Annotated in this window: 57 protein-coding genes and 2 pseudogenes (1 of these 59 running past the window's edge); 46 read left to right on the top strand and 13 right to left on the bottom strand. The window is 35.6% G+C overall.

Going from position 1 to position 57671, the window contains the following annotated elements:
• A protein-coding gene (locus tag JEM65_RS15100) for a hypothetical protein (RefSeq protein WP_199601221.1) crosses the window boundary here: on the bottom strand, positions 1 to 1352 show its 5' portion. It extends 181 nt beyond the left edge of the window; the window shows 1352 of its 1533 coding nt (coding positions 1-1352); the start codon lies at positions 1350 to 1352; the stop codon falls past the left edge of the window.
• A 171-nt stretch (positions 1353 to 1523) separates the two neighbouring features.
• Between JEM65_RS15100 and JEM65_RS15095 the strand changes: the two genes are divergently transcribed.
• The 17 genes from JEM65_RS15095 (at position 1524) to JEM65_RS15015 (ending at position 27267) form a co-directional block, all read left to right on the top strand.
• The gene (locus JEM65_RS15095; RefSeq protein ID WP_199601219.1) at positions 1524 to 3008 is read left to right on the top strand and encodes an SLC13 family permease; all 1485 of its coding nucleotides are present in this window, start codon (positions 1524 to 1526) and stop codon (positions 3006 to 3008) included.
• 18 nt (positions 3009 to 3026) lie between these two features.
• Positions 3027 to 4238 carry an aldolase/citrate lyase family protein gene (locus JEM65_RS15090; RefSeq protein WP_199601217.1) on the top strand — a complete coding sequence of 404 codons (1212 nt, stop codon included), beginning with the start codon at positions 3027 to 3029 and terminating at the stop codon, positions 4236 to 4238.
• Between the two features lie 12 nt (positions 4239 to 4250).
• Positions 4251 to 5813 (top strand): citrate lyase subunit alpha, encoded by a 1563-nt coding sequence (locus JEM65_RS15085; RefSeq protein ID WP_199601215.1) that lies wholly within the window; start codon positions 4251 to 4253, stop codon positions 5811 to 5813.
• Positions 5814 to 6034: 221 nt separating this feature from the next.
• Entirely contained in the window at positions 6035 to 6958 is a 924-nt protein-coding gene (gene rbsK, locus JEM65_RS15080; protein WP_199601213.1) for a ribokinase, read from the top strand.
• 27 nt (positions 6959 to 6985) lie between these two features.
• Positions 6986 to 9928 carry a SusC/RagA family TonB-linked outer membrane protein gene (locus tag JEM65_RS15075; RefSeq protein WP_199601209.1) on the top strand — a complete coding sequence of 981 codons (2943 nt, stop codon included), beginning with the start codon at positions 6986 to 6988 and terminating at the stop codon, positions 9926 to 9928.
• A gap of 20 nt (positions 9929 to 9948) precedes the next feature.
• Positions 9949 to 11457 (top strand): RagB/SusD family nutrient uptake outer membrane protein, encoded by a 1509-nt coding sequence (locus JEM65_RS15070; RefSeq protein ID WP_199601200.1) that lies wholly within the window; start codon positions 9949 to 9951, stop codon positions 11455 to 11457.
• On the top strand, positions 11457 to 13475 hold the full coding sequence (locus tag JEM65_RS15065; RefSeq protein ID WP_199601193.1) for an ADP-ribosylglycohydrolase family protein: 2019 nt from the start codon (positions 11457 to 11459) through the stop codon (positions 13473 to 13475). The genes JEM65_RS15070 and JEM65_RS15065 overlap by 1 nt, the downstream gene beginning before the upstream one ends.
• 2 nt (positions 13476 to 13477) lie before the next feature.
• Entirely contained in the window at positions 13478 to 15142 is a 1665-nt protein-coding gene (locus JEM65_RS15060; RefSeq protein WP_199601191.1) for an ADP-ribosylglycohydrolase family protein, read from the top strand.
• 132 nt (positions 15143 to 15274) lie between these two features.
• Positions 15275 to 16723 (top strand): ADP-ribosylglycohydrolase family protein, encoded by a 1449-nt coding sequence (locus JEM65_RS15055; RefSeq protein WP_199601189.1) that lies wholly within the window; start codon positions 15275 to 15277, stop codon positions 16721 to 16723.
• A gap of 21 nt (positions 16724 to 16744) precedes the next feature.
• The gene (locus JEM65_RS15050) at positions 16745 to 18361 is read left to right on the top strand and encodes an alpha/beta hydrolase-fold protein (RefSeq protein ID WP_199601187.1); all 1617 of its coding nucleotides are present in this window, start codon (positions 16745 to 16747) and stop codon (positions 18359 to 18361) included.
• A gap of 21 nt (positions 18362 to 18382) precedes the next feature.
• Positions 18383 to 19936 (top strand): alpha/beta hydrolase, encoded by a 1554-nt coding sequence (locus tag JEM65_RS15045; RefSeq protein WP_199601185.1) that lies wholly within the window; start codon positions 18383 to 18385, stop codon positions 19934 to 19936.
• Positions 19937 to 19977: 41 nt separating this feature from the next.
• The gene (locus JEM65_RS15040) at positions 19978 to 20775 is read left to right on the top strand and encodes a DUF4595 domain-containing protein (RefSeq protein ID WP_199601183.1); all 798 of its coding nucleotides are present in this window, start codon (positions 19978 to 19980) and stop codon (positions 20773 to 20775) included.
• Positions 20776 to 20861: 86 nt separating this feature from the next.
• Positions 20862 to 21866, top strand: coding sequence for a multidrug DMT transporter permease (locus tag JEM65_RS15035; RefSeq protein ID WP_233530676.1), 1005 nt, complete (start codon positions 20862 to 20864; stop codon positions 21864 to 21866).
• A 200-nt stretch (positions 21867 to 22066) separates the two neighbouring features.
• The gene (locus JEM65_RS15030) at positions 22067 to 23161 is read left to right on the top strand and encodes an IS4 family transposase (RefSeq protein ID WP_199601181.1); all 1095 of its coding nucleotides are present in this window, start codon (positions 22067 to 22069) and stop codon (positions 23159 to 23161) included.
• 1091 nt (positions 23162 to 24252) lie between these two features.
• A complete protein-coding gene (locus tag JEM65_RS15025) occupies positions 24253 to 24633 on the top strand; it encodes a BfmA/BtgA family mobilization protein (RefSeq protein WP_199601179.1) in 381 nt (126 codons plus the stop codon).
• An 11-nt stretch (positions 24634 to 24644) separates the two neighbouring features.
• Positions 24645 to 25676, top strand: coding sequence for a MobB family relaxase (gene mobB / locus JEM65_RS15020; protein WP_199601177.1), 1032 nt, complete (start codon positions 24645 to 24647; stop codon positions 25674 to 25676).
• 10 nt (positions 25677 to 25686) lie between these two features.
• Positions 25687 to 27267, top strand: a complete 1581-nt coding sequence (locus JEM65_RS15015; RefSeq protein ID WP_199601175.1) for a type IV secretory system conjugative DNA transfer family protein — start codon at positions 25687 to 25689, stop codon at positions 27265 to 27267.
• A gap of 75 nt (positions 27268 to 27342) precedes the next feature.
• Here the strand turns inward: JEM65_RS15015 and JEM65_RS23015 are convergent, their stop codons facing one another.
• Complete coding sequence (locus JEM65_RS23015; RefSeq protein WP_199601173.1) at positions 27343 to 28125, bottom strand: DUF2971 domain-containing protein; 783 nt, start codon at positions 28123 to 28125, stop codon at positions 27343 to 27345.
• Between the two features lie 68 nt (positions 28126 to 28193).
• Between JEM65_RS23015 and JEM65_RS15005 the strand changes: the two genes are divergently transcribed.
• The 3 genes from JEM65_RS15005 to JEM65_RS14995 are packed head-to-tail and all read left to right on the top strand — an operon-like array spanning position 28194 to position 29978.
• A complete protein-coding gene (locus JEM65_RS15005) occupies positions 28194 to 28481 on the top strand; it encodes a helix-turn-helix domain-containing protein (protein ID WP_199601171.1) in 288 nt (95 codons plus the stop codon).
• Between the two features lie 5 nt (positions 28482 to 28486).
• Positions 28487 to 29752 (top strand): type II toxin-antitoxin system HipA family toxin, encoded by a 1266-nt coding sequence (locus JEM65_RS15000; RefSeq protein ID WP_199601169.1) that lies wholly within the window; start codon positions 28487 to 28489, stop codon positions 29750 to 29752.
• Position 29753: 1 nt separating this feature from the next.
• Positions 29754 to 29978 (top strand): hypothetical protein, encoded by a 225-nt coding sequence (locus JEM65_RS14995; protein ID WP_199601167.1) that lies wholly within the window; start codon positions 29754 to 29756, stop codon positions 29976 to 29978.
• Here JEM65_RS14995 and JEM65_RS14990 read toward each other — a convergent pair.
• From JEM65_RS14990 to JEM65_RS14955, 8 genes are read right to left on the bottom strand one after another with little or no spacing between them, the layout of a single operon-like run.
• Positions 29962 to 30816 carry a DUF4138 domain-containing protein gene (locus JEM65_RS14990; protein WP_199601165.1) on the bottom strand — a complete coding sequence of 285 codons (855 nt, stop codon included), beginning with the start codon at positions 30814 to 30816 and terminating at the stop codon, positions 29962 to 29964. The genes JEM65_RS14995 and JEM65_RS14990 overlap by 17 nt on opposite strands.
• A gap of 29 nt (positions 30817 to 30845) precedes the next feature.
• Complete coding sequence (gene traM, locus JEM65_RS14985; protein WP_199601157.1) at positions 30846 to 31775, bottom strand: conjugative transposon protein TraM; 930 nt, start codon at positions 31773 to 31775, stop codon at positions 30846 to 30848.
• The gene (locus tag JEM65_RS14980; RefSeq protein ID WP_199601155.1) at positions 31756 to 32379 is read right to left on the bottom strand and encodes a conjugal transfer protein TraK; all 624 of its coding nucleotides are present in this window, start codon (positions 32377 to 32379) and stop codon (positions 31756 to 31758) included. The genes traM and JEM65_RS14980 overlap by 20 nt, the downstream gene beginning before the upstream one ends.
• 10 nt (positions 32380 to 32389) lie before the next feature.
• Positions 32390 to 33232, bottom strand: coding sequence for a hypothetical protein (locus tag JEM65_RS14975; protein ID WP_199601154.1), 843 nt, complete (start codon positions 33230 to 33232; stop codon positions 32390 to 32392).
• Between the two features lie 2 nt (positions 33233 to 33234).
• Entirely contained in the window at positions 33235 to 33867 is a 633-nt protein-coding gene (locus JEM65_RS14970; protein ID WP_199601152.1) for a conjugal transfer protein, read from the bottom strand.
• 4 nt (positions 33868 to 33871) lie between these two features.
• Positions 33872 to 36274, bottom strand: coding sequence for a TraG family conjugative transposon ATPase (locus tag JEM65_RS14965; RefSeq protein WP_199601150.1), 2403 nt, complete (start codon positions 36272 to 36274; stop codon positions 33872 to 33874).
• On the bottom strand, positions 36261 to 36545 hold the full coding sequence (locus JEM65_RS14960; RefSeq protein ID WP_199601148.1) for a hypothetical protein: 285 nt from the start codon (positions 36543 to 36545) through the stop codon (positions 36261 to 36263). Before JEM65_RS14960 ends, JEM65_RS14965 begins: the two co-directional genes overlap by 14 nt.
• Positions 36546 to 36581: 36 nt before the next feature.
• Complete coding sequence (locus JEM65_RS14955) at positions 36582 to 36869, bottom strand: hypothetical protein (protein WP_199601146.1); 288 nt, start codon at positions 36867 to 36869, stop codon at positions 36582 to 36584.
• A gap of 189 nt (positions 36870 to 37058) precedes the next feature.
• On the opposite strand from JEM65_RS14955, the gene JEM65_RS14950 reads away from it, so the two are divergent.
• From JEM65_RS14950 to JEM65_RS14905, 10 genes are all read left to right on the top strand, one after another.
• Positions 37059 to 37685, top strand: coding sequence for an N-acetylmuramoyl-L-alanine amidase family protein (locus tag JEM65_RS14950; RefSeq protein ID WP_199601144.1), 627 nt, complete (start codon positions 37059 to 37061; stop codon positions 37683 to 37685).
• Between the two features lie 187 nt (positions 37686 to 37872).
• On the top strand, positions 37873 to 38232 hold the full coding sequence (locus JEM65_RS14945) for an ArsR/SmtB family transcription factor (RefSeq protein WP_199601142.1): 360 nt from the start codon (positions 37873 to 37875) through the stop codon (positions 38230 to 38232).
• A 12-nt stretch (positions 38233 to 38244) separates the two neighbouring features.
• Positions 38245 to 38736: an SRPBCC family protein gene (locus tag JEM65_RS14940; RefSeq protein ID WP_307810559.1), complete on the top strand. Its 492-nt coding sequence runs from the start codon at positions 38245 to 38247 to the stop codon at positions 38734 to 38736.
• A complete protein-coding gene (locus tag JEM65_RS14935) occupies positions 38733 to 39104 on the top strand; it encodes a nuclear transport factor 2 family protein (protein ID WP_199601140.1) in 372 nt (123 codons plus the stop codon). The genes JEM65_RS14940 and JEM65_RS14935 overlap by 4 nt, the downstream gene beginning before the upstream one ends.
• Before the next feature lie 15 nt (positions 39105 to 39119).
• Positions 39120 to 39530 (top strand): DoxX family protein, encoded by a 411-nt coding sequence (locus JEM65_RS14930; protein WP_199601138.1) that lies wholly within the window; start codon positions 39120 to 39122, stop codon positions 39528 to 39530.
• Positions 39527 to 39892: an iron chaperone gene (locus JEM65_RS14925; RefSeq protein WP_199601136.1), complete on the top strand. Its 366-nt coding sequence runs from the start codon at positions 39527 to 39529 to the stop codon at positions 39890 to 39892. The genes JEM65_RS14930 and JEM65_RS14925 overlap by 4 nt, the downstream gene beginning before the upstream one ends.
• Positions 39893 to 39928: 36 nt before the next feature.
• Positions 39929 to 40510 (top strand): YdeI/OmpD-associated family protein, encoded by a 582-nt coding sequence (locus JEM65_RS14920; RefSeq protein WP_199601134.1) that lies wholly within the window; start codon positions 39929 to 39931, stop codon positions 40508 to 40510.
• Between the two features lie 246 nt (positions 40511 to 40756).
• Complete coding sequence (locus JEM65_RS14915; protein ID WP_199601129.1) at positions 40757 to 41203, top strand: SRPBCC family protein; 447 nt, start codon at positions 40757 to 40759, stop codon at positions 41201 to 41203.
• Positions 41184 to 41507, top strand: coding sequence for an ArsR/SmtB family transcription factor (locus tag JEM65_RS14910; RefSeq protein WP_199601128.1), 324 nt, complete (start codon positions 41184 to 41186; stop codon positions 41505 to 41507). Before JEM65_RS14915 ends, JEM65_RS14910 begins: the two co-directional genes overlap by 20 nt.
• Before the next feature lie 19 nt (positions 41508 to 41526).
• On the top strand, positions 41527 to 42018 hold the full coding sequence (locus JEM65_RS14905) for an SRPBCC family protein (RefSeq protein WP_199601126.1): 492 nt from the start codon (positions 41527 to 41529) through the stop codon (positions 42016 to 42018).
• 11 nt (positions 42019 to 42029) lie between these two features.
• Here JEM65_RS14905 and JEM65_RS14900 read toward each other — a convergent pair whose 3' ends face one another.
• A complete protein-coding gene (locus JEM65_RS14900; protein WP_199601124.1) occupies positions 42030 to 42437 on the bottom strand; it encodes a winged helix-turn-helix transcriptional regulator in 408 nt (135 codons plus the stop codon).
• Positions 42438 to 42537: 100 nt separating this feature from the next.
• On the opposite strand from JEM65_RS14900, the gene JEM65_RS14895 reads away from it, so the two are divergent.
• The 3 genes from JEM65_RS14895 to JEM65_RS14885 all read left to right on the top strand — a co-directional run bounded on the left by JEM65_RS14895 (position 42538) and on the right by JEM65_RS14885 (position 43800).
• Positions 42538 to 42927 (top strand): nuclear transport factor 2 family protein, encoded by a 390-nt coding sequence (locus JEM65_RS14895; RefSeq protein ID WP_233530675.1) that lies wholly within the window; start codon positions 42538 to 42540, stop codon positions 42925 to 42927.
• Between the two features lie 4 nt (positions 42928 to 42931).
• Positions 42932 to 43258, top strand: coding sequence for a TfoX/Sxy family protein (locus JEM65_RS14890; RefSeq protein WP_199601122.1), 327 nt, complete (start codon positions 42932 to 42934; stop codon positions 43256 to 43258).
• Between the two features lie 152 nt (positions 43259 to 43410).
• Entirely contained in the window at positions 43411 to 43800 is a 390-nt protein-coding gene (locus JEM65_RS14885; protein ID WP_199601120.1) for a VOC family protein, read from the top strand.
• 7 nt (positions 43801 to 43807) lie between these two features.
• Here the strand turns inward: JEM65_RS14885 and JEM65_RS14880 are convergent, their stop codons facing one another.
• The gene (locus JEM65_RS14880; RefSeq protein WP_199601118.1) at positions 43808 to 44791 is read right to left on the bottom strand and encodes a GlxA family transcriptional regulator; all 984 of its coding nucleotides are present in this window, start codon (positions 44789 to 44791) and stop codon (positions 43808 to 43810) included.
• Between the two features lie 148 nt (positions 44792 to 44939).
• On the opposite strand from JEM65_RS14880, the gene JEM65_RS14875 reads away from it, so the two are divergent.
• From JEM65_RS14875 to JEM65_RS14835, 8 genes and pseudogenes are all read left to right on the top strand, one after another.
• Positions 44940 to 45374 (top strand): VOC family protein, encoded by a 435-nt coding sequence (locus JEM65_RS14875; protein ID WP_199601116.1) that lies wholly within the window; start codon positions 44940 to 44942, stop codon positions 45372 to 45374.
• A gap of 39 nt (positions 45375 to 45413) precedes the next feature.
• Positions 45414 to 45962: pseudogene (locus tag JEM65_RS22465) on the top strand (dihydrofolate reductase family protein).
• A gap of 11 nt (positions 45963 to 45973) precedes the next feature.
• Positions 45974 to 46411 carry an SRPBCC domain-containing protein gene (locus JEM65_RS14860; protein ID WP_199601110.1) on the top strand — a complete coding sequence of 146 codons (438 nt, stop codon included), beginning with the start codon at positions 45974 to 45976 and terminating at the stop codon, positions 46409 to 46411.
• A gap of 21 nt (positions 46412 to 46432) precedes the next feature.
• Positions 46433 to 46816, top strand: coding sequence for a VOC family protein (locus tag JEM65_RS14855; RefSeq protein WP_199601108.1), 384 nt, complete (start codon positions 46433 to 46435; stop codon positions 46814 to 46816).
• Positions 46817 to 46906: 90 nt separating this feature from the next.
• Positions 46907 to 47125, top strand: a complete 219-nt coding sequence (locus JEM65_RS14850; protein WP_199601106.1) for a hypothetical protein — start codon at positions 46907 to 46909, stop codon at positions 47123 to 47125.
• Positions 47126 to 47243: 118 nt separating this feature from the next.
• On the top strand, positions 47244 to 47672 hold the full coding sequence (locus JEM65_RS14845; protein WP_199601104.1) for a VOC family protein: 429 nt from the start codon (positions 47244 to 47246) through the stop codon (positions 47670 to 47672).
• Complete coding sequence (locus JEM65_RS14840; protein WP_199601102.1) at positions 47669 to 48109, top strand: SRPBCC family protein; 441 nt, start codon at positions 47669 to 47671, stop codon at positions 48107 to 48109. Before JEM65_RS14845 ends, JEM65_RS14840 begins: the two co-directional genes overlap by 4 nt.
• A 178-nt stretch (positions 48110 to 48287) precedes the next feature.
• Complete coding sequence (locus JEM65_RS14835; RefSeq protein ID WP_199601100.1) at positions 48288 to 48437, top strand: hypothetical protein; 150 nt, start codon at positions 48288 to 48290, stop codon at positions 48435 to 48437.
• Positions 48438 to 48479: 42 nt separating this feature from the next.
• On the opposite strand, the pseudogene JEM65_RS14830 reads toward JEM65_RS14835, so the two are convergent.
• Positions 48480 to 48767 (bottom strand): annotated as a pseudogene (locus JEM65_RS14830) (ATPase); the annotation flags it as partial.
• A gap of 351 nt (positions 48768 to 49118) precedes the next feature.
• Between JEM65_RS14830 and JEM65_RS14825 the strand changes: the two are divergent.
• The 5 genes from JEM65_RS14825 to JEM65_RS14805 all read left to right on the top strand — a co-directional run bounded on the left by JEM65_RS14825 (position 49119) and on the right by JEM65_RS14805 (position 57129).
• Positions 49119 to 49652 carry an RNA polymerase sigma factor gene (locus tag JEM65_RS14825; protein ID WP_199601098.1) on the top strand — a complete coding sequence of 178 codons (534 nt, stop codon included), beginning with the start codon at positions 49119 to 49121 and terminating at the stop codon, positions 49650 to 49652.
• Positions 49653 to 49800: 148 nt separating this feature from the next.
• Positions 49801 to 50931: a FecR family protein gene (locus tag JEM65_RS22460; protein WP_199601096.1), complete on the top strand. Its 1131-nt coding sequence runs from the start codon at positions 49801 to 49803 to the stop codon at positions 50929 to 50931.
• 103 nt (positions 50932 to 51034) lie between these two features.
• On the top strand, positions 51035 to 54523 hold the full coding sequence (locus JEM65_RS14815; protein ID WP_199601094.1) for a SusC/RagA family TonB-linked outer membrane protein: 3489 nt from the start codon (positions 51035 to 51037) through the stop codon (positions 54521 to 54523).
• 30 nt (positions 54524 to 54553) lie between these two features.
• Positions 54554 to 55936 (top strand): RagB/SusD family nutrient uptake outer membrane protein, encoded by a 1383-nt coding sequence (locus JEM65_RS14810; RefSeq protein WP_199601092.1) that lies wholly within the window; start codon positions 54554 to 54556, stop codon positions 55934 to 55936.
• A 491-nt stretch (positions 55937 to 56427) separates the two neighbouring features.
• Positions 56428 to 57129, top strand: a complete 702-nt coding sequence (locus JEM65_RS14805) for an adenine nucleotide alpha hydrolase (RefSeq protein ID WP_199601090.1) — start codon at positions 56428 to 56430, stop codon at positions 57127 to 57129.
• The last annotated feature ends 542 nt before the right edge of the window (positions 57130 to 57671 follow it).

Raw genomic sequence — 57671 nt, 5'->3', positions numbered from 1 at the left:
GAATTTAAGTATGGTAGATTGTGCTTATTTACAAATTTAATAATCTCTCTTTCTATTTTATAACTTTTTTTTGCCATTTGTATTTCTCTATTTAAAGTCCGAGATTCATATTTTATAAATTCAAAATCTTTCATCTCATATAATATCAATAAATTAACTAATCTAATGGTTCTGTAAAGAGGGAGTTGAGTGTAATCTCTACTAGCAAATATAATTTTATTTAAAATTTTCTGAGCTTTTTTGTATTCTCCCAAACCAAAGTGAATCAGGGAAATGTGCAATTTGAGTTCAGCATTTTGAGATAAGCTCAGCAGGTTTTCATTTTTAAGTAAATCCTTAGCACTCAACTTCATTTTATTGTGGCTAGAAACAAAATCACCATTATCAAGCAATGGTATTAATTCATAAAGAAATATGGTGCATTGTATTCTTAAATTAAAATATTGATGAGATCCTTTAAGTTTTTTTAATTGTTCCACAAAATATGCCATGCCTTCATAATTTCGTTGGCTTCTCAAAGTATCTAAAATTCCTTCTAAAGTAAATAGGTAATAAATTGGAGGTTCAGACCAGAGGTGTTTGTTTTTCTCCATTAGTGCGTTCAGTTCGTAAAATGAACGTTGAGCGGATTTAAAATCTCCCACATCAATTAAATAATTTGCCTGAAAAAGTTGATGTAACTTATCAATTTCTACATTTTCCTTTGTAAACGAATTTATGATGCTCATTTCACTCATGACTAAATCATTGAGCTTGTTTTTTTGTAATTCTGTTCTGGCATTTCCTATATAAACCATTCTATGTTTCAATAATTCAAGCAAGGAAGAAAGTTGATTTGTTTTTTGAATAGTCAACAAGGATTCATTTAGTTTAAATTGTTTTTTGAGTAAGGTGTTTTCGTCTATATCAGGGTAGTTTAGAGAGAGAAGATAATCTAATTCAAGACGAGATGATAAAAGAAAAGCATACTGATTTTCGTGTTTTAGAGCTGTATTTTTAGTCTTCTTTAACAATTTAAAACATTCATTATAAAGTGATTTTTCAAATAATATTCGAGCCTTGGATATATTGTCAAATAATAAAAAATTCAAATCTTGGTTTTTTCTTAAATCTAAGATTGAATTCAGTAAAAAGTTATGCAAATAAATTACAGAGGTTTCAAATGAAGTCCCTTTGCAAACGGTGTCATATTCTTTTCGAACTGAATCGGCGGTAGCATTTTTCTTTTTAAGAATAATGTGATAAAGATTCTCAAAGTTTGAAGTTGAGTTTATCATAGAACTGCTTATGGACTTTTTTTCAGCTTTTGTCAATGAGTTTATAAGGTATATTAAAGATTCTGATTTAGTCATTTTATAAACAATGAGGTTAGATATATAATATTAGAAACAAAAATTAAATTTAAAATGCTGTTTATTAGTGTCTTAAGTATTTAATTTTCATTTTATAAATATAAAATTAGTTTAATTTTTGATTATTACCATTATTTATTTCTGATAAATTTGAGAATAAATATAGGCGCTTTGAAAAAAAATATAGGAATAGTTTTAGGGGTTTTGCTTTTTATAATTATTCAGCTTTTACCAACGCCAGAAGGGATGGGTTATGAAGCTAAAGGTGCCGCTGCCGTAGTTGTGCTCATGAGTATTTGGTGGGTTACAGAGGCTGTACCGGTTTATGTGACTGCCTTCGTTCCACTCGTTTTATTTCCTTTTTTTAATATTTTATCACCATCAGAAACCGCTTCAAATTATGGACATAACTATGTGCTCATGTTTTTGGCAATCTTTTTTTTGGCTAAAGCTATTGAAGTTCAAAATCTACATAAAAGAATAGCTTTAAAAATTCTCACTTTCTTTGGTACCAGTCGTTCCAGAATTATTTTGAGCATGATGGTTGCCACCGCTTTTATATCTATGTGGATTGCTAATATTACAACGGCATTAATGATGCTTCCGATTGGTCTGTCAATTATTGAAAAGGACGAAAATATAACGGGTGGGAAAAATAATTTCGCACCTGCCTTGATGCTTGCCATTGCTTATTCGGCATCAATAGGGGGGCTTGCAACCTTAATAGGTTCTCCAACCAATATGATTTTTATTGGAATATTTGAAAAACTTTTCCCTGAAGCTCCAACATTCAATTTCTTTAAATGGTTGAAAATAGGCGTGCCAGTAGTATTCATTTTTCTTCCAATTTTTTGGCTGTTTATTGTAAAGTATTTTAAAATCGATGGCAAATTGAGTGATAATTTAAATGTTGTAAGAGAAGAGTTAAAAGCTTTAGGTGGAATCAAGTCAGGTGAAAAAAGAGTGTTATACGTTGCTGTTTTAACTGTATTTGCCTGGGTATTTAAAGAAGCAATTTATATAGGGGAATTTCATATTTATGGTTGGACTGAAGTTTTGGGTGTTTCGGATCGCATACATGATGGGACTATTGCGATGGCTTCGGCAATACTGTTGTTTATTATTCCTGCAAATAAAGATAGAAAGTTGTTAAACTGGGAAGAGGCCAGACAAGTGCCTTGGGGTGTTGTCATTATTGTTGGTGGGGGTTACGCGGTGGCTAATGGATTTGATGCTACAGGTTTGGCAAATTGGTTAGGTGGTCAACTCACTTTTGTGAGCAATTTTTCCTTTTTTACTATTCTTATTGTTGTTATAGCGTTTGTTTTGACTTTTACAGAGTTTAATTCAAATACGGCCAGTGCAAATATCCTTCTACCTATCTTAGCAAGTACGGCTTTAGCGGCAAATATGAACCCATTGCTTTTCATGATTCCTGCAACCGTTGTTTGTTCGTGTGCCTTTATGATGCCAGCCGCAACTGGGCCAAATACTGTGGTTTTTGCAAGTAATCGTGTTTCTGTTCCAGAGATGATAAAATGTGGGTTTTGGCTGAATTTAATTATTTTGTTAATGTTACCTTTAATATTCTATTTTGTGATTATTCCATGGCTTGGAATTGAATTGGAATTGCCAGCATGGGCATTGCAAGAGTAAAAAATTATTCAATTAATTATGGAAATGACTAACGAGTTTTGTGCTGGAAATAAAGGTGAAAAGATAAGGTCTGATTGTTTTGTGTCTTTGGAGTTAAAAGAGGAAGGAGTCATTGAAATAGGTTTGTCCAGTAAGGTTGAATCTAATTATGGCAAGCATATTAGGCTATTGTGTCTTGAGATCCTTGATTATTTTAAAATTAGGCATGCTATTCTAAACATAGAGGATAGTGGTGCTTTAGATTTTGTTATAGCTGCAAGACTTGAGGCGGTTATAAAGCAGGCGATAATTACAGATAAGGAATTTTTGCTAAAGTTTATTCCTGAGAATGAATTGGTAACCACTAAAAACAGACATAGGGTTACAAGGTTGTATTTGCCGGGTAATACACCTAGTTTAATGCTCAATTCTGGAATCCATAAGCCTGACGGTGTTATCTTGGATTTAGAGGATGCTGTCGCATTCTCAAAAAAGCAAGAAGCACGTTTTTTAGTAAGAAATGCTCTCAGAAGTTTGAATTTTTTAGGCGTGGAGAGAATGGTTAGGATAAATCAATTTCCAGAGGGATTAAAAGATTTGCCCTACATCATTCCTCATAATGTAAATCTTGTATTAATTCCTAAGTGCGAAGATGAAGTTCAGATAAAGACAATAAGCAGTCATATAGATAAGATTCAGAAAAAATCCGAATCTATCAATCCGGTTTGGTTAATGCCAATAATTGAAAGCGCTAAAGGCATTTTAAACATTATAGAAATAGCTAAGTCCTCAGATATGATTGTTGCAATTGCTATTGGATTGGAAGATTACACAGCAGATCTTGGCGTAAAAAGAACCCCTTTGGGTCTGGAATCTCTTTTTGCAAGGACAAAAATTGTCACAACATGTAAAGCGTTTGGTATTCAGCCTATAGACTCAGTTTTTAGTGATGTAGAAAACTTGGAGGGGCTAAAGGAAAATGTGCTTGCATCAAAATCAATTGGTTTTGAAGGTATGGGGTGTATTCATCCAAGACAAATTGAAATAATCAGTAAGCATTTTGCGCCAACGGATGATGAAATAGAAGAAGCAAAAACGATTGTTTTCGCCTATAATGATGCCATTAAAAATGGGTTGGGCGTTATATCGCTTGGGACTAAGATGATTGATGCTCCAGTAGTTGAGAAATCAAAAAATATAATTAAGCAAGCAATTTCATCGCAAAGATTGGATGAAAACTGGACCGATTAATAACTTTAAAGTATGAAAAGAGAAAATAATATGCTTGTAAATGCTATTGATAGAGAGGTGCCCAGTACTGTGAATGGTAGTAAAGTAATTCCTTATAAAGGTGTTGATAAACACAGGCCAGAAGGTTTTAAATATGCTCCTAAGGTTGCTACTTGCATTGACTTTCCAAATGATGGAAATAAGCTAGTCTCGGGTTTAAAAGAAGCGTTAATTAAATCTGGACTAAGAGATGGTATGACAATTTCCACGCATCATCATTTTAGAAATGGGGATCTAATAGCTAATAAAATATTTGAGATTGCTTCGGAACTAAATGTAAAAAATTTAATATGGTTTCCTTCAGCTTCATTTGAATGCCATTCTGAATTGATTAAATACATGGATAATGGTACAATCCATCATATAGAAGGTAGTCTAAACGGAGCACTCGGACGTTATGTTTCATATGGAAATATGAAAGGAATGGGTGTTCTTCGATCTCATGGAGGGCGCTACCAAGCTGTTCAAGATGGTGAGGTGCAGATAGATATTGCGGTTATTGCTGCTCCAACAGCAGATGGTTTTGGAAATGCAAATGGCGTTAATGGGCCATCGGCTTGTGGTTTGCTCGGTTTTGCACTGGCAGATTCTCAATATGCAAATAAGGTTGTTGTTGTGACCGATAATCTTGTGCTTTTTCCATGTTTACCTTGGCAAATTCAAGGCAACTATGTGGATTATGTGGTAAAAGTAGATAAGATTGGGATTCCTGAAAATATATTGTCTGGAACCACAGCAATTACAAAAAGTCCTGATCGCTTATTTCTTGCTAAACTGACAGCTCGCTTTTGTGAACATGCTGGAATTATAAAAGATGGGTTTTCCTTTCAGGCAGGAGCGGGCGGAACATCTTTAGCGGTTGGCTTTTATTTTGCCGAAGTTCTTAAAAGAAAAGGTATCAAGGCGCGCTTTGCAAGAGGTGGCAGCAATAAGTTTTTGGTAGATATGCTCAAAGACAATTTACTGGATTTTATATTGGATGGACAAACTTTTGATTTAGATGGGGTGAATTCTATGAGACATAACCCTAATCATGTTGATACCAGTCCATTTACAAGTTATAACTATCATGGTAAGGGCAATTTCGCACAACTGGTAGATGTAGTTGTCTTGGGTGCTACAGAAGTTGATGTCAATTTTAACGGAAATGTGGTTACGCATTCAGACGGTCTTTTATTACATGGATTGGGCGGATGGCAAAACTGCTTGTTTTCAAAATGCACAATTTTACCTATACCGCTTTTTAGGGATAGAATACCGGTAATTAAAGATCATGTGACAACTGTTTGTGGACCTGGAGAATTGATAGATGTTATAATAACCGAAAGGGGTATTGCTATCAACCCTTTGCGGAAAGATTTAATCGAGAAAACTAGAGGATCCGGGTTGCCAATTAAGTCAATCTATGAATTAAAAGATGAAGCTGAGAGAATTTGTGGTGTTCCACAAAAACCAGTATTTGGAGATGAGGTTGTTGCTATAATTAAATGGGTTGATGGTACCGTGATAGATTCCGTAAGAAAGGTTATTGAATAAGTTAGATAAGGATTTGTTGCATTATTCACCTATCTCTTGAACTATAATTTGTTAAAAAAACAGCTTTAAAATGTATTAAAAATCGATTTTTGAACACATAAAATGCTTATAATAAGATTTTTATAAAAATTTATATCAATTTAGACTTATGTTTTTTTTAAAAAAATTGTTATCAACTTGTTAAATTAAATAATACATTCATTGTGATAATAAAATAATTTATGGATAAGAAGAAAATATTTGTTATAGGAAGTTGCAATACAGATATGGTTATTAAAAGTGACCGTTTACCAACGCCAGGGGAAACAGTTATTGGAGGTACATTTCTGATGAACCCTGGAGGAAAGGGTGCCAATCAGGCAGTAGCTGCTGCCCGTCAGGGTGGACTTGTTACGTTTGTTGCCAAAACAGGAAACGATGTGTTTGGTAAACAGTCTTTAGAACTTTACAATTCTGAAGGTATAAATACCGATTTAATATTATCTGATCCTAAAAATCCTTCGGGAGTGGCACTTATTATGGTTAATTCTGATGGTGAAAATTGTATAGCAGTAGCATCCGGATCTAATGCCAATTTAACCCCAAAGGATATTGAAAAGTTTAAAACTCAGATTGGTAATGCTGATTTGATATTAATGCAATTGGAGATACCTATTGAAACTGTTGAATACGTGTCGGAATTGGCGTTAAAAAAAAAAACACCAGTTATACTAAATCCAGCACCTGCAAGGAGCTTGCCTGAAAAATTATTAAAAGGTCTTTTTCTTATTACACCTAATGAAACTGAAGCTGAAATCCTATCGGGAATAAAGGTTAAGGATTATGAAAAGGCAAAAGAAGCCGCCGATGTTATTAGTGGAAAAGGAGTTGCAAATGTAGTAATCACTATGGGGTCTCTTGGAGCATTTGTTAAAGAAGGAAATAATTATTCTGTAATACCTGCAGATGAAGTTAAAGCTATAGATACTACTGCTGCGGGAGATTGCTTTAATGGAACATTGTGTGTTGGTCTTTCAGAAGGCAAATCCATTACTGAATCTGCAAAGTTAGCTGTAAAGGCTTCTGGACTTTGTGTACAAAAAATGGGGGCCCAGTCTTCAATTCCTTATAAAAAGGAATTGACTTCTGCAAAATCAATAAACTAATTAATCTAAACTTTAAAATCGAAGAATATGATAACTAAACTTATCTTTAAATTGGGGGGTATTACAAAACTAATGGTCTTACTGGCGCTCGTTTTTACAACAAATAATTTGTTCTCTCAAGATATTAACGTTACAGGACAAGTGAAAAATGAGGAAGGTTTACCTCTTTCAGGTGTCAATGTTTACGTGAAAAATTCACAAACTGGAACCCTTTCAGATTTTGATGGAAATTATCAATTAACAGTGCCTTCATCTGCCACTCTTGTTTTTTCATATGTTGGGTATAATCCTCAAGAGGTGGGAGTAAATGCTGCTAATCCTGTTATCAATGTTGTTCTTCAAGAATCTCTCGAAGGTTTAGATGAAGTTGTTTTAATTGGTTATGGACAATCGACAAAAAAGGAAAATACGGGTGCCGTAACATCCATTAAGTCAGATGAATTTAACCAAGGTCTTTACAGTGACCCCGTGGGCCTAATCCAAGGGAAAGTAGCAGGTTTATCTATTACCCAGCCAAATGGTGCTGACCCTTTATCAGGTTATCAAATTTTATTGAGAGGGGCAAATACCTTAACATCAGGACAACAGCCATTAATAATAATAGATGGAGTAATAGGAGCTGACCTAAAAAATATAAATTTCCAAGATGTTGAGTCCTTTGATGTTTTAAAAGACGGTTCTGCAGCAGCAATATACGGAACAAGGGGAACAAATGGGGTTATTATTATTACAACAAAACAGGCTATAAATGGTAAAGGCACCTTTGAATATTCTTCTCAAGTATCAGTTCAAGTGTCCCCAAAAGGTGTACAAAACTTGACTGCCGATGAATTTGTAGACGCTATTAATACCTACCAGCCATCAAGAACAGGAAGTCTTTATGGAAGTAAAACAAATTGGTTCGATGAAGTTACAAGATCAATTCCAATCAGTTCACAAAACACAGTTTCATTCTCTGGTGGTGACGAGGTTTTCTCCCATAGGTCTTCCGTTACTCTTAATCAAAGTGAAGGTTTGCTGCAGAGAAATGAATCGAAACGTTTGTTAATTAAAACGAATATTATACAAAGCTTTTTTGATGATGCAATTAAATTGAATTTTAATTTAACAAGAGGAAGTAGAACATACTCTCCTGCGAATTATGATATCTTCAGACAGGCATTTTTTCAAAATCCCACACAACCCGTTTATGATGATACTAATCCTGATACAGGAGGTTACTCATTTGTGTCAGGCTTAGAATACTACAATCCTGTAGCTTTGCTCAAAGAACGCACTAGGGATGGTAAAACTAATGACATATTGGCAAATTTACGGGTTACAACAAAGCTTACAGATTATCTAACCTGGGATAATTTTATATCGGAACAAACGTCTGAATGGGAAGATAATTCCTATAGAACTAATTTTTACCCTACCGCTTTAGGAGCAGGAGGAGAAGCGGAAATTGCAAATGGTAGAAGCAGCGATGTGCAATTTGAGAGTGTTTTAGATTTTCATCAAAAATTTGGAAATCATAATGTAGGAGTTATTGGAGGTTATTCATTTCAAGAAAGTAAATTTAATAGTTCATTTTTGAGTAACACAGGATTTGATTCTGATACTTTTTTATATAACAATATTGGAGCTGGTTTAGGATTGCCTGAAGGAAATGCAAGTTTGGGTTCGTACAAAAGTAAGAGTACATTGATTGCGTTTTTTGGTAGAGCAACCTATAATTATAAAGAAAAATACTTGTTGTCAGCTTCTATAAGAAAGGAAGGGTCTTCTAAATTCGGTGATAACAACAAGTGGGGAGTGTTCCCAGCTATTAGTGTAGGATGGAGAATTAATGAAGAACAATTTTTAAATGACGTGAAATGGGTAAATAATATAAAATTGCGTATTGGATATGGAGTTACTGGTAATCAGGATTTTGCTCCCTATCAATCCCTTATTTTGTTAAATAGAGTTGGGAGTTTGTTTTATAATCAACAATGGATCAATTCATACGGTCCTGGACAAAACCCAAATCTAGATTTGAGATGGGAGAAGAAAAAAGAATATAATGTTGGATTGGATTTTTCCCTATTTGACCAAAGGTTTAGCGGGAGTTTAGAGTATTATAAGCGGAAAACCGAAGATCTTTTATGGAACTTCGAAGTGCCGGTGCCACCTTATCTTTTTAATGAGTTGTTCACAAACGTGGGCACGATTAGCAACACAGGAGTTGAAGCGACTTTAAATGGATTGATTATCAATAACTCTGACTTTAAATGGAGTACGACAATTACGGCAAGTCACAATAAAAATGCTTTGGATAAAATATCTAACGCTGAATTTACTCAAACATCTTACGAGCGTGGTTTTGTAGGAGGGGCTGTAACTGTTTTCACGCAAAGAATAGAAGAAGGTCAGGAACTTGGTTCATTTTATGGGCCAGTGTGGTTAGGTGTAAGTGAAGATGGTGTAGATGTGTTTAAGAATCAAAACCCTCTTGGTGTTGTAGATAAAAGTGATTGGGAGAAAATTGGGAATGCCAATCCTGATGCCATTATTGGATGGAGCAACAATTTGAGCTACAAAAACTGGAATTTAAGTTTTGCCATGCGTGCAGGTATTGGAGGAGATGTTTTAAATGCTTATCGACTGTATTATGAATCCTGGAATGGCATTGGACTAAGAAATGTTGTACACACGCAATATGAAAACCCTGAATTTACAGGAAACATTACATATTCTTCAAAATATATAGAAGATGCATCTTTCTTAAAATTAGATAACATTACTTTAAGCCATGATTTTAAAATTAACTCAAAATACATCTCAGGCCTGAGTGTTTTTGGGTCGGCGCAGAATGTGTTTACCATTACCAAATATAACGGTATAGATCCTGAAGTAAATTTAGGGGGTATAGAGCCTGGTATAGATGCTTTATCATATTATCCAAGAACAACATCCATAGCTTTTGGATTGAACGTAAAATTTTAATTATTTAAAAAGAAACTATTATGAAAACGTATTTTTTAAAAATCGCACGACCACTATTACTAATTTGCTTAGTGTTTTCTTGTACTGATTTATCTGAAACAGTCTATTCAGAAATAGATGCCAATAATTTCTTTAACAGTGAAAAAGACCTTATTGCTTATACGGGACGGGCTTATACCAAATTACAAAGTTATCCTGGCGAACAGTTTTTATGGGCGCTTGGAGAGAATGCTTCTGATGAATTGGTGATACCTGCCAAAGATAATGGAGATTGGTATGACCAAGGGAGATGGGAAGTCATCCAAAAGCACACTTTAAGCAGCTCTACTTCGAATAATAAAATCTTGACAAAATCTTGGAACCTCGTTTTTGAAGGGATTAGCGCGTGTAATGAGATATTATCTGTAATTACACCTATCGAATTTAATAATAAAGAAAGAGTGGTGGGTGAAATTAAAATTCTAAGAGCTTATTATTACTATTGGGCCATAGACTATTGGGGGAATGTGCCGTATTCAGTTGATTTTGCTGAAACAGAACTTCCACAGCAACAAAATCGTAAATTTATTTTTGACTTCATAGTTAATGAAATCAATGATAATGTAGGTGCTCTTCAAGATTTGCCGACGCCTGAATATTACGGAAGAGTTACCCAAGGAATGGCTTACACACTTTTGGCAAAAATGTATTTAAATTCTAAAGAATGGACTGGTGAGGATAAATTTTCTGAAGCTGTAGCGGCCTGTGACATGGTTATAGGAACAGGGGCATATTCAATAGAGAATAATTATTTTTCCAACTTTTTGGTAAAAAATGAAAACTCTTCCGAGAATATATTTGTTATTCCATTTCATCCAAGTTTAACAGGAGATGGTTTTTATTGGGGCTATCTTTCGTTAAATCCATCAAGCAAGGCATCGTTTGACATGATTGCAGATCCATGGGATGGATTTGTTGTTCAACCAGATTTCTTTGCTAAATATGCCGAAAATGATTTAAGGAGGAATTCATTCTTGTTTGGTCAACAATATAATAGTGGTGGAAATCCTATTGTAGAGGGTGGCGAGCCATTTATATATACTCCAACTATTGAAGATTATACGTCACGTAAAAAATGGGAAGGCGCCAGAATTGCTAAATACCAATATCAAAAAAATATAAATTATGGCGCTGATATGGAAAATGATTTTGCTCTTTTTAGATATGCAGATGTCCTTTATATGAAATTGGAAGCGCTCTACAGATTAGGAAGGGCAGGTGAATTTATAGATAACTCTGATCTGCAAAAGATACGAACCAGAGCTGGGTTAGCACCTTACACTGTTGGGGATTTATCAGATTCGGAATTGTTGGACGAATTTGGGCGAGAGTTTGCTTGGGAAGGCAGACGAAGACAAGACTTAATTCGCTTTGGTGTCTATGGAAATGCGTGGTGGGAAAAACCAGCTTCAGGGCCAAACAAAAAATTGTTTCCTATCCCTCAAACAGCTTTAAATACTAACCCCAATTTAGCTCAAAACCCAGATTAATGATGAAGAAACAAATTCTAATTTTAATATATGTTTTAACGCCTTTCCTATTTGTTAATGCTACAGATAATTGTGCGGTAGATCCGCCATTGAAATACAAAACAATACCTGTTGAGGAATTAAGAGATAAGATAGCAGGTGCTTGGATAGGTCAAATGATTGGGAATATCTATGGTTTACCGCATGAGAATAAATATATTGATGCACCAGGCAAGGAAAATTGGCCTTATGGGTACGCAAAAAACTTGGACAAGCTCAAACAATATAATGGAGCGTTTTCTGATGATGATACAGATGTAGAGTACATGTATTTATTAAATATGGAAAAGTATGGTGTAGAGCCAACTTATGAGCAAATGCGCGAGGCGTGGATGTTCCATATAAGAGATCGTGTTTGGTTAGCTAATCGAGCAGCATTAGGTCTAATGCATTATGGCTATACGCCACCTTTTACAGGGGATAAAGAAATCAATCCTCATTGGTTTCAAATTGACCCTCAGTTAATAAATGAAATATGGGCTTACACTGCTCCGGGCATGATTGACTATGCCGCTCAAAAATCAGATTGGGCAGCTCGTGTCACAAGTGATGATTGGGGTACGGAACCAACTATACATTACGGAGCCATGTATTCAGCGGCATTTTTTGAAAAAGACATCAATAAATTAATCCAGATTGGTTTAGATGCACTGCCTGAAAATGGTCGATATGCTCAAACAGTCCGAGATATGATTGCGCTGCACAAAAAACACCCTAAGTGGCAAGATGCATGGAAGGAAATGGCATTGAAGTATTATGTTAATGAGCCTGATTTAACAAAAACCATTTGGAATGCTAATTTAAATGGAGCATGTGGAATCTTAGCGATGCTTTATGGAGAGGGAGATTTTCAGCGGACATTGGATTTATCTTGTGCCATGGGATTTGACGCGGATAATCAAGCTGCAACTGTTGCTGGTTTGTTAGGTATTATTTCTGGATTTAAAGCATTGCCTAAAGATTTGTACCTACCTATCGAAGGTTGGACTAAACCATTTAATGATACCTATATCAACATTACACGCTATGAATTGCCAGACGCTAGTATTGATGATATCATAAATAGAATGCTTGCAATGGCCCTTAAACTTATTGAGGAAAAGGGTGGTTCGGTTTCTCAAGGTAAAAACCAGAGAGTTGTAAAAATCAATACGAGTGCACAGTTTAATGCGCCCATAGAGTTTTACATTGGCCCACCTGCAAAAATGGAAATTAATCAACCTGTGGATTTTACATTTTATAGTGATGCCAACAAAGGGTACAATTGGTCTTTAGTAGAAGGACAGCTTCCTCCAGGGACGAAGTTTGATAAAGGCCGTCTCAATGGAACTCCGCAATTATCAGGTATATTTCCTATTAAAATACAGCTTGATAATGGCAAAACAGTATTATCAAAAACATTTGACTTATTGGTTAAGAATGAGAATCTTGCTAGAAAAGCAGACTCTATAATTGTTAATGTTCATATTTTAAATGAAGCGGTTTTGGACTCTTGTTGGACTACCTTTGGCCATTCTATGTATGCCAAAACTCCTGCAATTATAAATGATGGCGTGTTTAATGGGGCTAATTCGGTTTTTTATAGTCTTGCTGCAAAAGCAAAAATACCTAAAGTTGATTATTATGGTTATGAATGGGATGAGGCCCAAACTATTGATATGATGGTGTTTTCTACAGGTGGTATGGAAGAGTTTGGAGGTTGGTTTACATCCTTAAACGTGCAATACAAAAACGAAGAAGGTAAATGGGTTGCAGTTGAAAAACAAAATTTAAGTCCAAAGTTACCTGAAACTGATATTGTTTTTTTTCAGCCGCATTTTGCTGAATACATTTTGACCTTCAAACCAGTAACTACAAATGCAATCCGAATTATTGGAGATGCAGCAATTCAAGATCATTGGAATAAATACACAAAAAATGTATCAGGATTTACATCAATAGCTGAACTGAGTGTTCATAATTCGCAAAAATCAAAATAGATATGAATTTAACAAAACAGAATTTTTTAAAAGGATTTATGATTATTTTGATTTTTGGTGCGCTATCGTGTCAAGATAAAACATCAAAAACGGCAGATGCTCAAGAGGATGTAAATGAACCAGCAACAAAAGAATCATTCGTAATTTCAAAGCAAGAATTACAGAACAAAATAAAAGGAGGATGGGCAGGACAAACCATTGGAGTGGTTTATGGAGCTCCTGTGGAGTTTAAATACAATGGCTCTCTAATAAATGAAAATCAGAATATTCCTTGGAACGAACATTATGTAAAATATTGGTGGGATAAAAAACCAGGACTGTTTGATGATATTTATACAGATCTAAATTTTGTAAGTGCTTTTGAAAAATATGGTATTAATGCTAGTTCTGAAGCTATAGCAAAGCATTGGTCCAACACAGCATACCATTTAGCACATGCTAATCAAGCGTCACGATATAATATTTTGAACGGGATAATGCCACCTGCATCGGGTAATTGGAAAAACAATCCCCATGCAGATGATATTGATTTTCAAATAGAAGCAGATTTTATTGGTCTAATGGCGCCAGGAATGGTAAATAAGGCCACAGAAATAGCTGATAGAGTTGGTCATGTCATGAATAGTGGGGATGGTTGGTATGGTGGTGTCTATTCATCTGCGCTGTATTCATCAGCATTTATTTTTGATAATCCAACTCAGATAGTTGAGAACGCTATCAAAACAATTCCAAAAGGAACTCAGTTTTATGAATGCATCAGTGATGTTATAGCGTGGAAAAAGGAATTTCCTGATGATTGGAAGCAAACTTGGTTTGAATTACAAAAAAAATGGAATAATGATACTGGCTGTCCTAAAGGTGTTTTCTTGGGGTTCAATATCGAAGCTAAAATCAACTCTGCTTATGTAACCATTGGTTTGTTGTATGGAGATGCTAATTTTTCGAAATCTGTAGATATTGCGGCGCGATGTGGACAAGACGCCGATTGTAATCCTGCAACTGTAGGTGGTGTTTTGGGAGTTATGACAGGATACGACGGTATTCCAGAATTTTGGTTAAAACCACTTCAAGAAATAGAAAACGACAATTTTGAGAATACAGATATGTCGTTGAGTATGGCCTATGAATTGAGTATGAAACATGCTTTACAAGTTATAAAGGATGAAGGAGGGAAAATAGAACAAGATCAATTGACTATTCCTATAAAAGAACCAATTGCGGTAGCCTTTGAACAAAATTTTGAAAACACTTATCCTATTGAGCGAAATAAAATAGACGAATCTTTTACAGATGAAATCAATTTTGAATTTACTGGGAATGGTTTTTTACTCTATGGTAATATGGCCAAACGATCTAAGGTGGATGTGAAATATATAGATAGGGTCTCTAAAAGAACTTATGGATCAGAATCCTTTGGATTGGCGGAACCAGATGATCCTTATGTGGCTTTGATGGAAGTTTATATTGACGATAAATTGGAAGAAACCGTGAAATTGCCTATGATGAATTCAGCAAGAAGATTAGAACCAGCATGGAAATATAATTTACCAGAAGGCAAACATACTTTGAAATTAAAATGGTTGAATCACAAACCTGAGTATGAATACAGGATTAATGACTTAATTGTGTATTCAGAAAACAAACCAGGGAGCAATATACCCATGTAAAACAACACTCATATGACAGTTAGATTTTTAAAATATTTATTATTCACAGCGGCCACCGGTTTTTTAGTTGTTAGCTGTAATCAAATGAATTCTCAAACTTTAAAGCACAGTAAGCCTGTAGAGACCTTCAAGGTGTTTTCTAAAAAAGAATTAAAGGATAAAATACGGGGCGGATGGGCAGGACAAACTATTGGTGTGACATTTGGAGGGCCAACTGAATTTAGATTTAAGGGAACGATGATCCAAGATTATCAAAAAATAGTATGGCATGACCACTACATAAAGGAGACTTTTGAATTGGATCCAGGGCTTTATGATGATGTGTATCTTGATCTCACATTTGTAAATATTTTAGAAAAAGTTGGACTAAATGCTCCTGTAGATGCATTTGCTTTGGAATTTGCCAATGAAGATTATAAATTATGGCACGCTAACCAAGCGGCGCGATACAATATCTTAAATGGAATAATGCCTCCTGCTTCTGGCCACTGGATGAATAATCCCCATGCTGATGATATAGATTTTCAAATAGAAGCCGATTTCGCAGGTATGATGGCTCCAGGAATGACAAATACCGCATCAAAGTTTTGTGATGATATTGGGCATATAATGAATTATGGTGATGGATGGTATGGTGGTGTTTTCGTTTCTGCCATGTACACAGTCGCTTATATCTCTGATGATATTGATTATGTTATTTCACAAGCATTAAGCACAATTCCTAAAGAAAGCCTTTTTTATAAAACGATTGCCGATGTCATTGAATGGCATAAAAAACATCCCGATGACTGGAAAGAAACTTGGTTTGAGATAGAAAAAAAACATTCGTCAGACAAAGGATGTCCAGAGGGTGTTTATAATTCGTTCAATATAGACGCTAGGTTAAATGCCGCTTATGTTGTAGTCGGCTTACTTTATGGAGAAAAAGATTTTTTTAAAACCATGGATATTTCGACAAGATGCGGACAAGATTCAGACTGTAATCCAGCTACGGCAGCAGGTATTTTAGGTGTTATGTTTGGTTACGATGGCATACCAGATTATTGGAAGCCTGCATTGGAAGAAGTTGAAGGTTTAAAATTTCCATATATGGAGATTTCCTTAAACGAAGTTTATGATTTAACTTATAAACACAGCCTTCAATTAATTGAGGAAAATGGAGGGGAAGTTAACGGCGATAAAATTAAAATAAAAATTCAAAAGCCCGAAACGGTAAGATTTGAGGAATCTTTTGTTGGACTCTTTCCATCTGAGGAGCGCTATTTAAGACAACACTATACTGATAAAAATATTAATATAGGTTTTAAGGGAAATGGCATTGTCGTTCTTGGAAATGTAAATAGCATTTGTAGCGTACCAACTAGTGATTATGTAGCGCTTTTAGATGTATATATTGATGGTGAAAAAGTGGAACAAGTCAAAATGCCTTATGATTACATAGTTCGAAAATATGATGTTTTTCATAAATATTTATTGGATAATAAAGATCATCACGTAGAAATTAAATGGGTAAATAAAAATCCAGATTTTAGTATATATATGAAATCAATTGTTATTTATGCTGACTCTCCAAGTATTTGAAAAATAATAAACTGAAATGTTATGCCTACTAAAAATTTAGAATATCAGCTTAACAAAATATTTTATTTTTTCATATTCTGTTTAGTCATTTTTAGTTGCTCTAGCAAAGACAATGTTTCTGAGCAAAATCCTTTTCCTGGGGAGAGAGAATTGTCGTTTAAGAGATTGCTTACCAATCAGACATTTTATAGTTCAATTTTAGGTGAAAACGTTGATTATGCCGTTTTGTTACCTGACGGATACGACACATCTACTGAAGATTATCCCGTAACCTATTTATTTCATGGTTTTGGAGATAATGAAAAAGCATGGTATACACACGGAATGATACAATATTATTCTGATCAGTATAAAGGAGAGATCACGTCCATGATTTTTGTGATGCCAAGTGCACATAATACCTATTATGCAAATAGATATAATGGAATGTATCCATATATGAACATGCTTACCATAGAAATGGTTCCTGAAATTGATCAATTATTTCGAACGAAAAATGACAAGAATCATAGGGCAGCCATGGGTTATTCTATGGGAGGTTATGGCGCATTAATTCTCCCTGCCTTAAACCCGGATGTGTTTTCTGTGGGAGTCCCTTTGAGCATTTCTTTTAGAACGGACGATCAATATATGGCTGAACCGCAAAGCGTTTATGATTATCAATGGAGTCCTATTTTTGGAGGCATAGGTGCGACTGGTCAAAGTCGATTTACAGATTATTTTAAGCAATATAGCCCATTTTACTTCTTTGAAAATCAAAATGCTGTTAATTTTTCTAATCTAAAACTGCTCATTGATTGTGGAGACGATGAGGAATCACTTTCAATTACAAATGATAAATTGCATACGGTGCTTAGAGATTTGAATATCTCACATGAGTATCGGGTAAGAAGTGGCGGACATTCATTTGATTATTGGAAGGCATCTTATCCGGAAGCTTTAAAGTTTATTAGTGATGCTTTTCAAGGCATAGGGTATAGCGCAGAACCTACTCCAGCAATTATAGGGGAATCTATTAGTAACACGGCTTATGAAACCAAAACAGTCAGCGGACAATCGGTTAACATCTTAAAAAATTCAAACTACGGTGTTTCAGATATATCTAGGTTTCCAGTCTTGTATTTGGCTCATGACACTGGTAATCAGCCGACTGAAAGTAAGTTGGCCGCTCTGTCTCTACTTTATAATGCAATGAGTAATCAAAGTATACCATATTCCATAATTGTAGAAATTCCTTTAACAAATGATTTGAGTTTTGCTACCATGGAGCAAATAATTTCTTATACGGATTCCAATTATCGCACGCTTGCACAAAAAGAAAAAAGAGTTTTAATAGGCAATTCAAAAGGAGGTCTAAAAGCGGCTCAATTTATAAATAATGAGTCGTCGTTTTTTAAGTCCTGTTTTTTATTTAACGCTAATTTAACTGATAATACTGTAGCACCGGTAGCGGGCACTTTTTATTATCTCGATATAACTGATGATAGTGCGGAATATAAAGGCTATAACACTATGTATAAGTCTATAAGAGAACAAAATATAGGCTATGAATATAGGGTAAGGCAAGGGAACGATACCTATCAGTCGTTTTTGAACGGATTAAGTAATTCTCTTTCCATTCTGAAAGAAAAAATATAAATTAAAAATAGACCATAATTGATGAGAACTTTCGTAATAATCTTGTTGTTTATCTTGCAATCTCCTATGGGGTCAGCTCAGGATATGGTTGTTACTTACGAAGGGAAATCGATCGAGAGTAAAATACTTGGTCAAACGGTTAAATACTCAATCATTCTTCCAAAGGATTATCTTAAAAGCGAAAAAAGGTATCCAGTGGTTTACCTTCTTCACGGATTAGGTGGTAATGATTATTCTTGGTTAGAATATGGCAGGTTAGGCCAGCATATTGATGATGTGGTAAACAAAAACGAAATCCAGTCCATGATTTATGTGATGCCCGAAGGCTACAGCACCTATTATGTGAACGATTTTTATGGAAAATTTTCATATCAGGATATGTTTGTAAATGAATTAGTTCCTTTTATAGATGCTAATTATAGAACTATGCCTAACAATAAAAATAGAGCAACTATTGGGTTTTCTATGGGAGGTTTTGGAGCATTGATTCTTCCGATAAAACATCCTGAAGTATTTTCAGTTTGTGTGCCATTAAGTATCTCAGTTCGAACTGATGATCAATATATGACTGAAGATCCAACTGAATGGGATGAACAGTGGGGAAGACTTTTTGGTGGCGTGGGAATATATGGGGAAGACCGAATTACTCAGTATTATAAAGATAACTCTCCTTTTCATCTATTCAATAAGACCAATTTAAATCGATTTAAAGATTTGAAGATTTTTATTGATAATGGAGATGATGAGCAAACCTTAAGCAAGAGTAATGAAGAGTTACATATCCTACTAAGAGATTTGAATTTCGACCATGAATTTAGAGTAAGAAATGGTGGGCACAATTTTGAATATTGGAGAGGGTCATTGACAAACGGTCTAAATTTTATTGATGATGCATTTAGTCAAAAGCCGTATCGAGGGGATGTAAAGGAGCATTTTTCTGATACTGTCAACGCTGCTAAATTAGATTTAAAGCTAATGAATGATGATGGATTTGACGTCTTGTTACCTGTGGATTATACAACGTCTCTTCGTTATTATCCTGTCGTTTATTTCGTGGGTAAATTTGCGAATTCAACTAAGGTGGCTATCGCAAACATGCTAATGCATCAAACTAAAGCAGTTAAGTTTCCACCTATTATTTCTGTTTTTATTGATTTAAAGTCAGAAATGTCTTTTGATTCAATTATGTCCATTGCTAAATCGAATTATCGTATTAGGGAAGGTCGTCGTTTTCAGTCTATAATAGGATTTAAAGAAGCGGGTGCAAAAGCGTTTGACTATGCAGTAAAAAATCCTGATTTTACTTCTTGTGCTGTATATGATGCGCCTATTGACATTGAAACGTTGAAAGCGCTTACAGAGGATCAAATAAAATCTTTAAATCGCACTTGGTTCTTTGTTTCTACAACTGACAAAAGCATGAATTATAAATCCAATGGGTTAACGCATATACTATTCAAAGAAAAAGATATTTATCATGAATATAGAGTAAGTCAAGGCAAAGGGAATGTTGATTGGTTCCTAAATGAGCTTTCAGATGCCTTAGATTTCAGTCAAAAAAAGATTCACTATTAAAAAGAATATAAACTACAAACTAATATTTAAACTTATAAATTATGAAAAATTCAATTAAGTATTTAAACTCAATTGCTATTTGCTTGACCTTAATTTTACTATCATCTTGTACAAATGATATAAGTGGTGAATCAGATTTTCCAGTGGTTCCGGATTCCAAAATTAAAAAAATAAGTTTTGATGGAGGTTATGGCATAGAAAGTTGGGAATTTACCTATGACGGAAACGATCGTGTAACAAGTATTTCAAATGTTTATGACGGAGGTACACCTGAAGTTATTATGTATGATTATGCCCAAGCAGGAAAATTGTCAATAAATAAAGGTGGTAACTTAACTAATTATACTCTTGACGGAGAAGGCCGCATTAGCAAAGAATTATGGAATGACTCAGGAACTGAGTACGCAGCTTTTGAATATGATGGCGAAGGTTTTCTTGCAAAAATATTTGAGCATTACAGTGGCGCAGACCATTTAAAATATGAAAATAAAATCAACAACAGTAATATCACTAATAGAGTTAGGTATGAGGACGATGGTGTTACAGTAAGGGAAGATAGAGTGTTTGAATATACTATTGCCAGTAATCCAAGTTCAATCCATCAAACATTTACAGTTGATTCTCAATGGAAGACTGTTGGAGGCTTATATGGAAGACAAAGTAAAAAGTTAGCTAAAAATTACCTCAGGAAATTAACATCTGATCCAGACTCAAATTATGGTGCCACCTTTGACTATACTTTTGATGATCAAAATAGAGTGGCCACTCAAATTAAAAACGGAACAGGTAGTGGTGGTGGTTTCACTGAATCTTGGTCATATACGTATTACGAAGAATAAAATATCAATGTTGTTTTATTATTTCCAGTTAAAATAATGCAATGTGAGTTCAACAAGAATAATACTAACCAAAAAAAAAATGAGTCATGTTTATAGTAGACAATTACCTTTTAGCTGTTTTTTTATGTGTCATAACAATGTTATGTTGGGGATCCTGGGCTAATACGCAAAAATTAGCTTCACAAGAATGGGGTTTCGCACTCTTTTACTGGGATTATACCTTGGGCGTTGTATTATTATCATTAGTGTTTGGACTAACTTTAGGGAGCAATGGCGATAGTGGACAGGCTTTTTTACCAAATTTGGGAGATGCTTCTTTAAATGCAATTTTTTATGCCTTTCTAGGAGGGGTTGTATTTAATATTGCCAATTTATTGTTAGTCGCGGCAATAGACATTGCAGGTATGGCTATTGCATTTCCTATAGGAATAGGAATTGCGTTAGTTTTGGGTGTCATAGTTAACTATATAGCAACACCTTTGGGTGATCCTTTATTGTTATTTATGGGCGTGGGGCTTGTTGCTTTAGCAATTATTCTGGATGCTTTGGTTTACAAGCGAATTTCAAAGGGAGTGGCAACAACCAAAGGAATAGTTATTTCTTTAGCTGCGGGTGTGTTGATGGGGTTCTTTTATAGATTTGTAGCCGCATCCATGTCAGTCGATTTTTCTAATCCAACAGAAGGCCTGTTGACACCTTATACAGCGGTATTTATATTTTCAATAGGAATATTTATTTCTAATTTTGTGTTCAATACTTTTTTTATGTACAAGCCAATAAGTGGTGAAAAAGTATCTTACAAAGATTATTTTAGTTTAGGTACTCCAAAGCTTCACCTGATAGGAATTTTTGGAGGCGTAATTTGGTGTCTCGGATTTATTTTAAATATGATAGCTGCGGGAGAAGCTGGATTTGCAATTTCATACGGATTAGGCCAAGGAGCGACTATGGTAGCTGCAATTTGGGGAATATTTATATGGAAAGAATTTAAAGATGCTCCTAAAGGAACAAACAAATTAATAGGTCTAATGTTCTTATTATTTATTGCCGGACTTTCTTTGATTATTATGGCTAAAAATGTTGGAGTATAAATATTCCCAGTTTTTAAAAGGCTCTTTTTTCAAATATTGTTGAGGGCATTTTATTTTGTTCTTAGGAATAAATGCATCAAATAAACTTTAGTACATGACAAAAATTTAATTCACTGAAAATCAATAAATTAAAGGTTAAATAATTAATATAAAGCATTGATTTTCAGTATATTAGATGAATAATTCCACTTATTTGTCTAATGAAGAAAACCAATGCAGTCACTAAAAATAGTGAATTAACTTTAGTTCTAAACACTCATTTGCGAGGTAAAATCAATTTAGCCCGACTCAAACTTATTTCTCACTTTATTATTGCTTTGTGCAAAGTACAGACCGTGACTTTTGAAAAACTATCGAATGCTTTTGACACCAAAGCAGATTCGGAGTCTTCGCTAAGGCGCATACAACGGTTTATTGCCAGTTATAGTTTAGATCCTGACCTAATAGCACGTCTTGTCTTCAATCTACTGCCTGCACAAGAGAAACTTATATTGAGTATTGACAGAACCAATTGGAAGTTTGGGCAAACCAATATCAATATATTTATGCTCGGCATTGTTTATAAAGGGGTGGCATTTCCTCTGTTGTTTACTATGTTGGACAAGAGAGGGAATTCCAATAGCCAAGAACGTATCGAGCTGATCAATAGGTTCATCCATCTTTTTGGCAAAGAGGCCATTGGGTCTGTTGTCGCAGATAGAGAGTTTGTGGGGGAAAGATGGCTAGAGTTTTTAAACAGGAACAAGATTAGGTACCACATACGTATCCGCAATAATTTTAAGGTATTCCTGCCACATAAAAATAAAGAAATAAAAGCATCCCATTTGTTCAATCGGTTCAAGGCCAATGAGTTTGTACATTACAATAAAATTGTTCGGGTCAATGGACAACTCTGCTATCTGTCAGGTTGCAGGCTCAACAACAGAAATGCGAAACAAGATTTTCTGATTATCGTATCGTTTAACAAACCTGAACAGGCACAAACAGATTACAAACAGCGATGGCAGATAGAGATGTGTTTTAAAGCAATGAAATCTAGCGGATTTGATATTGAAAAGACACATCTGCAAGATATTCAGAGAATAGAAAAACTGGTATTACTGGTAATGATTGCTTTTGTTTGGTGCTATAAAGTTGGAATTTATTTGCACCAGATTAAGCCAATTACGATAAAAAAACATGGTAGAAAAGCCAAAAGCATCTTTAAATATGGGCTTTACTTCTTGGCTAATGTGTTGCTAAACTCTGAAAATCAAAAAAATATAGATGTATTTCATTTTTTGTCATGTACTTAGCAAATAAACTTAAAATTAAAAACCCTGTAAATAACATATTTATAGGGTTTTTGTTGTGGAATGATGAGCAAAATTGTGAGAGGAAAACAATCAAACTTTTAACCTTCCAGCATTATATGGTATTCAAAAGATGTTGTTTTAAAGAGGTCACTGAATTAACCCCTACTTAATAAATATTTAAACCTCGTTTGAAAGGTTGTGTTTGCAAAATATAATAAATACCGTTCAGCCCATTCCCCTCCATTTCGCTGAAAAAACTCCATTCCAGGAAAAGCGCTTCACTCAAAAAAATCTTGGACACAATCCCAAAGTTTTTAGGAGATTCTATTCACCATCACGATTGGATCAAATCTCGTCATAACCACAAATGTTTCAACTTTGGAATAGCGTCCGCTTCAGAAACAAATCACTTCATCCTTTTAATCCACAAAGTTTTAAAATTCAGAACGAGACGGACTGCATAATCGGTCGCATACTCCCTTTTATAAGTCCTTACTCATCCTGAATTTTAGTAGAGGTTGCTGAAAAGGTAACGCGACGGCTCTATGGGAAGTAAATGGAATTAAATGAATCGCACGTTCATTGTTTTAATGTGGTCGTTCTTAAAATAGTAATACCATTAAAATCCCACTTAATCAAGTTCCTTTGAAAAGGAAAACGCTCTGGATATAATAAGTATATGGATATATGTCATTTTGGCAACCAATTGCCAGCATTTTAACCCAAATTACATGGCTCAGCTATTGTTCTATTTCAATGAAGGTCAAAAATTTAGAGGCAAATTTTTATTGTATTTTTTTGAGGATAGTTTAAAAACACGAAATGAATCCTGCTAAAAAATGAATTGCTTACAATCATTCAAATTTGGCTTTTTAGCTTTTGATAAAAAGTATGGAAGCACCGAAATGAAATGAAGGAATGGAATAGCAAGAGGATAACACGCTACGCGATGTTAAGTACTCCTTTTTGTTTGTAAATAACTGATAGTTAGTTGTTTATGAATATATTAATTTCTTGACTCTCAACGATTTGCGACAAACGCCTTGTGAGAGCCCATTTTTAGGGAAGAATTTGCGACAAATCGGCGAATTATGGACTCATTTATTGGAATTAGATTCAAAAAGGAAACAGCCAAACGTTTTCAGGAATTTTCAAGAACGCACTTCAAATCGCACACCGAGGCCATGGCGACGATGCTCGATTTTTTCTTCTATAATGAGATCTCACCAAAAGAAAAATTTGGCCCGACGGGACGAACTTTAGAGGCTAATTTGATGAAACGGATGAATGCCATTATTGCCATTCAACGGGATATTGAAAAGACCCAAACAAAGCCGACAGTCGCCATGCTGGAATCACTTTTTAAAATTGAAGGATCCACCACAAAACCTTTGATCTTGGAGAAAAAATTTAGCGAAGAAAAGAAAACGGTCCTTTTTGAGGAAAAACGAAAAACGACTAACGAACCCTAAAATATGGAGCCATGTATATCACTATCACACCACAAAAATTAGGAGGCACGTACTCGCAAAGTTCAGCGGATTTTGTAGGCTATCTGGAGAAAGAAAATCAAGGTCTGGAACAGGAAGACATGGAGTGTTTTTTCAATCAGTATGGCGATGGGATTTCAGCTAAGGAAGTCATTAAGGAGATTGATGGAAATACGTCAAAACTCAAAAAAATTGAACCCAAATTCTATTCCATCACCGTCAGCCCGTCCCAATATGAACTGAGTAGGTTACAGAATTCTAGCGAGGAATTAAAACGGTACACCCGTGAGCTGATGAAAGATTATGCGGCATCTTTCAATCGTGAAATTAACGGACGCCCGATTCGAATCGACGACATAAAATATTATGCAAAAATCGAGCATCAACGAACCTATAAAGGAACTGACTTCCAGATAAAGGAAAACCAACCCTACGCTTCTAAAATACTACAGCTCAAAACGGACATTCGAAAAATTGAAAACGGGACAATGACTGGAAATAAAGCTGAAAAAGAAAAAGAAATTGCAAAATTGGAAAGGGAAGCCCCACACCAGCAGGATGGCAAACGTATAGTTCAAGGAATGGCAAAGTCAGGTAACCAAAGCCATATTCACATTATAGTAAGTCGCAAGGATGTGTCCAACAAAGTTAGTCTTTCGCCAGGGAGTAAATACAAGGCTTCTGAGGCGGAGATGCATGGAAAGAACGTGAAGCGTGGTTTTGATCGGAACAGTTTTTTCGAGAAGGCAGAAAAGACATTTGACAAGACCTTCGGCTACCAAAGAAACTTTGCCGAGACCTACCAAGCGCGAAAGGATTTTATCAAGAACCCAAAAATCTATTTTGCAGCGCTGATGAAATTGCCTACCAATGAAAAAGCATTAGCGTTCAAATTTATGGGCAAAGCAGGTATTCCGATGATGCCTAGTATTCCAGTAACGCAAGGACAATTGGCAATGAAAATATTTAAAGGACTGCGACGTGGTGCGGAAGTCGCTATCAAATCAAGTTCCATCGGAATCTAATTTTAGAGCTATGCATCTGAACAATCTCTTAGCAATATTTTTCCTTATTGGTTTGACCAGTGTTGCTTTCTATGGAATCTATAGGATAAGTAGATATGCATTTATTATTAACTTTTTAATCCTTGGAGCTTTTGTCTTTTATCTAAATGAAGATTTTCAATTGATTTTGATAGCGCTCTATTTAGGTTGTCCGCTCATATTGGTTAACGTGGGCATGTATGTTTTTTTACATAAAACAGATCAACCTAATAACGGGAACCTAAAATATCAGGTCAACTTTGCCACGGATAAAGGGAATTTCCAACTCGACAACATCAAGCGAGGGGCATCAGTTATCGGTTCTGCGGGAAGCGGCAAAACTGAGAGCGTGGTTTATGGTTTTCTAAAACACTTCCGGAAAGAAGGTTTTTGTGGTATCATTCACGATTATAAAGATTTTGAATTAACAGAAATGGCGTACCCGCTTTTCAAGAATGGCAACATCCCATTTAAGATCATTTCCTTCGATAAAATCATTCACAGGGTAAATCCTATTGCGCCACGTTATCTGGAGAATGAGGAGAGCGTTAACGAGGTGTCTCGGGTACTGATTGAAAATCTTTTGGAGCAAAGGGAATCCGGAACTTTAGGAACCACTAAATTCTTCAATGATGCTGCGGAGGGATTGATTGGTGGATTGATCTGGAAATTAAAAACGGACTATCCCGAATTTTGTACACTTCCTCATTTGATTGCCGTATATCAATTTCTAAACACTGAAAGCCTTATCAAGTTCTTGGAAACCAATACCACATCAAGGGCCATGGCAGATGCGTTTATCAGTGGTAAGGATTCTGAACGGCAGACTGCAGGCGTAAAAAGCACCTTGGCCAATGCACTGAAGCGCATTAGTACACAGCGCATCTTTATGGCGTTGTCAGCTGATGAAGTGCCTTTGAATATCAATAGTGAGGATAATCCCGCCGTCATTTCTGTAGTAAACAATCCGAAATTCGAAACTTCTTATTCGCCAGTCGTCGCTACGATCATCCACACCATAACTAAACAAATGAGCGTTCGCAATAGCAAACCTTCATTTCTTTTAATGGAAGAAGCACCGACCATTCGGTTATTGAATATGCACCGTATTCCCGCGACATTGCGGGGTTATAACATCTCAACGGTCTATGTGATGCAGGACAAGATTCAAAATGATATGATGTACGGGGATAAAGCGAGTAAGGCAATTTTAAGCAACCTGTCCTACCAGTTTTTTGGCAAGGTCAACGACCCAGACACCGCCAAATATTATGAACGTTTCTTTGAGATTGTGAAAGATCCAACTAAAAGTGTGAGTCGAGGCTATAATCTAGACTTTGATACTCGTGTGACTACCGGGGAAAAGGAAATACCGAAAATTAGGGCAGATGTATTCTTTAGATTGAAGCAAGGCGAATTTATAACGTATGCGGATGGGAAAGATAAAAGGGTGCAGTTTAAGTTGGCTAATATCCAAAGAGAGTTGCCGAAGGAATCAAAGCAGTTTTCTCAGGATGATTTGGCGGCTAATTTTGAGAAGGTTTATGAGGAGGCGCGTTCGATATTTGATTAGTATTAAGGTGGTGCAATAGGTGGTGTAACAGGTAGTCAAATGAGTGGTCAAATTGGTGGTCAAATATTTTATTTATTATTTAGGAATATACAACGGCTTATAAGATAATTTCCCTATCGAAACTGGCTCAATTACTTGAAAAATATTTACTTTATTATAATTGTCTTTGACGATATCCACTACTGTATTTATAAAGTCTTGCTCGGCATCACAGCCAATAAGTACATTTTGTAAAGATGAAGGCTTAAATTTAATCTTTCCAGTTTTTTCCTTGAGAAGACGAAGTTCTTTTTCATAAGACCATTTTTCCGTTTTTTTATAGAACAAGTCAATGATGTGATTGGGTTGTGAAATTGCGCTGTATTCTCTTTCTTTTATACGTGAGACATAATGAATTGGTAGAATATTATGAAAAAAAGTAGAGTCATCACTACTGTCAAAATGAAGGCAGATACCCTTGTTGTTTTCTGAATAGATGTCCCATAGTTTCTCATTCATTGGGTACATTGTAAAACAGGCTATCCCAAAACTCGATACAAATGGGTTTATTTTAGTTGAAGCAAATTCTTGAAGCCTATCTGCATCCATATTCTTATCAAAATAAGCTTTGGTTTTTGGGTCTAGAATATTCTCTGCAATTGTATTATAAAGCAGCTTTTGTTCTTCAGGGTTAGTTGACAATTTCACAAATTCTGGATTAGAATCTAATTCATCATTAAGTGAGTCCCTATCTGAAAACCAAATATAATGTTCTTGAAGCTCGCTTAAAGTATTTACATTGGGTGGACGGAATCGAAATACATTAGGTATTCCCATTTTTATTGTTAGCTCGTGGTCTTGGTCAAAAATACTATACACAGTTTCAAGTCTATAATTGTCGCTAATTTACAACAAAAATTGTATATTTGTCTTAAATAAGCAACATTATGAACTCAAAGAAAACCATTCTTCTACCAAAATACCAGAAGATTTTTGAACAGATAGGGGGAAATATCAAGCTGGCGCGTAAGAGAAGAAAGCTAACTACGGAACAAGTTTCCGAGCGTGCAGGCATTCATAGAGCTACGCTTTATCGTATCGAGAAAGGCGACCCTGCAGTTTCCATAGGTTTGTATTTTAATGTGTTCAGGGTCCTGAACCTTCAAGATGACTTTCTGAAGCTGGCCCAAGATGATGAGTTTGGAAGAAAATTACAAGACCTTGATTTATTATAAATATTATGGCAACAGGAAAGTTTGACATCTATGTGTTTGCAGATTGGGCAAGCTTAGAAGAACCAACGCTGGTCGGTACACTTTCGGCGCACTTCGCCAAGGGTAAAAAGGCGTTCAGCTTTGAGTATGACAAAGACTGGTTAAAAACCGATGCCCAACGGTTATTAGACCCAGATATAGAATTTTATTCAGGGCCACAATTCCCGACCAACAAAGAGAATTTCGGGATCTTTCTGGATAGTATGCCCGACACTTGGGGTAAAACCCTTATGAAACGCAGATCCGCACAAGATGCCAGGGCAAATAATGAAAAGCCGCAGACACTTTATGAAATAGATTATCTGCTTGGTGTTTTCGATGAAAGCAGGATGGGTGCCTTACGCTTTAAAACTGATCTGGAAGGTCCTTTTTTAGACAATGATGCCCAAACCCCTACGCCACCTTGGTCTTCATTGGTCGATTTACAGGAAGCGGCAAAACAATTGGAAAGTGACGACCAAAATGATGACCTACAAAAATGGGTTGCCATTTTAATTGCGCCCGGTTCTTCATTGGGTGGTGCGCGGCCTAAGGCCAATATTTTTGATTCTCAAAAAAACCTATGGATAGCAAAATTCCCATCAAAGACAGATACCATTGATAAAGCCGCTTGGGAATTTTTGGCTTATCGGCTTGCTATTGCATCGGGTATAGAAATGGTAGAATCCAAAATAGAAAAGATAAGTGGCCAGCACCATACTTTCCTGACCAAGCGATTTGATAGGCATAATGAAAAACGTATCCATTTTGCCTCTGCAATGACAATGACCGGTAATACAGAAGATTCAATAAAGGACGCTTCCCCTAGCTACCTTGAGATTGTTGAATTTATAGAGAATTATGGCGTTGATGTGGATCAAAACTTACATCAGCTGTGGCGTCGTATTGTATTTAACATAGCTATTTCAAATACGGATGACCACTTGCGGAATCACGGATTTATATTAACGGATAAAGGTTGGATTTTATCCCCAGCTTACGATTTAAACCCTTCAATAGAAAAGGATGGCTTGTCCTTAAATGTAGATATGGATGACAATGCATTAGATTTTGAATTAGCCAGAAGTGTAGGTAAATATTTCCGCTTAAGCGAAAAAGAAATGCAGACCATTCTAGAAGAAGTGCTCTCAATTGTCAAAAACTGGAAAAATATAGCAAAAGAAATAGGGATTAAAAATTCGGAAATAGAACTGATGGCTGGGGCATTTAACATATTAAAACGTGAACTCTAGTATGGCTAAAAAAAGTGTTTTACCATACAAAAGAATGCCACATTTGATTCTCTTGGGTGCTGGTGGGAGTTTGGCTTCTTTCCCAAATGGCGACAGAAATGGGATGAAACTTCCACTTATGAATTCTTTAGTTGATGAACTGGATTTGTATAAATTCATCCCAAAGTACTATGAAAATCTGATTACGGATTTTGAAAAATTATATATTCTCAATTTGGATTATTGATATATCTATGCGATATTTTTAGTTCAATATTTCTTTCGCCATCTTTTTCGTTCAGTTCCAAAATTGCCCTGCGGTCATTCGATAATGAAAACTTAGACATCACATAAACGAATCGTACAGTTTCGTTTTCTCTGATTTTCGTTGGCTGATTTTCTTTGAAAACAGGTTCTTGATTCAACCGTTGCAATGATTTTCTTTTTCCCTTTTGCCGTGTTTCAATCAATAGATTTAAAAAATTTAAATCGTAATCCAACGTAGAATTATTTTCAATCTGGATAACAAAGTAGAGTTCTTCTTTATCAAAAACAATAGTCTCTACACTTAAGACAATATCTTCAGTTTGATTCTTAATCCGACCGATGCGCTGTTTTCTATCCAGAAGATACCTACAGAACTTTTCATAATAATACGTACCGTAATCGACACTATTTTCAAAGGTTTTAACAGGGATCGAATCCTTCACTTTTGGCTTTTCATTCCCAATACTACTGGAGATTGGAATGAAATAATTGAGCTTTGAAAGTTTTGCTTTATACCCTATAATATACGAAAAAACGGAGCCATCGTTATTGACTACCAGAAGATTGCTTTCTTTTCCCGGTTTTGCCTGGAGCAATCCAAAATACTGTTCTTTTTCACGATTGTAGGTAAACACAAAATTCTCTGCCCCAGTTATTCCCTGTCTGATGGGTTCAGGAAAAAATAGCGCAACGTTTTTGGTGTCGTTCGCATAAATAGTGTCCAGAACTTGGAATGTTCTTATTGAGTCTTGTGCTGAGCAAAGTAGTGGTAAAAATGTGCAAATATGAATAGCTGAAATAATAATATAATTTTTCATAAGAGTCAGATTTTAAATATCTAATAGGGCTATGGCCTTGGTTTTAGAATTAATTTGTAATTATTCAGAACAGTAACTTTTACGCTTCGATTGTTCCGTTTAAGTATCTTGGTAATTCCACCGACTTGCGGAACCGATGGGATGTTGATATCGCCAATGATATCATCCAGAACTTCATTGGTGGCGTCTGCGCGAAAATTATTTTCGACATAAATGCCTTCACTGCCATCTTGTAGGTCAAAAGCTTTGAGTTTTGTGGCATGATGATCGATATTCTCAATATTAATTAAAGCGCGATTGGGCTGAAAGCTGATAAACCCGAAGACGAGCGTATTTTTTGGCATCAGTCTATTGTTGATTGTTGCTGGTTTCGTCAAACGCATTCTTAATCGGGCATTTGCCTTTACAGTTTGATCGCCATCTACAACGACGTAAATGCTCTCATCGGTATGGCCGAGTGTGGCACTATTATTTGGCTTTGGCGAAGCGGCAAAAAACAATTGATGTTCCAAACCAAGTTCTTTGGCCTGAATTTTTTGTTCTGTCCTGATTTCGGCAGAATCAATTTTTTCCTTATCATTTCGAGTCACTTTCTCTTTCCCGAAGTTTTGATATGGTTTCTCTGAATATTGGATTTTACCTGAGTTGTAAATACTATCCACAATGCGTTCTTTTTCTCGTTGTGGTAAATCTGGGTCATAAAAGCCCAAAGAATCAATCAATTTTTCATCGTATATGCTCGGTGCGTTGGTTTCCCGCACTTCCTTCAAATCATTAATGGCATCCAATTTTGAATCATACTGTTTTTGGTTTTCTTTCAAATCTGGGATCAAGGTTTGCTTAAGGTTCTCATTTTCACTTTTGTCATCTCCCATAATCATCATAGAATAGGAAATTAGGAAAATGAAAATCACAGCCAATACTGCTGCAAAGACTATTTTATTTTTTTCTATTTTCATTTTGAATTTTTTTTAAAGTGTTTTCGAAGTAATCGGTAATCAATAATCCGTGTGGATTGTTGGGGAAGTTCCGGTCAACCATGATCAGGTTTCCTGTGGAGACCAATTCATAGGTGTCAGTTATGACGCCTCTGTTGATTTCAAAAATGGTTGTGGTCATGAAACTATATGTTCCATGCTCCTCATTTAGATTGGAATCAATGTTGAGGACTTTTTGAACCAATGAATATTGTAACAATCGATTATAGACGCCATCCGCTTTTTTCTGACGATAGAGGTTGTCCACGGAACTATTCCCTAACCAAAGTGCTTTTTTTAAGTTCCGTTCATAATTGCTGGCATCAATGTTATAGAAATAATTGTGGAACTGTTCTAAATGTGCCAATGCTTCTACAGTGAAATTTTCCTTTTGGGAAACGAGTTTTAGCGGAATGATACTGCCGTCGGTATTGATGGCAAACGCACTGTTGAGCGCATTTTTATTGGTCGTAAAAGCCATCCAAAGTGAAAAGGTGCTGGATAACAAAGCACAAACGATGGCAGTTAAAACTATGAGCCGGTTTAACTTTAGAACGCTATATATATTTATGTACGGAGTTTTCATTTGAATTGATTTAGCTATTAAACAATCTGAGCGTGAACGATGTGGCACGACTGTATAATTTGAACTTCAGAAATACTATAAAAAAAACAGAGCCCAGTTGCACCACAGGAGCAAAAAAGCCTTGTCCTGCATCAGTTCCAAACAGATTTTGCCAAAAATTGGTATTGATTTCGGTATAGATGGCGTTGATAAATATGTTGACCAAAAAGAAGGCTGGTACCAGCATATAAACCGCCGCGTACAACTTGAAAAAAGAATAGGCAAGTGATCGGAATTTTTCAAATACGGCCAAGCTAATGACCAATGGAAAAAACGCTTGCATAATTCCCAGTAGAAAATAGCGCTCGGCTAAAAACAGCGGGTAAATAAATAAGTCTAAAATCCAAAGAAAGAGACTGATTATAAAAGCCAATATCTTGAAACCATATAGCGGCGTTATCAATGCTTCATAAAGTAAACTCATCGCATTTTTTGCGACATCAAAAAGATTTATGTCTTCTTCTATTGGAAGGTCCTGTAATTGCAAGGGAAGTAAAGCAGGAGCGGTGGCACGGTATTGTCCTTCAATTGCGACCAGAATACCATCAAAGAACCCTAATACTTGAGTTGAGAATATGACCAATATTACTATTGCAAAATTCTTTGCGAGTTCTCCTGGAGTCAATCCCCAAGTATAGCCGTCCTTATCGGCAACACCTTCATTGTATTTTTTGAGGATATTGACCAGAAAAAATAGTACAGCAAGGGTCTTCATTCCCGCAATGGTGTACTGCGAGAAGCTGCTGTTCTGTATCGTTTGGAAAACCGTATCGATGTATTCCAATCCTATTCCTAAAATGAAAGTTGCGGTCATCTTCAATATTCGGTTTCGCGGTTATTGATTTTGTCCTGCATTTTCCGAAATGAAATGATATCCCTGTAGCGTTTGGTTTTAGTGGTAATATTGGATACCATCTCCCTAGATTCCAGTTCTTTTTCTTTTAGAATTGCTGTACGTTCCGCATCGGTCATTTTTAGATAATCGCTCGATAGAATTTCGTCTATAAAATCCAGGGTATCCAACGAGTTTTCAACGATCACAGTGAATGATTGTGACACCCTTGCTACTTCATCAGGTTTTATGAAAGGACTGTCTAAAATGTCTCTCAAGTCATTTTGCATCACACTAATCAGACGTTGGTTGTTCCTTCCAATTTCACGTACTGCGTTTAATTGCTTGACCACATCATTGACCTTTTCAATGTTTTCCTTTTGTGTTTTTAAGAACTCTACGGTCTTGATAATATTTGCGGTCTGCTTGCCGGATTCTATCAATTGTTTTACCAAGCTGATAAAATTGGTGTTGTCATACGTGGGCATTCCCTGGCACGCAGCGCGTGCAGGCAATAAAAAAGATATAATGAGTATAATTATCAGCGTTGCTGTTTTTGTTTTACCCACAACCTTTCTATTGTTAAAGTGTTCCTGAATTTTCATTGCGTTTTTCATAGTATTAGGATTTAGATGTGAATTCTTTAATTGCCAATTCCATATTATTGGTCTTTTTATAAATTGCCATTATGGCCTCGTTTTCCTGTCCATCGGTCAAATAAGCTGCATAAACTTCCTTGGGAACTTCAAGCCTAAAAATGTTGCTTTCCTTTCCAATTTTGATGAACATCTCGGTATACTTCCGTGGACCGGAAAGATTGTTCTTGATGGATTTTAATTGGTTGAGATCGTGACTGGAGAGGTTGAGCCTTTTGACAAGTTCATCATAGCCTTTTTCATTGTTCAGACTATAAATTACCTGGGTGTTTTCAAGAATGCTTGCGGATGTGGTATTGTTTGGAAGCTGATTGATGGATTGCAGAATAATCCCAATCGCACCATTTTGTTTACGAATGGCTTGATAATAGAATTCTACGCTTTCCAGAACATTTTCGAACTTCAGTTGTTTGGCAAATTCATCAAAGAGGATGATGCCTTTTTCAGCGCGATTTTTCCATATAGTTCGTTGGATTGCTGATTTGATCAGCTTCAACATTACGGACAGAATTTCCTTGTTGTCCTTGACTTCATCGAGTTCAAAAACGATCAAACGTTTATCCTCGATTTTATAGGTCTGGTCTTCGCTAACTTCAAACAGAAAACTATAGAGGCCATCGCCGACGTACTCGGACATCACATGCAAAAAGCTTGTGACATTAAAATAGTCGGGATGGATTTTAAGAGTGTTCAGAAGATCTTCCTGATTCCTTTCTATAAAATTGTAGAAACCTTCCAAAGAATGGTTTTCTGAAGTGCTATCATAATAGTGACGCAGGATTTTTTTGACGGAAACTGATTGTGCCTTGGTGACTTTTAAATCCAAGGCAAACAATTCAAAAAGAAACACGGATAGGTCTTCTAATCGTTCTGGTGCAAGGTCGTCAGGATTGCTGATGTAGAATGGGTTGATGCCCAAATTCTTTCCACTCTCATAACGAAGTACCGTATACTGTTCAGGATACAATTTTGCGAATTTCGTATATGAGCTCCCCAAGTCGATAATGACCAGACGAACGCCACTTTCAAAATATTGACGCAGGATATTATTCGCCAGAAAGGATTTGCCCTCGCCTGTCGGAGCGAATATGGCAAAGTTCCGGGCTTTGATGCGTTTCTTACGGTCATCCCAAACATCTTTTAAGACAGGGATGTTGTGTTCTCTATCGTTGAAAATAATTCCTGTAGGGTCCGATTTGTAATTGGTATTATTGATGAACAGACACAAGGCGTGTTTTAAATCGGTAACATATAGATCATTATTTGAGAAATTTGAAGAAAAGCAGCAATAACTGTTCAGTATATAGTTCTTTCGTTCTTCGCCTCTTGGATAGTAGGGGATGATATCCAATTCTTTGAATTCAGTCTTGATTTTAGAACCTATCCGAGTTAAATTTTCTGGATTTTTATCCCAATAAATGATATTGAGATGACCACGGATAATGCGCGAATTATCATCGGCATTAATCTGGTCAAGGATGTGTTGGATTTTGCCAAGAACAACTTTGTTCTGCGAGCCAAAATTGGAACTTTTGTTCAGTTCCTCGATTTTCTTATCGAGCAGCGTGCGCCATTTTTGTTTGTCATCCAAATACAGGATCTGGTTAACGATGTGGTTCTCATTGAGCGTAAGCCCTAAACCATCAATAAACCCTTGATGAAATACGAAGTCGTCAGAAGTGAATTTCCCATTGGTCTTGCTACTCTGTACACTTTCGCCAAAGCACAGTTCGCTATTGATGGCCAGGGCATCAAAATGGTTTTCACCAATTGTGACGCTTTTCTTATCCAGTAAAATATCGGTGTCAAAATCTATATTAAAGCCATTGAAATAGCCACTTGTAAGCTGTAAAATATCTTCCGCTACAAGGGGAAGGAACGTCATTTTTCGGCTATTGTTAATAAAGGAAACGGAGTCGCTTACGGCGTTTTCAAAACTTTTAACGGTGTCATCCAGTTCCAGTACAATTCCCTTTGATGTTTTTCGGAATGGATTGACATATTTGGGGTTGTTGAGTGCTTTGTTCTTGGTCAGAATAAAGAACAGATAACACTTGTGTTCAATATAGCCACGATCTTTGAAGTGTTGGTGTGTGGCTTTTTCCAGAAAGGTGGTATTCGGAAGTTGTTCCGATGAATAGGATTTCTTCAGATAGACATCCTGTTTGTGAACCACAGTGGCAACAGGCAATGATTTTATAGCCTGAAACCAAGCACCATGTATATCCTCAAAGTCCTTTTCGGACAGTGAATAGATTTCTGGCAGATTTCCTTCATAGCACAAAATTACATTGCCATTGTTGGCAAACACGATATGGTCCTGAATATCCGCAATGGGTTGATATGCCGAAAGGTTAATCTTGTTCATAATCGAGGCCTGAATTTTGTTTGTTACTGATGATACTTGGAAAGGCCTTGGCCATCTGAAAAAGTTGTGGACGGTTCGTAATCCGAATCAATGTGATGTAGAGCGCCGCATTAAAGATCAATATCCCTATAATCATCCCGAAGCTGAATGAGAAGATGATGACCAATAGCGAAGCAAGTATGGACACCATCATTAGTGCAAACAGGGAAATGGGCAGTCCAAAAATAACCGCCCGTTTCCTGATGTTTTTATAGATCTCGAATGTCTTCATACAGTTTTGGTACTATAGCCCTCGATGAGGGTTCATCTAAACAACGATTCCAATGAGATAAGTAAATATGCCAACGACTGCACCCGCAATTAAAACGAATACAAGAACTCTTGTAATCCCTTTTTTAAGGTCAGCGTTTTCGCCAAAGAAGTGTCCTGCATTAAATAGGAAACCTATAAGGAAAATAACCCCCAAAATGATGGGAAAAATGGTTCTGATGGTGTTGGAAACATCATTAACGGAATTTTCAATACCTCCAATCTGGGCAAAAAGTGATGTTGAGAGGTGTGAAAGAAATACTGCGCAAAAGATTGATTTTTTCATAACGGAACGGTTTAAAAATTTGTGTTGTTTTCGTTATTGGAAATATACATATATTTGCTTATAAATAACTGATAATCAAATATTTGTAAATAAAATATTATTTGAATTCAATTGAATTTATTTGCTATTAGTTTGCCTCAAATGCTATGGATTTTTGCAAGGAAGTTGTTGATAACCTGAAAATTGAAAATGAGAAAAGCGCTCAAAAACGTCTGTTTTATGATTTTGCTCTTAAAAATGTGTATCATTTTTGGGCAGGAAACGACAACCAAAAAACGAATTGTAATTGATGTTGGACACGGTGGAAAAGATTCCGGTGCTATCGGAATAAATGGCATCCAAGAAAAGGATGCTGTATTGGAGATTGCTCAGGAAATTTTGAGCCTTAACGAAAATTCAGAAACACCAATGGACATTTATTTGACCAGGTACGGCGATACGCTTATTCCCCTATCGGATAGAACTAGACTTGCCAAAGCTTTGAATGCTGATTTGTTCGTTTCGCTACATTGCAATCACTCCAATAATCCGAACGCTAGAGGAGTTGAAGTGTATGTGGTAAATGCCACTTCACAATATTCGGATGATTCTACTTGGCTTGCTTACCAGGCCCAGGTTGCATTTAATAAAAAGTTGGGATATGAAAGTAGAGGTGTGAAGTTTGCGAATTTTCAGGTGCTACGGGAAACTATTAATTATTGTCCCTCTATACTCTTGGAATTGGGGTTTTTGAGTAATTGGGATGAAGTACGGCATCTTGGAGTGAAAGAGAATATAGTTGCCATTGCGTTATCGATTTTTAATGGTTTACAATAATAGAAATGAAATTATGAAGGATATGTTTATAGAGGTTGTCCAAAATTTGAAAGAAATTTTACTTCAGTCCTTTTTGGAAATCAAATCAATATTTTTGAATTTAAGAAAGCTCAAATCTTAAAAAAATAGGTCTAAATTTTGCGCAGTTAAATGATTGCATATATATTTGCAGTCAAATAACTGCGAAATGAAATTAAGAAGAGATGTTTTCCAAGCTATTTCCGACCCCACTCGAAGAGCGATTATTACGTTGGTCGCTATGCAAGCGATGACACCGACAGCTATAGCTGAAAATTTTGATTCATCTCGGCAAACAATTTCCAAGCATATCCAAATCCTCGCAGAGTGTCAAATTCTCGAACAGGAACAAACAGGTAGGGAAATATACTATCGTCTAAATCCAAACGGAATGAAAGACATAGCTGACTTTATCGAGCCATTTAGACAACTATGGGACAAAAGATTTGATAACCTGGAATCTATTATGAAATCGAAGATTATTTCATCCGTTCGCCTTAAAGGCTCGGGTCACGAACACAAAAAATAAAATAAGTACCAAGTGAGTAAAAAAACCGACCGAAATAGTATGGAACAGAAAACTAAAGTGTTTGCAGAAGATGGCAAACAAGAAATACAGATTACTCGACATTTTGATTTACCAGTTGAATCGCTTTATAATGCTTTTGTGGATAAGGATTTATTCGCACAATGGATGGGCAGTGACCTTATTGAGTTTGAATTCAAGCAATATGGAAAGTACCACTTTGAAAAGCGTAACCCAAAAGGAGATGTGATCTTTAACGGTAAAGGCACATTTCACGGGTTCATTCCGAATACATCCATTGTTCGAACCTTTGAAATGGATGTGTTCTCCCTTCCCGCCCAGCTTGAATTTCTGGATTTTAAATCGCTAACAGATGAAACGAGCAAATTGACAATGCATGTCATTTTTAAATCGGTCGAAATACGCAACGAATTGTTAAAAAAGCCTTTTGCACAAGGTTTGAATATGGCTCATAATAAATTAGAAGAAATAATAAAAAAAGTATGAACCAGACCAAAAGAATAAAGCAAGCCATAACAAACTTTGTAAATGGAGGCGATACCAGTGATGTTACACTTTTAGATCAAGTGCTTCATAAGGATTTCAGAGTAACCAATAACGGATTTATGGGGACGCAGGGAGTTACCATAATCAATAAGGAAGAGTACTTAGAAAAGATTAAAAGTGGCGATTTTGGCGGTGTATCAAGAAAGATGAACATTGAGCAAATCGACCAAAGCGGAATTATTGCTTCTGTAAAATTACGGATTGAAAGTTCAAAATATGATTTCATTTCTTACAATTCGCTGGTGTTAGATTCAGATAACGCGTGGAAAATAATAAACAATCTTGCAGTTGTGACTGAAAAGGTATAATTGAAAACTGATTTTATGGCAAAAAGAAACCCGACTGCCGGGCGGACAGGCAAAATCGTCTATTGGGTTGCTACCATCTGGCTCGCATTGGGAATGGTCTCTACCGGAATTGTACAATTGATTCAAATGAATGAAGAAGTTGAGAATTTCACCAATTTGGGATACCCGATTTATTTGATGACCCTACTCGGCATATGGAAAATTTTGGGAGTTATAGTCGTGCTAGTACCCAAATTCCCTCTATTAAAGGAATGGGCTTATGCCGGTTTTTTCTTTGTGATGTCCGGAGCTATAATTTCACATCTTGCGGTTGGCAATACCATAGATAATATTTTACCGCCACTGCTACTTTTGGTCTTGACAATTTTATCGTGGTATTCCAGACCCATTGACAGAAAGCTAATCTTTAACAAAGCGCGATTATGAAGAAATCTAAAAATGTAGATGAATATATTGCAAATTCGACTGAAGACTCTCAATCTATAATGGAAGAACTTCGGAATATCATTACGTCCACCGTTCCAGAGGCTGAAGAAAGAATTGCCTGGAATGTTCCAAATTACAAATTACACGGAGTGTTAACAGGTTTTGCCGCCTACACAAAACACGTCAGTTTAGGATTTAGTGAAAGTGGGTTAAGTGATGATGAACGTAAACTGTTTGAAGACAAGGGCTATAAAACTGGAAAGGGAACTGTGCAGATTAAATTTGACCAAGAAGTTCCTTCCCGTATAATCAAGCAAATTCTTAAATCCCACGCTAAAATGAATGTGGCAAAAAAGAAATAGACCCAAACAGCAGGTAGTATAATAACATAAAATCTTATGAAGAAAAGTATCGAATCCTTTTTTGAAGAAAACCAAAAGTGGCAGGCAGCATATGCTTATTTGAGGAGGCTAATTCTTGACATGGGACTTAGCGAAGAATTCAAATGGGGCAAGCCCTGTTATACCTTCCAAGGCAACAATATTGTCCTCATTCACGGATTTAAGGAGTATTGTGCTCTGCTATTTCATAAAGGTGTTTTGTTGAAAGACACAGATGACATATTATTTCAGCAAACCAAGAATGTTCAATCTGCACGCCAAATACGATTTACAAGTATTGAAGAAATCAAAGAATTAGAGGCTTCAGTGACAACTTACATTTTTGAGGCTATCGAGGTAGAAAAATCAGGCTTGGAAGTGAAAAGGAAAAAGACTTCGGAATTTGATATGCCCGACGAATTTAAAAAGACATTAGAAGAAAACACGGATTTAAGAAAAGCATTCCAATCATTAACGCCAGGTCGACAAAGAGGATATCTATTATACTTTTCAAAGGCCAAGCAATCCAAAACCCGTGAATCACGCATCAAAATATACACGCCAAAAATTCTCGGTGGGAAAGGATTGAATGACGAATGAGTAAATAAGCGGACAATAAATAATACCATCCATATCGAAGGTGGTCTTAAAATTAACGAGGTTCAATAATTTTAAGCTGTAGTCAGGAAGGAGAATGAACGATTGCTTGTGCTGGACTATCCAAAAAGTGCCTAATCGTAATGGCTTGCATAAACACATTCTAAAATAAAATAAAATTGTGGGGACTAAAATTTGCGTAACTTCAAAGTTACGCATATATTTGTGTAACCTTAAAGTTACACGTTTATGAAAACTGAAATTAAACATCAATGGTTTTATAACCAAACTCCAGGAGAAATTTGGGAATACCTAACCAAGGCGGAGTTAATCGAAAAATGGCTGATGCCCAATGATTTTGAGCCAATCTTAGGACACGAATTCAAGTTTACTACGAATCCGATACCCAATATGGGACTTGATGGAAACTTCCATTGCAAAGTGATTGAAATTATCCCTCTAAAAAAACTGGTTTATAGTTGGAAAGGTGGCTCTGGTGGCGAAATAACACTTGATACCATTGTTGAGTGGACTTTGGTACCGAAAGAAAATGGGACTGAGTTGACGCTTTTACACAGCGGATTTAAAGAAGAAAATGGTTCAATCTTTACTGCAATGTTCGATGGTTGGGACAAAAATATTAAAAAAATGCTTGAACATTTAAACACGGATGATAATGCCAACACCAAATCTTGATGCCTTTCAGGTAATTGCAGACCCAAGCCGAAGGGAGATATTGGGAATGCTTACCAAAGATACTTATAACATTAAGGCCTTGGCAGAAAATTTTGATATGAGCCGGCCTGCGGTTTCAAAGCATATCAAAATATTGCAGACGGCGGGCTTTATCACTATCCAGGAAATTGGGAGGGAGCGTCATTGCATTTTAAATCAAGAGGGTTTTAACGAACTCAAAAATTGGATAAGCCATTTTGATGAATTTTGGAGCAGAAAACTGCAAAAATTGGACAATGTGTTAAACGATAAAAACAAAACTTAATTACAAAAAGCATTTCAATATGGACCAACAAGATTTTACGGCAACCATTTTGGTCAAACAATCGCCTGCCACAGCATTTAGAGCGATCAAGAATTTTCGAGCGTGGTGGTCAGAGGATATAGAAGGCAAGACGGACAAACTTAACAAGGAGTTTTTCTATCATTACAAAGACGTTCATTTATGCAAAATGAAACTCATAGAAATAGAACCAAATAAGAAATTGATTTATCAAGTACTGGACAATCAATTCAACTTCGTTTCAGATAAAAATGAGTGGATAAACACCAAATTGATTTTTGAGGTTTCGGAAGAAAATGAAAGAACAAAGATAAAATTCACACATAAAGGGCTTGTTCCAGAATACGAATGTTATGAGGTTTGTGAAGATGCGTGGAGCAATTACATCAAGAAAAGTCTATTTGATTTAATAGTTAGTGGAAAAGGGCATCCAAACCCAAAGAATAAAGAGGGTTTCAACGCCGAGATAGTGGAAAAATGGAAATTGAAATAAAAAAATGACGGTTAAGCAAATTTATCATTCAGTTTTTCAAGGTATGTAGAAATAACCTTGGATTTATCCTTTTGGATTTGTTTTCCAAGTTCCCTTCTAGGGCTATTTTTATTGTACCTCGCGCCCCAATCCATTATTTCAATCACTATAGGAAGTAGGTCGATTCCTTTCGTGGTCAAGCTGTAGACAAATTTTGATTTATTTTCGGACGAGACTTTTTTGGACAAAATATTTTCTGCCTCAAGAACATTTAAGCGATTTACAAGAATATTTGTTGCGATCCTTTCCTCTGATTTTAAAAATTCGCTATACGACAATTTCCCACGGAGCATAATATCCCTGATGATTAACAACGACCATTTGTCACCAAAAACGTCCAATGCACTACTAATTGGACAATCCGACCTATTCTTTTTCATATCAAAATTTTAAGGTACTTGTGTTTTGCAATAACATTTGTATATTTATAGTTGTTGTAAAATGCAATAACAAATATAGTGAACTTAAAAATTCTAAAAAATGGCGAATTCTAAAACAACAAAAGAGCTTTTGGAAACCTACTATAAAGGTTTTGCTAAAAAAGAAGGATGGGAAACCGAAATTGCGGATGACTTCAAATATATTGGAGGAGATATGAATAATCAAGTTCCGATAATAGGAAAATCTGGATACATTGAAGTCATAAGTCGATTTTCACGTATTTTTCAAGAAATGCGGGTAAAAAAAATGATTGTTGATGGCGACAATGCTTGCGTGATTGGCAATTATAACTATGAATTTCCGAATGGCGAAAAAATAAATGGAGACGTAGCGGAAATTTGGACTGCGAAAAATGGAAAATTAACGTCATTGACCATTTTCTTTGACACGCTGACATTTGATAAGAATACACCAAAATCAAACAATTAAACCTATGGCTTTTAGCGAAGCATTAGTGAGGAGAATAAGAAAAGCCGTCGAACATCAAACCGTCGAGGAGAAAAAAATGTTCGGCAGTCTTGCCTTTTTGGTAAACGGGAAAATTTGTCTGACCGCCGGGCCAGAAAGAATGATGTGCCGAATAGATCCAAAACTGCACGAACAAGAAGTAAAGAGAAATGGATGCGCAACAGCCGTTATGAGAGGTCGAAATTATAAAGGCTACATTCACGTACAAGAAGAAAATCTACAGAACGAAAAAGACTTTAACCATTGGGTTAATCTCGCATTGGTATTTAATAAACAATTGATTTCCAGTTAGAAAAGATAAAGCACTGTGGTTTTTAACGTATGTAAATCTGCTTCGAAAGCACTTGAAAGAAACATCAAAAGAGCCATCAACTTTTTATTAGGTAAAGAACGATTTGTTGGTAGGGATAGACCATAAATATTTTAAAATTTAAAAATGATTCAATGACAAAAATCGACCCAATAATAGCAGTAAAAGATGTTGAAGCTAGTTCAAAATGGTATCAATCGCTCTTTGGTTTCAAAAGTAAACACGGTGGAAAAGAGTTTGATATTCTTGTAAATAATAATGATGAAGTTTTATTGTGTCTTCATAAGTGGAGAGAACACGAGCACCCTACTATGAAAAACCCGGCAATAAAGCCTGGAAATGGATTAATCCTTTATTTTAGAACTGAGAATATGAGATTGATATGGCAGAATTCAAAAAATATAAATGCTGTAATCGAAGAAGATATTCATTTAAACCCAAATTCTAAAAAAGAGGAGTTTTCACTCAGAGACCCAAATGGATATTATTTGACAATTACTGAATTGCATGAATATGAGGGTTGATGATACATTATCCACTTACCACAAGAGCGCTATATTTATTCAAATAATCCAAAGGTGTCATATCGGTAATCTTCCTAAAAACATCCCGGAACGCTTTGGGGTCAGAATATCCAACGTCATACATTACCTCATTAACAGTTTTACGACCTTTTTCCAGTTCCTTTTTGGCAGCTTCCACTTTTACCCGTTGAAGGTATTCCACAACAGAATTGGAGGTCGATTTCTTAAAACGTCGTTCTAAGGTGCGTCGGCTCAAGGCTATATGCTCACACAAATCGTCAACCGATATTTTATCCTTATAGTTTTGTTCGATGTAATTCTGAGCCTTCAAAACGTCTTCATCTTTATGGGACTTTTGACCTGAAAAAATCATAAAAGGGGATTGACTGCTCCGGTCAATATCAATCATAAATCCTTTAGCGGCCATAATTGCCGTCTCACGACCGGCATATTTTTCAATCAAGTAAATGACCAGATTGGTAAAGGCATAAGCACCACCGCTCGTATAAATGCCATCTGCTTCAGTCACGATTCTTTCGTCGGTCAAAATAACCTTTGGGAACAGTTCCCTGAACATATTTGCCGATTGCCAATGCGTAGAACACGTTTTCCCGTCCAATAATCCTGTGGATGCCAGAAAAAAGGAGGAAATACATAAACTCACAATTTCTGCACCTTCCTTATACTGATTGATAAGCCAAGGTGTCAATGCACTATTCTCTTTTAAACTTTTCTCAAAATCTGAATGGATGGCGGGAAGGATAATCAAATCCGTTTTATTTATTTTATCAATAACCGTTTCAGGTGTAACACGAAACAATCCGCCACCGCTGTCCGGTTGTTCTTCTAGTCCTACCAATTGGATAGTGAATAGTGGTTCTTTACCTGATTGTTGAAAAAATTCATTGACCCAAGAAAGCATTTGATGCGTTCCTGCAATATTCACAACACTTACGTTCCCTATGGGAACTAGAATAGATACGTGTTTCATCTGTCTTTTATTTAGCTTGACGAAAGATATAAAAATATAATGTCGCAATCAACCCGTCAGATTGACGTAAACACACCTGTGAAATTTGATTTTTCTCAGGTATCTTTGGGTAAGTGAATTAGTCACAACCTTTTAAACCTATAGCGTAATGAAATCAATCTGGATAAATCTTCCCGTCAAGAATATTAAAAAATCAAAAACATTCTTTAAAATGATTGGCTTTCGCCAAAATCGAACGTATTCAAAAGTCGAACATTTTGCGAGTTTCTTTATTGGAGAAAATGATTTTGTGATGATGCTTTTCCCCCAAGACACCTTTAAATCCTTTACGCACAATGAAGTTTCGGATACTTTAAAAGGAACGGAGGCACTTTTGAGTATCGATGCCCAAAACAGGGAGGAAGTTGACGAAATGGCTGAAAAAGTCAGCAATGCAGGAGGGGAAATTTTTGCCGAGCCTGCCGAAAGGGATGGATGGATGTATGGATTTGGCTTTATGGATATGGATGGCCACCGCTGGAATATGCTCTATATGGACCCGCCTGAGGAACGGGCAGGTATGGATAAAATGCCAGAAGAATAAATTAATTGAAAACTAAAAATAGACTTAATCTTTAATTTAATGAGAAAGATAATTTTATCAATGATGGTATCCCTTGACGGATATATTGAAAGAATAAACAATGACATAAACTGGCACGTTTGGGATGATCAAATGGAAGATTATATGATGGATTTTTTCCAAACAGTCGATACTTTTATTTATGGCCGAAAATCCTATGAACTGATGACAGGCTATTGGCCAGGCCAAACTGGAGCGTTCGCCGATGTGATGAACAGCACTCCTAAGATAGTTTTCTCCAAAACATTGGAGACCGTAGCATGGAATTCTAAGTTAGTGTCTAAAAACGTCGTCGAGGAAATTAACATGGAGAAAAATTAGAAAGGGAAGGATCTGGTGCTGTTTGCAGGAGCGGGGATGGCCTCTACTTTTATAATGCACGATTTGATTGATGAATATCGCCTTATTATTAATCCGGTTGGGTTGGGTAAAGGTACAAGCTTGTTTCCAGACAAGAAACGATTGCAATTGAAACTACTAGAGGTCAAAGTATTTACTTGTGGAAACACCTTGCTTATTTATAAGCCTGAGAAAAAATTCAAAAAATAATAGTGTCAATTATGAAACAGAAAAAATTCAAGACAGTCATTAAAGCCTCCAAAGAAGAAGTTTGGAGTGTGCTTTGGAGCGATGTGACCTATCCTATATGGACCGCCCCTTTTTGTGAAGGCTCCCGTGCTGAAACCGATTGGCAGGAAGGAAGCAGGATACTTTTCTTGGGCTCAAATAATAACGGGATGGTAAGTAGAATCCTGTCTAAAATAGTCAATCAGTATATGTCCTTTGAGCATCAGGGCATTATTGAAAATGGCAAAGAGGATGTAACCGGTGCAGATGCGAAATCGGTACAAGGTGCGCAAGAAAATTACATCCTGCAGGAAAAAGACGGTCGAACAGAATTAGAGGTAGTCGTTGATATTACCGAAGCATATTCAGAATATTTTCAAAAAGCATTTCCTAAAGCATTACAGATAGTGAAGGAACTATCAGAAAAATAAGATAAATCTAATATGTAAATTATGAAAACATCAAATTCAATAGTCTGGTTTGAAATCTATGTGGACGATATGGAGCGGGCATCAAAGTTTTATGAAAGCGTTTTTGACGTGAAGTTGGAAGCACTCCCCAATCCCACAGGTGACGATATGGAAATGAGAAGTTTCCCGGGAGATATGGAAAAATATGGGGCAAATGGAAGCCTAGTTAAAATGGAAGGGGTAAAGGCGGGTGGTAACAGCAGCCTTGTTTATTTTAATAGTCAAGACTGCACTACGGAAGAAAGCCGAATAGAAAAAGCGGGAGGTAAAATATTTAAACCAAAAATGTCTATTGGCGAGTTTGGGTTTATCTCCCTATTCTTTGATACTGAAGGTAATATGGTCGGACTTCATTCGATGCAGTAGGATATTTTAAAACAGTATTTTATAATATTTTTATATACTTTAGTAAAATAATGCCTTTTTATAGTCTGTATTTGTAGAAAAATCTTGCAAATGGTGGAAATATTTAGAACCAATGTTGTTAATAAAAATAAGGCTAAACAAATTGTGGATGCCGTTCATTCCAACTTTGAGCGCTATAAGGTCAATTTTGATTTGGAAGATTGCGATAGGATTTTGCGTGTGGAAAGTAACAATGGCAGACTGGACGTATTTAAAATTTTACAATTTTTAAAGTGTCAGGGGCTTGAGGCAGAAGTTTTGCCGGATTAGGGAACAATTTTTAAATTAGTGAAACTCAATTTTTAAAAGTTGCGAGGCAATGAATTAAAAATTGTTAGTTGANNTCGAGGTTGTTCATTAGTATTACTAACCTTTAAAATCAATTATTATGAAAGTAAATCCATATTTAAACTTTGACGGCAATGCCGAAGAAGCGTTCAATTTTTACAGATCGGTCTTTGGGGGTGAATTTATCGCCAATATGAAAATGGGAGATGCTCCCGATACAGAAAAGTTGCCTAAAGAAGAACAGAAACGGATAATGCATATCTCGTTGCCCATAGGCGAGGATACCATCTTGATGGCTTCGGATATTGTACCCTCAATGGGCCATACCCTGAACAAAGGGAACAATATGTATGTGTCGCTCCACCCCGAAAACAGAGAAGAAGCGGACCGATTGTTCAATGGGCTTTCCACAGGGGGCAATATCGAAATGCCCATCGAAGACCAGTTCTGGGGAGATTATTTTGGAAGTTTTACCGATAAGTTCGGGATGAAGTGGATGGTTAATTATAACGAACAGAACAAGCAATGAGCAAACTTAAAGCCATAACCGTAGAAACTACTGTTAACGCCAGCCTTGATAAGGTTTGGCGTTTTTGGACGGAACCCGAACATATTAAAAACTGGAACAATGCTTCCCCAGATTGGCACACTCCAAAAGCAGAAAACGACCTCAGAAAAGGTGGTAAATTCAGTTCAAGAATGGAAGCTAAGGATGGTAGTATGGGTTTTGATTTTGGTGGAACTTATGATGAAGTAGTTCCCAACAAGCAAATAAAATATACCCTTGACGATGGTAGAAAAGTGGATATCACTTTCGCGAAAGCGGACGAAGGCCTATCAATTACGGAAACTTTTGAACCTGAAAGCCAGAACTCAACCGATATGCAAAAACTGGGCTGGCAGGCCATTTTGGATAATTTTAAAAAGTATATAGAATCAAATAATGGCTCGAATGACAAAAATTAAGATAGCATTTGATTGTGGTAATTCGCCAAAAAGAGAATTTATCAAGGAATTCAATATTGCATTTGCCAAATGAAATCTTGATTTTATTATTGATCACGTAAGGGATGATATAGTCTGGACGATACACGGCGACAAGAAAATAGAAGGAAAAGAATCGTTCTCAAAAGAAATCCACAAAATGAAAGAGAATGTTGCCGACAAGATGACCTTGCGCAGCATTATTACACACGGTAAAGAAGCATCCGCTCATGGGAAATTAAAATGGGCGATAAAACTTATGCATTTTGTGACGTTTATGTTTTTACGAATACTACGGGTAAAATTATAAAATCCATGGAATCGTATGTTCTATCTATTTAAATAATCAAGCTTATTTCCTTTTGTCCACAGCTGTCTTATCAAAAGCAATCAAATTAAACAGTTCCCGCATCCTGCTTTGTACCCGATGCCCATAAAGTACTTTTAACTCATCTGCACTTAAGTTGGATGTCGCATGTGTTTTGATTTTAGTATTGGTCTCCAAAAAAAATTCGTAACGGGACAAGGGCACTTCAGCCATCACATTGAGATTTTTTCCATAAAATCGGTCTGCAGGCGCAATTCCCAAATCATCAAAACCAAAAAATTTGCTGTTTCCGTAATCTTCTATCGTTTTGAAAACAACTCCAAAGAGGTCTAAAGTGCTTTGGTTATTGAGCGTTATGGAAAAAAGAACTTAAAAATGACACCTTGTTTTTGAAACCAATTTCGCTTAGAGTGATTGGGCACATTTAATTTAGAATAACGACTGTTTATCAGTAAGTTCAAATCAAGTCTTTGTTCTTTTCCTGATAGCCATCGGGACTATAAGCGCAGCGATNNTTAATTCTTTATCGGACAATAGTGTTAATTCATATGTTTAATCGAGATTTATCAAAATTGAATAATTTATAAATGTTTTCTTGTTATTAATTTTGATAAGCTTCTTTTTTATAGATTTGTTTTACCAACAAATCCCGCTCATAACTTAATGAACCTTATACTTGAGGAAATAAGTAAAAAAAACGATAAGGTTTTTAAAATCTTTTTTGATAGGCATTATGAAGAATTAGTTATTTATGCCAACGGCTATCTTTTTGATAAAGATTCAAGCGAAGACATAGTACAAGAAGTCTTTATATATATATGGGAGCATGCCAGTAACTTAAATGTTGAAACTTCTCTGAGAGGGTATATTTTTGCTATGGTTAGAAATAGATGTTTAAATTATTTGAAGTCTATTAAGATTACTGATAATTTAGAATATTTAGATTTTAATTTGACTTTAATTTCAGAGCATGTTTTTAATTCTACTTCTGAGGATGAAAAGGTAATAGTCTATCATCAAGTCTTGAAAATAATTGATACCCTTCCTGAAAAGATGCAACAAATCGTAAGATTGAAATTTTTGCATAATTACAAATACGCTGAGATAGCAAAGGAGTTAAGGGTATCTGTTAATACAGTGAAAACTCAATTAAGACGAGCGAAATTAAGAATTACTGAAAGGTTATTGCAATTCTAATTTTGTTACAAATTCATCAATAGAATTACTCGTATTTTGCATAATTATTACTTCAGTGCAAAATATTTTAAATATTCTTTTTATTTTCTGTCACCCTTTTTTAAATATAAGTTGTCTTACTTGTAGAGAGTAATTAAAAAGAGAAAAGGTGGAATTTAAATTAATTTTAAAAAAGCTAAACAATACGCTTACTACAGAGGAACAAATCATTTTTACTAAATGGTTAGAGGAATCACATACACATAGAGCTTATTTTAATTCTGTTAAAAAAAATTATGTAACCGACTTAGATAATATAGATACGGAAAAAGGCTGGTTAGGAATCCAACATACATTAAATAAACCCCATAAGAAGAATAATTATTGGAAGTATGCAGTAGCAGCATCTATTGTTTTATTGATTGCTTTAAATTTTATTTTTAATAAAAAGGAGATAATAAATAATACACCAATTGTTGTAGATAATAGAGTGATAATTGAAAGCGGTACAGATAAAGCAACCTTAACGTTAGAAGATGGCTCAGTAGTAGAGTTAGAAAAAGGTAATACTTACAATAATCAAAATGTTAGTAGTAACGGTGAAGCGATTGTATATAATGCGAATGATGAAAATTCAAAAAAAATAGTATACAATTACTTAACCATCCCAAGAGGAGGACAATTTCAATTAAAATTATCTGATGGAACTGAAGTTTGGTTGAATTCTGAAACCCAATTAAAATTCCCGGTAACTTTTATCGATGGAGAAACACGTGAAGTACAACTGATTTATGGAGAAGCCTATTTTGATGTGTCACCTAGTACAAATCATAAAGGGTCAAAGTTTAAAGTATTTAATTTAAATCAAGAAGTTGAAGTATTAGGTACTGAATTTAATATCAAGGCATATAAAGACGAAGATATTATTTACACAACTTTAGTTGAAGGAAAGGTAAGTGTCAGTAATTTAGAATTCAAGCAAAGCTTAGTTCCTAATCAACAATTAATGCTAGATTTAAAAAACAAGGGGATAACCATTCAAAAAATTGATGCATATGGAGAAACTTCATGGAGAAAAGGTCTTTTTAGTTTTAAGAGCATGACTTTGAAAGAAATTATGGTTGTGTTGTCACGTTGGTATGATGTTAATGTCGAATTTGACAATGTAGCCATAGAGAGTGTTAAGTTTAATGGTGTATTGAGTAAAAATGACAGCATTGAAGAAATTCTAAGAACAATCAAGAAGACTAATTTTATAAATGCCTATGAGATAAAAGATAAAAAAATTATTTTAAAGTAAAAAAAAGGGAATAAAGTTTATACCTGGACAGTAGAGTTCTTTATCCCCCTATAGATTATTAATTAACTAACAAAAAATGTTTAATCAACTAAAATGCAAATTTATGGAAATTAAATTTATTAATTATTTTTTCCTTAACAAGAAAAAAATGTTACTAACTATGATGAGAACTTTTATACTCTTATTTTGCTCAACTCTTTTCAGTTTAGTACCTATTGACTTTTTTTCGCAAAACGCAAAAATTGTAATAGAGAGAGATAAAATTATAAGTATTGATGAAGTTTTTGACTTACTAAGAAAACAAACAGAATACACTTTTATTTATCAAGAAGATCTTTTTAAGAATGCTCCAAAAGTGGAAGTTAAGAAGGGGGTTATTAAGGCTAGTAAGTTATTAAAAGAAAGCCTCTCTAATGGTGAATATAATTTTGATTTTACTGATGATAAACAGATTATTGTAACCAAAGCCCAGGTTGTTAAGGAGAATCAACAAAAAACCCAAATTAAAGGTGTTATTGCTGATCCGTATGGGCAACCTTTACCAGGGGCAAATGTACTTGAAAAAGGCACTACTAATGGAACTCTATCTGACTTTGATGGTAAATTTACACTAGAAGTTACTGGAGAAAATTCAATATTGGTTATTTCTTATGTTGGTTTTGTTACCAAAGAAGTATTAATAGGCAATCAGGTAAATTTATCAATCAGTTTAGAGGAAGATGCAGCAAAATTAGACGAAGTCGTGTTAGTAGGTTATGGAAGTGTCAGAAAAGGAGATGTTTCCACTTCTGTTGGTGTGGTTGATGCTAGCCAACTTGCAGATCAATTAACAACAGGCTTTGATCAGGCTTTGACTGGAAAAATTGCTGGTGTACAAGTATTACAAACTTCTGGATCTCCTGGAGGAACTATTTCTATTAGAGTCAGAGGTACTGCATCAATTGGCGCTGGAAATGATCCTTTATATGTTATTGATGGGATACCTTTATCTAGTGATACTAAAGGGGCGGGAGGTAGTACATCTCAATATGAGACAAGTACTAATCCGCTAAATTCTATTAATACTAGTGATATAGAGTCCATTCAGGTATTAAAAGATGCAGCAGCAGCAGCTATTTATGGATCTAGGGGTTCAAATGGAGTCATATTAATTACAACAAAAAAGGGTAAAACGGGAAAATTAAAAATTAATTATGATTCAAAAATTGGGATACAATCCGTAACTAAAACAATTGATATGCTAGATGCCTATCAATATTCACAAATGGCTTTTAATGCACGTAATAATACATATTTGGACAATGTTCCTTCAGGTAGTATAAATGACACTAATGATACTAGACAGGCAAATGGGTCTCCCTCTTCCGGTCTTATTCCAAATGAAATATTACCTTATTTAGCAGGTACTAATGGTTTAACTAATACAGATTGGCAAGATGAAATATTTAGATCGGCATTATTGACTAGTCACACCTTGTCGCTCTCGGGTGGAAGTGAAAAGGTTAAGTATTTTGTGTCAGGAAATTATTTGGATCAAGAAGGTGTTGTAATAAGTTCTGGGTATAAGAAATATAGTACAAGACTGAATCTGGATGTTAACTCAGGAAAGCTGCATGCAGGCGTCAATATAGCTCCAGCATATTCCTCAACAGATAAAGTCAATTCTGAAGGTAGATATGCAGACGAAGGTATTATAGCTTTAGCACTTGGTATGTCTCCAATCTTTCCTGTATATAACTCTAATGGTTTTTTTGATTTTAGTGGTAATAGAGATACAGGATCGGCAACATGGTCCAGATATTCACAAACTAGTCAAATAAATCCTGTAGCTGCAGCTATTTTAACACAAGATGAGTTAACTCAATTTAATTTTTTAGGTAGTGCATTCCTTGAATATGAAATCATAGAAGGGCTAAAATATAAACTTTCTCTAGGATCAGATATAAATAGTTTTAGAAGAGATTTTTACCGTCCAGCTGAACTTGAAAAAAGTGGTACTGCAGGTCCATCAAATCCTATAGGATTTTCTAGAACTGATGAGTTTATTAATTGGGTAGCTGAAAATACGCTCTCCTATTCAAAATATTTGGATAATCACAGCATAAATGCCTTAGTAGGGTATACGGCTCAAAAAAATCGTGTACGGAGTAATGAACTAAGTGCCACCAACTTTCCAAATGATTTAGTCCAAACCCTCAATGCCGGAACTGTAACTGATGGCGAAACTAGAACTGAAGAATTTTCGTTATTGTCTTATTTAACAAGAGTTCAATATGCATATAAAAGTAAATATTTGTTTACAGGATCTATGAGAGCTGACGGATCATCTCGATTTGGAGCTGAAAATAAATGGGGATATTTTCCATCAGTTTCATTTGCTTGGAAAGCTATTAATGAATCTTTTTTACAAGAATCCAAAGTTTTTAGTGATTTAAGGTTGCGTGCAAGTTATGGCGTTACTGGTAATTTTGATATTGGTAATTATGCAGCACAGGGCTTACTTACTGCTGCAAATTATACGTCCATAAATGGCGTTGCTCCTTTAACGGCTTCGAATCCAAATTTAACTTGGGAAAGAACGCTTTCAACTAATTTCGGGTTGAATTTGGGCTTGTTTGATAATAAATTAACCTTAGAGGTTGACCACTATATTAGTAAAACTAAAGATTTATTATTAGAACTACCTGTTTCGGCTGTTTCTGGATTTGATAGTTCTCTACAAAATATTGGTCGTGTCAATAATACTGGATGGGAAGTTTTACTAGGTGTTAAAAACGATGATCACAAGTTAAAATGGGGACTTAATTTTAATATTGCATTTAATAAAAATGAAGTTAAGCAATTAGGCCCCGAAGGAGAGTCTATTATTGAACAAGGAGGAGCGAACAACTTTTTTATAACTCAAATAGGCGAAGCAATAGGCTCATATTACACCCTTAAAACTGATGGTATATTTGAAACTCAGGAAGAACTTGATAACTATCCTCATTATTCTAATACTCGTGTAGGAGATATAAAATATGTAGATGTTAATGGTGACGGAGAAATAAGTGAGGCAGGTGATAGAGCCATAACAGGGAGTTATAATCCAGATTACACTTTTGGTGTAGGTGGTTCATTAAGTTACGGTAATCTAGATTTTGGATTTAATATTCAAGGCTCGCAAGGAAATGAAGTGATGAATATATTAAGTAGATACATAAATAATGTTGAAGGTAACTTTAACAATAGGGTTGACGTGTTAAATAGATGGGTTTCTTCAGCTGAACCAGGTAACGGTACTATATATAGAGCCAATAGAGTAGCTACAGGTAATAATGGCAATACATCTGACTGGCATGTGGAAGATGGATCATTTGTAAGACTTCAAAATGTGTCTTTAGGTTATAATTTACCCGAAAAAATTGTAGAAAAATTAAAACTCGATAGACTTAGAGTTTCTATTGCCGCTCAAAATCTTTTTACAATCACAGATTATTCAGGATATAATCCGGAAGTAAGCGGAAGAGGATCTAACACAGCGCCTGGAGAAGATTATGGAACATACCCACTAACTAAAACAGTTAGTTTAGGACTTAATGTTTCTTTTTAATCAGTATTACTTAACAAAAAACATAACAAAATGAAAAATTATAAAACGCGATTTATTTTAGTGGTCTCTATCTTTTCTATATTATCGTGCAGCAAAGACTTCATTGAACTCTCATCGATATCGGAAGCTAGTTCAGAAGATTTCTATAAAACTAGTAGTGATTTTGAAAATGCTGTTACAGCATGTTATGACGCTCTACAATCTAATGACCTTTATGGACAAGCATTCGACCGTCTAATAGCTATCAGAGCAGATGATGCAGTAGATGATAATTCTAGTTCTAGCACTAGAGCAGCAGATGTTGACAAGTTTCAAGAAAGCTCAACAAATCGTTTTGTGAATAATGCATGGAGAGGATCGTATATTGGTATTTCTAGATGTAATATAGTTATAAGCAGAATAGATGGAGCAAGTATTGATGCCTCATTAAAAAATCAATTAAAAGCGGAAGCTCAATTTGTCAGAGCATTAATCTATTTTAATGCTGTTCGCATGTGGGGTGAAGTACCGCTTATTACGAAAGAACAGACCGTTTTGGAAACAAATCAGCAGATACAGGATAAAACTTTGATTAGAAATAGTATTGCAGATGTTTATACATCTATTATTCAAGATTTAACGTTTGCACAGCAAAACTTACCCCTAAGTAATAGTATCGGCAAAGCAACTTCTGGTGCCGCTAAATCGTTATTAGGCAAAGTTTACCTTACTCAAGGCAATTATTCCTCAGCTCAAGCTATACTGAGCGAAGTTATCGGTAAATATGACTTATTGACAAGCTTTGGAGCCGTATTTGATGTAGCCAATAAAAATAATAAAGAAATTATTTTTGCAGTTGCTTACAATAAAAACCTTGCGAATGAAGGGCATAGTGCTTGGTACAATAATGGTAATTTTGTGCTTATCCCCCAAACATTATTAGATTCATATGATGCTAATGATGCAAGACTTTCACTTGTAGAAACAAGTGAAAACCAAGATGGGTTTATAATGCCAGGTAAATTTTTCGACGAACAATCTCAAAATCAATTTGGAAATGACTTTCCAGTATTAAGATATTCGGATGTATTATTGATGAGTGCAGAAGCTTTAAATGAAATAGGTTATGTTGCAGACGGAGAGGCCTTTGATTTGTTAAATAAAGTAAGAAATCGAGCAGGGTTATCAAGCTATACAAGCTCTGATCTAGTAAATCGACAAGAGTTTCGCGATGCGGTATTATGGGAAAGAAAATTAGAGTTAGCTCTGGAATATGACCGTTGGTTTGATTTATTAAGAACAGGTACTGCTATTACGGAAATGGCTAAAGTAGGACTAACAATAACTAATGATGATTTATTGTTTCCAATTCCACAATCAGAAATTGAAATTATAAACAACCCTTCCGGGTTTCCTCAGAACCCTAGTTACTAAAGTAGCCTATAATTAATCTGAGCTATCTGTATTACACTAGAAGGTGAGTTGATATTCATCTTCTAGTTTTTTATTGAAAGATAGATGTGTTTGTAAACGATAAAAGCAACGTCCAATAACTAAGAAGTATTCAGCGTGGCGATAGGTTGGAGCTGACTAACGTGTTGACGAATCCGGTTGGTTGCCGTCAGTGGGTATAAAAGCCTGTCCGCCTTTGGAGGAACGGATTTGGGTAGGGATAATTGGAGATTGTGCTGTTTTTGAGTGGCCAAAAATATAGAACTCCCTTGTTGTATAACTTCTAAAGTGCTTCTCTTGTGGTTTGAAATTAAAATCCCTGTTTTTATCGTTTAATTTTAAAGTTAGGTTAATTTAGTCCCCAATAAGCTGGCAGTGCTATTTTAGGATTTCAAATTCATACATTTGAGATTGTATTTTAAGTATCGATATACATGTTTTGCGTCAGTAGGAGCGACCTCATAATAGAACGTATGAAAGAAAGAAAAAAAGCAGTATTTAATTGGAGTGGCGGAAAAGATTCTGCGTTAGCACTACAAAAGACACTTCAAGAAAACGAATATGAAGTTGTGTCACTATTAACAACAATCAACGAAGAAACATTGACATCTTCAATCCACGCAATTCCTCTAAAATTGTTATTAAAACAAGCTGATAGCATCGGAATTCCGCTTTATACTGTATCCCTTTCAAAGGATATAAAAACCTATGAGGAAGGAATGGCTGAAGCAGTCGAGCATTTTAAAAGTCAAAACGTATCACATTTTATTTTTGGAGATATCTTTTTGACCGACGTAAAATCGTATCGAGAAAGCAAACTTAATCCTTTAGGCATTGAAGTAGTGGAACCACTTTGGGGTAAGACGTCAAAAGAAGTAATGAGCGACTTTTTGAAATCAGGAATTAAGACGAAAATAATTGTAACACAAGCAGATAAATTGGACCAGACTTGTATTGGTAGAGAGATAGATAGCATGTTTGCTAAATCATTGCCCGACGGAATTGACTTATGTGGAGAAAATGGAGAATATCACACACTTTCATATGACGGAGAACTTTTTAAGCATAAAATTGACTTTACAATTCCTAAAGCAAATCTAATATCTTATACCTTTAAAATGGACAACGGAGAAATGAAAAATTTTGATTATTGGCAGGCAGAACTATTAGTATGACAGAAACTGAACGCACAATAACGGAGTTTTCGGCTCGTCGCTAGGCCAGAGCTATCTATTGTGTTGAAAAATCTGGCGGTTTGCCGTTTACGGGTGAAATAACTTGTCCGTCATTTTGAGGAATGGATTTGGATTGGGATAATTGAAGATTGCCTTTTTTTTTGTCTGGCCAATTAGGAAAATCTCCTCTTGTTCTATAACTACCTGCCTGCTTTTCTTAGGGTTTAAATTAGTGAAACTCAATTTTTAAAAGTTGCGAAGCAATAAATTAAAAATTGTTAGTTGAACTAATCCCGCTTTTTAGCGGGATCCTTGGGTTTTATTCCGCGACGCTCTGCGTTGGAATAAAAAAGAAACTTCTACTTGATACCTCGTACCCTTTGGTCGAGGTTGTTCATTTTTAGGTATAAATTGTCTTCACCGGTGTTTGATATGGGTATTACTTTCAAACAATTGCGTAACTTTGCATTTCTAAATCTAAAAACAAAGGTAAAAGCTTATTTTACTTTCAAAAACAGATACTGATCATCTATAAATTAGTT

It is taken from the genome of Gelidibacter salicanalis (assembly GCF_016469035.1).
Classification (GTDB): domain Bacteria; phylum Bacteroidota; class Bacteroidia; order Flavobacteriales; family Flavobacteriaceae; genus Gelidibacter; species Gelidibacter salicanalis_A.
The sequence above is the reverse complement of the archived record's forward strand: the minus strand, read 5'-3'. Positions and strand labels throughout refer to the sequence as shown.

Bases quoted from the DNA above. Each gene is read 5' to 3' on its own strand.
- JEM65_RS14995 (WP_199601167.1), top strand. From the start codon at position 29,754: ATGGCTAAAAAAAGTGTTTTACCATACAAAAGAATGCCACATTTGATT.
- JEM65_RS14880 (WP_199601118.1), bottom strand. From the start codon at position 44,791: ATGAAACACGTATCTATTCTAGTTCCCATAGGGAACGTAAGTGTTGTG.
- JEM65_RS14835 (WP_199601100.1), top strand. From the start codon at position 48,288: ATGAAAGAGAATGTTGCCGACAAGATGACCTTGCGCAGCATTATTACA.
- JEM65_RS14960 (WP_199601148.1), bottom strand. From the start codon at position 36,545: ATGAAGACATTCGAGATCTATAAAAACATCAGGAAACGGGCGGTTATT.
- JEM65_RS14815 (WP_199601094.1), top strand. From the start codon at position 51,035: ATGGAAATTAAATTTATTAATTATTTTTTCCTTAACAAGAAAAAAATG.
- JEM65_RS15045 (WP_199601185.1), top strand. From the start codon at position 18,383: ATGAGAACTTTCGTAATAATCTTGTTGTTTATCTTGCAATCTCCTATG.
- JEM65_RS15050 (WP_199601187.1), top strand. From the start codon at position 16,745: ATGCCTACTAAAAATTTAGAATATCAGCTTAACAAAATATTTTATTTT.
- JEM65_RS14905 (WP_199601126.1), top strand. From the start codon at position 41,527: ATGGACCAACAAGATTTTACGGCAACCATTTTGGTCAAACAATCGCCT.
- mobB (WP_199601177.1), top strand. From the start codon at position 24,645: ATGTATATCACTATCACACCACAAAAATTAGGAGGCACGTACTCGCAA.
- JEM65_RS15065 (WP_199601193.1), top strand. From the start codon at position 11,457: ATGATGAAGAAACAAATTCTAATTTTAATATATGTTTTAACGCCTTTC.
- traM (WP_199601157.1), bottom strand. From the start codon at position 31,775: ATGAAAATAGAAAAAAATAAAATAGTCTTTGCAGCAGTATTGGCTGTG.
- JEM65_RS14970 (WP_199601152.1), bottom strand. From the start codon at position 33,867: ATGAAAAACGCAATGAAAATTCAGGAACACTTTAACAATAGAAAGGTT.
- JEM65_RS15090 (WP_199601217.1), top strand. From the start codon at position 3,027: ATGGAAATGACTAACGAGTTTTGTGCTGGAAATAAAGGTGAAAAGATA.
- JEM65_RS15070 (WP_199601200.1), top strand. From the start codon at position 9,949: ATGAAAACGTATTTTTTAAAAATCGCACGACCACTATTACTAATTTGC.
- JEM65_RS14925 (WP_199601136.1), top strand. From the start codon at position 39,527: ATGAAGAAATCTAAAAATGTAGATGAATATATTGCAAATTCGACTGAA.
- JEM65_RS14885 (WP_199601120.1), top strand. From the start codon at position 43,411: ATGACAAAAATCGACCCAATAATAGCAGTAAAAGATGTTGAAGCTAGT.
- JEM65_RS14935 (WP_199601140.1), top strand. From the start codon at position 38,733: ATGAACCAGACCAAAAGAATAAAGCAAGCCATAACAAACTTTGTAAAT.
- JEM65_RS14920 (WP_199601134.1), top strand. From the start codon at position 39,929: ATGAAGAAAAGTATCGAATCCTTTTTTGAAGAAAACCAAAAGTGGCAG.
- JEM65_RS15035 (WP_233530676.1), top strand. From the start codon at position 20,862: ATGTTTATAGTAGACAATTACCTTTTAGCTGTTTTTTTATGTGTCATA.
- JEM65_RS15075 (WP_199601209.1), top strand. From the start codon at position 6,986: ATGATAACTAAACTTATCTTTAAATTGGGGGGTATTACAAAACTAATG.
- JEM65_RS14910 (WP_199601128.1), top strand. From the start codon at position 41,184: ATGCCAACACCAAATCTTGATGCCTTTCAGGTAATTGCAGACCCAAGC.
- JEM65_RS14980 (WP_199601155.1), bottom strand. From the start codon at position 32,379: ATGAAAACTCCGTACATAAATATATATAGCGTTCTAAAGTTAAACCGG.
- JEM65_RS14875 (WP_199601116.1), top strand. From the start codon at position 44,940: ATGAAATCAATCTGGATAAATCTTCCCGTCAAGAATATTAAAAAATCA.
- JEM65_RS14810 (WP_199601092.1), top strand. From the start codon at position 54,554: ATGAAAAATTATAAAACGCGATTTATTTTAGTGGTCTCTATCTTTTCT.
- JEM65_RS15060 (WP_199601191.1), top strand. From the start codon at position 13,478: ATGAATTTAACAAAACAGAATTTTTTAAAAGGATTTATGATTATTTTG.
- JEM65_RS14930 (WP_199601138.1), top strand. From the start codon at position 39,120: ATGGCAAAAAGAAACCCGACTGCCGGGCGGACAGGCAAAATCGTCTAT.
- JEM65_RS14845 (WP_199601104.1), top strand. From the start codon at position 47,244: ATGAAAGTAAATCCATATTTAAACTTTGACGGCAATGCCGAAGAAGCG.
- JEM65_RS14850 (WP_199601106.1), top strand. From the start codon at position 46,907: ATGGTGGAAATATTTAGAACCAATGTTGTTAATAAAAATAAGGCTAAA.
- JEM65_RS15030 (WP_199601181.1), top strand. From the start codon at position 22,067: ATGAAGAAAACCAATGCAGTCACTAAAAATAGTGAATTAACTTTAGTT.
- rbsK (WP_199601213.1), top strand. From the start codon at position 6,035: ATGGATAAGAAGAAAATATTTGTTATAGGAAGTTGCAATACAGATATG.
- JEM65_RS15015 (WP_199601175.1), top strand. From the start codon at position 25,687: ATGCATCTGAACAATCTCTTAGCAATATTTTTCCTTATTGGTTTGACC.
- JEM65_RS14890 (WP_199601122.1), top strand. From the start codon at position 42,932: ATGGCTTTTAGCGAAGCATTAGTGAGGAGAATAAGAAAAGCCGTCGAA.
- JEM65_RS14855 (WP_199601108.1), top strand. From the start codon at position 46,433: ATGAAAACATCAAATTCAATAGTCTGGTTTGAAATCTATGTGGACGAT.
- JEM65_RS14805 (WP_199601090.1), top strand. From the start codon at position 56,428: ATGAAAGAAAGAAAAAAAGCAGTATTTAATTGGAGTGGCGGAAAAGAT.
- JEM65_RS14900 (WP_199601124.1), bottom strand. From the start codon at position 42,437: ATGAAAAAGAATAGGTCGGATTGTCCAATTAGTAGTGCATTGGACGTT.
- JEM65_RS14895 (WP_233530675.1), top strand. From the start codon at position 42,538: ATGGCGAATTCTAAAACAACAAAAGAGCTTTTGGAAACCTACTATAAA.
- JEM65_RS14950 (WP_199601144.1), top strand. From the start codon at position 37,059: ATGAGAAAAGCGCTCAAAAACGTCTGTTTTATGATTTTGCTCTTAAAA.
- JEM65_RS15005 (WP_199601171.1), top strand. From the start codon at position 28,194: ATGAACTCAAAGAAAACCATTCTTCTACCAAAATACCAGAAGATTTTT.
- JEM65_RS14975 (WP_199601154.1), bottom strand. From the start codon at position 33,232: ATGACCGCAACTTTCATTTTAGGAATAGGATTGGAATACATCGATACG.
- JEM65_RS14825 (WP_199601098.1), top strand. From the start codon at position 49,119: ATGAACCTTATACTTGAGGAAATAAGTAAAAAAAACGATAAGGTTTTT.
- JEM65_RS14860 (WP_199601110.1), top strand. From the start codon at position 45,974: ATGAAACAGAAAAAATTCAAGACAGTCATTAAAGCCTCCAAAGAAGAA.
- JEM65_RS14915 (WP_199601129.1), top strand. From the start codon at position 40,757: ATGAAAACTGAAATTAAACATCAATGGTTTTATAACCAAACTCCAGGA.
- JEM65_RS14990 (WP_199601165.1), bottom strand. From the start codon at position 30,816: ATGAAAAATTATATTATTATTTCAGCTATTCATATTTGCACATTTTTA.
- JEM65_RS14945 (WP_199601142.1), top strand. From the start codon at position 37,873: ATGAAATTAAGAAGAGATGTTTTCCAAGCTATTTCCGACCCCACTCGA.
- JEM65_RS14840 (WP_199601102.1), top strand. From the start codon at position 47,669: ATGAGCAAACTTAAAGCCATAACCGTAGAAACTACTGTTAACGCCAGC.
- JEM65_RS15040 (WP_199601183.1), top strand. From the start codon at position 19,978: ATGAAAAATTCAATTAAGTATTTAAACTCAATTGCTATTTGCTTGACC.
- JEM65_RS15000 (WP_199601169.1), top strand. From the start codon at position 28,487: ATGGCAACAGGAAAGTTTGACATCTATGTGTTTGCAGATTGGGCAAGC.
- JEM65_RS15085 (WP_199601215.1), top strand. From the start codon at position 4,251: ATGAAAAGAGAAAATAATATGCTTGTAAATGCTATTGATAGAGAGGTG.
- JEM65_RS15025 (WP_199601179.1), top strand. From the start codon at position 24,253: ATGGACTCATTTATTGGAATTAGATTCAAAAAGGAAACAGCCAAACGT.
- JEM65_RS14965 (WP_199601150.1), bottom strand. From the start codon at position 36,274: ATGAACAAGATTAACCTTTCGGCATATCAACCCATTGCGGATATTCAG.
- JEM65_RS14955 (WP_199601146.1), bottom strand. From the start codon at position 36,869: ATGAAAAAATCAATCTTTTGCGCAGTATTTCTTTCACACCTCTCAACA.